The organism is Acetobacter indonesiensis (assembly GCF_000963945.1).
Taxonomy (GTDB): domain Bacteria; phylum Pseudomonadota; class Alphaproteobacteria; order Acetobacterales; family Acetobacteraceae; genus Acetobacter; species Acetobacter indonesiensis.
In genome coordinates this window covers 1-51,492 of sequence record NZ_BAMW01000004.1, presented here as the reverse complement: position 1 = coordinate 51,492, position 51,492 = coordinate 1, and the positions used below count along the sequence as shown (strand labels likewise).

Sequence of the window (51,492 nt, the reverse complement as noted above, 5' to 3'; positions counted from 1 at the left end):
CCAACGCGCCAGTTTCTTTACAGCAGCAGGTTACGAACCAGATTAAAGACGAATACCGTTGGCTTGTATCAGTCGCACCACACGACGCTCACTCACATAAAAAAAATTAAACTGCTTTATATCTCCATTCCTCCAATAAAAACCGAAGAAATGGAATCACAGAGAGGGCCTCAAACCATGGCGCTTTTAGAACCCTCCTCTTTGAATTAACCCAATGAAATTCTCGCTAATCCTCTTAGCATACTTAATATTCTCATATGAAGGATCCTGCTCTACCCTCAGCACACTCAGCAACGCCATCTGATCGGCTTGAGCCAGTCGAATAACGTCCTGTGGCGCAAGGTCGCCTGACATTACCCTTCCCCGTACCATACCGTGGGCGATGATATAGCTATATAGTAGCGTGGTTGGTGTGGGAGTTATTTTGACTGTTGTCATAGAGGTGTGGCACCCAGCCAACAGGCTCATGCCCACCATGGTGCAACATAGGCCGCAGAAACGGCGCAAAAGAAACGGAAAAGCAGATGCTGGTTGCTTCATAAAATGTAGCCTACCTCACATCCGCCTTTCCGAAAACAACCATTCAGACTGTCAGCCGACAATCAGCAATTAAACCTTGCGGGCTGCCAGTTCGTCACGGATTTGTTCGAGCAGCAGTTCTGTCTTTGTGGGGGCTGGTGGTTCGGCCGGAGCGGCGTCTTCGCGCACATGCATGCGGGTCAGTGCTTTGACTGTCCAGAAGATAACCAGACCGACAATCAGGAACTGAATGACCGCATTCACAAACAGACCAATGTTAATGGTCACAGCACCTGCTTTCTGGGCTTCCGCTAGCGTTGCCAGATGTGGGCCCTTCAGGGTGACAAACAGGTTGGAAAAATCAATCCCGCCAATCAGCAGCCCGATAATCGGGTTGAAGATATCTTTCACCAGGCTGTTCACAATAGAGGTGAACGCAGCACCGATGATAACACCGACGGCCAGATCAACCACATTGCCACGCATAATAAAGGCGCGGAACTCGCCCACCCAGCCGGGAGCATGCACCCGAGATTTAATGTCAGCCATACAGAACGCTTTCCTTCATTTCTAAAATAATACCTGCCTGTACCAATTTTGCGTGGTACTCCACAAGATAAAAGACGGAGTGTGGTTATTTTCCGTCGCGATAAGATGCTTCTTTACAATTCTGCAACACAGTCTGTCAGAAAACGCACTGTAAACTGCCTGTTGAAGGATTCTTGCGCCGGTAGTTGTTGATCCCTGACGCACAGATAGGTATATGCACTCGCACGCGAGCCCGGTCGGCATCGGGACAGCTTTGTTTGAACTGAAAGATCCATCATGAAACCCGGCATTCACCCTGACTACCACGAAATCACTGTCATCATGACCGATGGCACCGAATACCAGACGCGGTCTTGCTACGGCAAACCCGGCGATACGCTGCGTCTGGACGTAGACACGAAGTCTCATCCGGCATGGACAGGCGTGCAGCGCATGCTCGACACCGGGGGCCAGGTGGCAAAGTTCAACAAGCGCTTTGCTGGTATCGGCACACGCTCCAAGTAATACGCCGCTTTTTAGGCTGTATGAAAAATCTGGAACCCCGCCTCTTGAATCAGGAGGCGGGGTTTTCCACGTTTAGCGTTGAAGAAAGTGCCCGAAACGGGGCTTTCCTCTTATCTGATTATCGCCAGCGTGCCCGCCGTAAGGGGGCTTATCCTGCTGGCATGACCTTGCTGAACGAGGAGGTTTTTCTCATGAGTTATGATTTTGCACCGCTGTTCCGTACCGCTATTGGCTTTGACCGCTTGGCACAGGTGATGGATACGGCTGCACGAAACACCGCGACCCCCAGCTATCCCCCCTATGACATCGCGAAAACAGGCAATGACAGCTATGCCCTGACTATGGCCGTAGCAGGATTTGGATCAGATGATATTGAACTGGTGGTTCAGGACAACACGTTGGTTGTGTCCGGTCGTGTAAGCGAACCACAAAATGAAGGAGAAATCCTTCATCGCGGTATCGCACGGCGCGCATTCGAACGCCGTTTTGCCTTGGCTGACCATGTCGAAGTCACCGGTGCCGACATGAACAACGGGCTGCTACGCATTGCCGTCCGTCAGATTATGCCAGAGGCCCTCAAGCCTCGTCGTATTCCGGTACAATCTGGTCCGTCTGTTCCGAACTATGCATCCAGCACAGTCGCTGTCTCTTCTGAAGCACGCGGAACGCCGTCACATCCCGACCTTCCCGCGGCTGCCGCGTAAATTGGCAGTGTTATTTTGACGGAAAAGGAGGGGCTTCTGCTCCTCCTTTTTTATATTCGTGCATTTGCTGCTTGACCTATGCGGGGCCCTCCCCCCATATCGTCGCCAACTAATGCGCGCCGGCAGGCACGCGGGCCTTCGGAAGTTTCCGAACCGTCACTTTCTCCGGTGCCTGCGCAAGCGCCGCCCGACGACAGGATGGAACCGATGACGACCCTACCGCTGATGCCGAAGGCCACCGCCGTGTGGTTGATTGAAAAGACAGCTCTCAGCTTTACCCAGATTGCTGAATTCTGCGGGATGCACCCTTTGGAAGTGCAAGCCATTGCAGATGGTGAAGTTGCACAGGGGATTGTTGGGTACGACCCTGTTGCCAACCGTCAGCTGACACAGGAAGAAATCAGCCGGTGCGAAGCCAACCCTGACGCCAAACTGAAAATTCTTAGCTCTGGCAACCCTGTCAAACGTCGCTCCAAAGGCGCACGTTATACGCCTGTGGCTAAACGTCATGATCGTCCGGATGGGATTGCCTTCCTGCTGCGTAACTTCCCACAGCTGGGTGATCAGGAAATTGTCAAACTGCTGGGCACCACCAAGGATACTATCGCCAAGGTGCGGAACAAGCAGCACTGGAACTCACCCAACATTAAACCGCGTGATCCGGTGACTATTGGCTTGTGCAGCCAGACAGACCTGAATGCAGCTGTAACCGCTGCAACACTGCGTCTGGAACGCGAAGGCCAGGAAATTCCTCAGCCGCCAGCAGCTTTGCTTGAAGATGCGCCAGAGCACACATCACCAAGCGTGGAAGACTAAAAAAATTAAAGGGGGTGGCACTTAGCCTCCCCCTTTTTATGCCGGTATCTTTCCTGGCAGGCTATGGGAAGAAGATGCACCACAGTGAATGGCTGTAAAAATCTTTTCCCGTCATATGGTCACGACGAGAGACGTTCTATCTCTTCCTTTAGCCTGAGTTTTTGAAGCTTGAGGGTGATGAGAACACGCTCATCTGGTCGGGGTCGGCCCCCTTCCGCAGAAATCTGCTGATCAATCCGTGAGTGGCGAGATTTTAGACTTTCAATTCTCGACAGGAGCGTCATCGCTGCCTCCATTCGGTTGATGGTCATAATACCGTAACGCAGGCTTCCATGTTTTTTTCATGTTTTTTTAATAATCCACGCAGCCGAGCCATGCGTAGCATTCATGTCTGTATTTTTAATCTTTGCCGCTGGTGTCCGTCCCTGACATGCGCAAAACTATATCTTTCGAGCAGGAAACCCCTTCCTCATCTGATTATCGTCGCATGATTCGTCACGCCGGAGACACATCACCATGCTGAAAGACCGCGATTCACTGCTTGGCCAACTGCACGAACTACGTAGTGAACATCGTGATCTGGATACAATCATCAGCCGACTGACCCAAGAGAGCACCCAGACCGATCAACTGCACCTTCAACGGTTAAAGAAGCGAAAACTGTTGCTTCGTGACCGTATTGCATGGCTTGAAAGCCATCTGATCCCCGACGATATTGCCTGACCGTTTTTCAACACTGGATACAGCCTAACCGTGAGCGAAACTGCCCCCCTGCCCGCCTCCACAGCCCAGACTGATACCTCTGCCCCCAAAGTGGGCATTATCATGGGCAGTCAGTCAGATTGGGAAACCATGCGTCATGCAGATGCCCTGCTGACAGACCTTGAAATTCCCCACGAAACGCTGATCGTGTCTGCGCACCGTACGCCAGACCGACTGGCAGACTATGCCAAAAGTGCTGCTGGGCGGGGTTTGTCTGTCATTATTGCCGGTGCTGGTGGGGCAGCCCATTTGCCCGGTATGTGCGCTGCATGGACGCGTCTGCCTGTTCTGGGCGTTCCGGTTGAATCACGCGCCCTGAAAGGCATGGATAGCCTGCTTTCAATCGTGCAGATGCCTGGCGGCGTGCCTGTAGGTACGCTGGCCATTGGTTCTTCCGGTGCCAAAAATGCGGCGCTGTTGGCTGCCGCCATTCTGGCATTGCAGGAACCAGAACTGGCTGCCCGGCTGGAAGCATGGCGCGCTTTGCAAACGGCATCTGTTGCTAACTCACCAATGACTGACGCAGAATGACGTCGAAATCCTCCACCACTTCGGTTCTTGGGCCTAACGCCGTTATCGGCATTGTCGGGGGCGGTCAGCTTGGCCGCATGTCCGCTATGGCTGCCGCCAAGCTAGGCTTCCGCACCCAGATTCTGACCAAAGACCCGAATAGCCCCGGCGCGCAGGTATCCCACGGTGTGACATTGGGTGCCTATGATGATCTACAGGCACTGGACGCCTTTGCCCGCACCGTCGATGTCGTGACGTTTGAATTCGAAAACATCAGCGCCGATGCCATGGATTGTCTGTCTCAATACTGCCCGGTGCGGCCCTCGGGGCATATTTTACGCATCAGTCAGGACAGACTGGCTGAAAAGACGTTTTTTACGGACAACGATATTCCGCTGGCCCCATGGCATGCCGTAACGGACCTTTCTTCCCTGCATAATGCGGCAAAAAAACTTGGCCTGCCTTTTATCCTGAAAACCACGCGTAATGGCTATGACGGCAAAGGCCAACGCCGCATTCATCATCTGGATGAACTGGAAGACGCTTTTCATGCGCTGGCTCCGCATCCGCTTGTGGCGGAAGGTATGGTCAGCTTTGCCTGTGAACTTAGCGTCATGGTGGTACGCGGTGTTGATGGCACGGTGCGATGCTTCGACCCCGGCATGAATGAACACCGGGACGGGATTCTTGACCTTACTCTGGCCCCTGCCCCTGTTGAGCCCAGTATCTCCGCCCGTGCGCAGGCTCTCGCCGTCTCGATTGCTGAAAAGCTTGATCTGGTTGGTATTCTGGGTGTGGAAATGTTCCTAGATCAATCCGGGGTGCTGCTGGTGAACGAGATTGCTCCACGCCCACACAATTCGGGGCACTGGACGATGGATGCCTGCCCGGTTGACCAGTTTGAAATGCATATTCGGGCTGTTGCAGGTATGCCGCTGCCCCCTACTATCCGCCATTCAGATGCCGTCATGAAAAATCTGATCGGCCCGGACGATATTGCACTCTGGCCGCAGATTATTGCGGCCCCAACGTTGTTGCCCCACCTTTATGGGAAGGAAGACGCTCGGCCGGGCCGTAAAATGGGGCATGTGAACATGATTTTCCCGTATGGCAGCCTGCCGGGAAAACTCGGTATTCAGGATGCTCTCGGCCCTCTGGCTTCCCCAGAAATCGCCGAAGAAGAAATTACTGCACCCTAACAAAAGCAGTCACGACTGCCATCAAGAAGAAGGGCTTAAAAAAGTCCTTCTTCTTTCAAACTACATAATTTCTGACCACCGACAATGACGTGGTCCCAAACGGTTATGCCCATAATATCCGCCGCCTGCACAATGTGGTGCGTCATGGTGACATCATCCTGTGACGGTGATGGATCACCGCTTGGGTGGTTATGCACCAGTACCAAATAGTGGGCCTTTAGTTCCAGCGCGCGGCGCACAACTTCCCTTGGATAAATCGGTGTGTGATCGACCGTACCGCGACTCTGCATTTCATCAGCCAGCAGCGTATGTGCTTCATCCAGAAACAGAACCCTCACCTGCTCTACTGACTCTTGCGACAAAATGGCGCGTAAATACCGGTAAAGCTGCTCCTTATCCGCCAAGACACCAGCCTGTTTTACGCGCGCCCGATGCAGCCTGACTGCTGCTTCATGAACAAGCTGAAAATAGACCGCCAACAATGCATCATTATCTGTAGCGGCCAGAAGTGTTTCGGGCGGCGCACTTATCACGCCAGCCAAGGAACCAAACCGTTTGAGCAAAGCCGCAGCAACAGCGTCGGGCTTTTCCTGCCGTGGCTTTATGACGGTAATTAACCCTGTCAGCAGGTCTGGGTCAGAAATAGCCTGCGTTTCAGTTTTGTCGCTTTTAGGCGTATTTTGAAACAATTGCTCCAGTTGCGCGGATACGGCGGGCAGCATTGTCTTCAGCTTCTGCCCCATATCCGCAAAGCCGTTAGGATTGGTCGAAACCGCCTGCCGCTTTGCGACATCTTTTCTGGATGAGACGGGTTTGCTCACCAATCTTGCCCCACAAGTCGGAAACTGCGCCATGCGCCGTTCTGAAGCACTAGATGGTCATGCAGTTCAACCGTCAGTAAGGGCGCATTTTTAAGAAGAGCCTGAACAAAAAGACTATCTGCCGCCATCTGCCGGTCAGGAGTAAACGACGGCTCCGCTAGTCGCACCGTAATGAGAGCGGATGCATGCAGGGCCAGCGCGCGCTGCAATATCCCGGCAACAGCCTGTCGCACAGGACTATCCTGCTGGGCCTTTTCCAATGCCGGTGACACCATCTGGCCCCGAGCAGACTCTGCTGTCAGCCCATCCGCAGGCACAGCTTCATCTTCCAGCAACTGGTTCCGACTATCCAGAAACAGGACACGCAGGCTACCGGCTGGCAGCCCAGCATAGTGCGTATCGCAGTAGGCCAGCAGATTGTCCCAACTTCCGATATCTGTGCGGCATACCGAGTCAGGGGTGCCCATCCGGTCAGCAATAGAAGGCACCAGCCCCAGCAGCTTGCAGTTCGCAGGGCCAACGCCCGCAGCACGCAGTGCGTCTTCCGATGCCCCCAATACCGCTGCCAGAGACCCGAAATGGTTGAGCAAGGCCTTGGCTAGCGGCTTGGTATCGCGGCGAGGCACACCGGGAAACAGCAGCATTTCCAGAATTTCGTAATCCGCCAGCGAAGACGCGCCACGTTGCAACACACGCCACCGCATACGCTGCCTATGGCCAGATGGCCCTGTACTTGGAAAAATCGGTGCTTTCCGGGCCTCGGGCCGAGCTCGTTTTTCTTCTCTCAACGGGCCGTCCATTCCATTGCTCCGATTGGCCTTAGGCGTGCAAGACTATATAAGGGTCAAGTGAATACGTCAGAACACCCCTCCTCTCCGCTTTTTTCATCACCCTCGGGTGAAGGCGAGTCTTATCTGGCCCGCCTGAACCCGGAACAGCGGGCCGCCATCGAAACAACCGACGGCCCTTTGCTGGTGCTGGCAGGGGCTGGCACAGGCAAGACGCGGGTGCTGACCACCCGTTTTGCCCATATTCTGCTGACAGGCCGTGCCAAGCCCTGGCAGATTCTGGCCGTAACCTTCACCAACAAAGCCGCCCGTGAAATGCGGGAGCGGATAAGCTTTATTCTAGGCGAACCGGCAGAAGGCCTCTGGCTGGGGACTTTTCACGCGCTGTGTGCCCGGATGCTGCGCCGCCATGCCGAATATGTGGGGCTGACCAACAGCTTCACGATTCTGGACACTGACGACCAGATCCGCCTGCTGAAGCAGGTGATGGAGCCGTGGCGTATCGACACCAAACGCTGGCCAGCCCCGGGCCTGATGGGTGTCATTCAACGCTGGAAAGATCGTGGTCTGACCCCGGAGCGCGTAACAGACGCCGAGGAGTCTGATTTTGCGGAAGGTCACGCCCGCGCCATCTATGCAGCCTACCAGACCCGTCTGCGTCAGCTAAACGCCTGCGATTTTGGTGACCTGATGCTGCATGTCACGGAAATTCTGCGCACCAGAGCAGATGTGCTTGACCAGTATCATCGCCTGTTTCGCTATATTCTGGTGGATGAATATCAGGACACCAACACGGTTCAGTATCTGTGGCTGCGCCTACTGGCGAAACGAAACGGCTTTCCTTCAAACATCTGCTGTGTGGGGGATGATGACCAGTCCATCTATTCCTGGCGCGGGGCGGAAGTGGAGAACATTCTCCGCTTTGAAAAAGACTTCCCCGGCGCTGAAATTGTCCGGCTGGAGCGAAATTATCGCTCAACCCAACATATTCTGGGCGTAGCAGCCGGGCTGATTGCCCATAATGGGGAACGACTGGGGAAAACACTCCGCTCGGGCAAGGAAGATGCCAGCGGGGAAAAAGTCAGTGTCACTGGCGTGTGGGATTCAGATGCTGAAGCGCGCGCTGTATGTGACGCCGCTGAAAAATTCCGGGCACAGGGGCATTCTCTGGCCGAAATGGCCATTCTGGTGCGGGCCGGGTTTCAGACCCGCGCATTTGAAGAACGATTGGTGCAAACCGGCCTGCCCTACCGCATTGTTGGCGGCGTACGTTTTTATGAACGGGCTGAAATCCGTGACGCACTGGCTTATATGCGTGCCGTGCACCAACCCGCGGATGATCTGGCGTTCGAACGGATTATCAACACGCCCAAACGCGGTGTCGGTCCGGCGGCACTCCAGAAATTTCATGCCGCTGCCCGCAGCAGAACGGTACCGCTGGCCGCTGGCACTCAGGCACTGCTGACCGAGGGGGGTGTAAAAGGTAAAATGGCCGATCAGGTTGCCAAGCTGATAGACGTGCTGGCCACCACCCGGGATATTCTGGCCCGTGAAGGCCATGTTGTGGCGGTTGAGCATCTGCTGGAAGAAAGCGGCTATCTGGAAATGTGGCGCAATGACCGCTCACCAGAGGCACCGGGCCGGTTAGAAAACCTGAAAGAACTGGTCCGCGCACTTGCTGACTTCGGCACCCTTGGCGAGTTCCTTGAGCATGTTGCTCTGGTTATGGAGCATGACGAAAACGCGGGCGACGCCAAACTATCCCTGATGACGCTGCATGGGGCCAAGGGGCTGGAGTTTGACATCGTTTTCCTTCCGGGGTGGGAGGAAGGCGTTTTTCCATCACAGCGGACGCTGGATGAAGGCGGCCTGAAAGGGCTGGAGGAAGAACGGCGTCTGGCCTATGTGGGCATTACCCGTGCCCGTAAACATGCGCTGATTTACCATGCAGGCAGCCGCCGCATCTATGCCAACTGGCAGCCCTCCATGCCCAGCCGCTTTCTGGACGAACTGCCAGACGAGCACGTAAACCGCCACACTGAAGGCGGCACCCAGCGCCGGGGGCTAAACCTGTCTGATTCTGTGTTTGAAAGCGGCCAGCCCCTGACCAGCCGCAGACGGCAAGACCCGCTGCTGGCAGAACAGAACGCCGTTTCGTTCCAGCTGGGTGACCATGTGCGCCACCCACGTTTTGGCACGGGCATTATTATCGGTGCAGACCGGCACCATCTTGAGGTCGTCTTTGAAAGTGGCGACACCAAGCGTCTTTTATCCTCCTTCATAGAGAAACTTTAATGGCTGCTCCTCCCCGCAGACACGCTACCGCTCTGGAAACGGTCACTGTCACTGTTCCTGAAGCGGCGGTCGAAGCTTATGAAAGCGCCATTGGCAGCGTCTGCACCACTGTTGGCATTTTTGAAGCCAACCCCGAAGGCACATTATGGCGGGTGGAAGGTGTAAAAGACGTTGGCCACCGGGATGATGACCTGGCACTCGCCCTGACACTGGCAGAACTGACCAGCGGCGTCAGTGCCCCACTAGACCGAAATGCGACGGAAGCCGAAGGCTGGCTGGCCCGGACGTATGAGTCTTTCCCTGAACAGGCAGTCGGCCAGCATTTTGTCGTGCGCGGCACCCATCTGCCCGATACGCCCAACCCCACACGCATTGTGCTGACGCTGGATGCCGGTGTGGCCTTTGGCTCGGGCGAACATGGATCAACCCGTGGCTGCCTGCGCGCACTGGAACGCATTGCTTACCGTAAACCGCGCCGGATTCTTGATCTGGGGTGCGGCTCTGGCATTCTGGCCATGGCGGCCGCCGCGTTGCTGCACCAGAAAGTGCTGGCTGTGGATATCGAGCCGTGGTCCGTGCGGGTCTCTGCCGAAAACGCCAAACGCAACGGGTTGAGCCGGTCACTGATCTGCCGTCTGGGCAATGGCTGGCAAACGCCGGAAATTCGGCACAAAGCGCCCTATGATCTGGTTTTTGCCAATATTCTGGCACGCCCACTTTGCCTGATGGCCAAAGACCTTGCGCAAAATCTGGCCCCCGGCGGCACGGTTATTCTGGCAGGGCTGCTCCGCACCCAGATCAGGATGGTTCTGGCCGCACATCGCCGCCAGGGATTGGTGCTGGAGTATGTGTTCCACGAAGGTGACTGGGCCACACTGGTTCTGCGCCGCCCCTTTAACCCGGCATAAACGTAATGCTCTGTCAGGTCTGTATTCCGATGCGGGCCTGACTGTTTTTCCTGCTCACCGCCTGCTGCACGAGGTTGCTCATGTCTTCCCCTTCCGCCACTCGTCTGAATGCTCTTCGGAGCCTCCTCACGCAGGAAGGGCTGGATGGTCTGATCATCCCACATAGTGATGAATTTCTGGGCGAATACACGCCTGCCTGTGCGGAACGGCTTGACTGGCTGACCAATTTTTCCGGCAGCGCGGGCATAGCCATTGCACTATCAGACACGGCGGCTGTGTTTTCTGACGGGCGCTACATCACCCAGATGGATCAGGAAGTCGATAACATCTGCTGGGACCGCCTGCATATCTTCCAGACTCCGCCCGCCACATGGCTGGCCAGCCATGCCAAGCCCGGTAGCCGTATTGGGTATGACCCGCGTATCATGAGCAGCGCGGAACTCCGCCCCTTTCAGAAACAGTCTGGTACTTTTTCTCTTGTTCCGACTGACCGCAACCTGATTGACCAACTATGGTCTGACCGCCCTGCATTTCCGTCAGCACCGGCCACCATTCATCCGCTTGAATATGCAGGGGAAGACTCAGTGAGCAAACGCTCCCGGTTAGCGCATACACTTGCGCAGTCGGGGCAAGCTGCTGCTGTGTTGAGTGATTCTGCTTCTGTCGCATGGCTTCTGAACATTCGCGGTACGGACATTCCGTGCATGCCCATCGTGCTGGCTTTTGCGGTGCTGCATGATGACGCAACGGTTGACCTGTTCTTACAGGCCAGCAAATTACCGGCCGATGTGCGGGACTGGCTGGGGCCAGACGTCCGTGTGCATGACCCTGAAGACCTTGAATCTGTCCTTGCGACACTTTCAGGCAAAAGCGTTAGTGTAGACCCAGCGACAAATGCCGTGTGGTTTGCCGAAACGCTTGTCCGACATGGCGCGACGGTGACAGAAAGCCCCGACCCCTGCCTGCTGCCCAAAGCCTGCAAAAACGCTACAGAACAGGCTGGCACTCGCAAAGCTCACCTGAAAGACGGTATTGCCCTGTGCCAGTTTCTGCACTGGCTCGATTCGGATGGACAAGGCACCACAGAACTTGCTGCGGCAGCGCGGCTTGATGCTTTCAGGGCTGCTCAGCCTGATTATCGTGGGGAATCTTTCCCTGCCATTTCCGGGGCTGGGCCGAACGGAGCCATCATTCACTACCGGGTCACGCCTGAAACAGACCGTAAGCTGAACCCTAACGAAGTCTATCTGATTGATAGCGGCGGCCAGTACCCCGAAGGCACAACTGACGTAACCCGCACGGTCTGGACCGGGCCAGACTCCCCGCCAGCCCGACTGAAAGAAACATTCACGCGTGTTCTAAAAGGCAATTTGCGTCTGGGGCGGGCGCGCTTCCCTGAAGGCACAACGGGCCAAGCGCTTGACGCACTGGCCCGTTTCGATTTGTGGCAGGCCGGACTTGATTACGACCACGGCACAGGCCACGGCGTTGGCAGCTTTTTATCCGTGCATGAAGGCCCTGCCCGTATTTCCAAAGTGGCGAATCCCATTGCGCTGCAATCAGGCATGATCCTGTCAAACGAGCCCGGTTATTATGAGCCCGGGGCCTACGGCATCCGTCTGGAAACGCTGGTTCTGGTTGAAGCCCATCCAGCAACCGAGACAACACGGGCAGGCTACGGATTTGAAACGCTGACTCTGGCCCCGTTTGACCGTCGCTTGATTGATCTCAGGATTCTCGGCCCTGAAGACACCGCAATACTTGATGCCTACCATGCACAAATCTTGGCCCTGATTGGCCCTCATTTGCCATCAGAAGCCAAAAAATGGCTGGAAACCGCGTGCGCGCCCCTCAACAGGGCGTGAGTTCCAAACGAAGTTGCGACTGGTCACGCAATTGGGAATCGCGTCACCAGCCGAACAGGCGCAGAAAAGCTGCGAAGTGAAGGGAGCTTCCAGAATGACGACAGACAGCAAAACCATCCCCACTACTCTTATTGCCGGCGATGGTATCGGTCCTGAAATTGTTGAATCGGTAATCGAAATCCTTGATGCCGTTGGTGCCCCGTTTGAATGGGACCGTCAGTTGGCCGGTATGGCCGGGGTGGATGCGGTCAATGATCCGCTGCCAAAACAGACTATCGAGAGCATCCGTCGCACGGGTCTGGCTCTCAAAGGCCCGCTGACCACACCGGTTGGCGGTGGCTTCAAGTCAATCAACGTAACACTGCGTCAGGAATTTGGCCTATTTGCCAACCTGCGCCCCACCAAGACCATTGTTCCGGGTGGGAAGTTCGATAAAATCGACCTGGTTCTGTTCCGTGAAAATCTTGAAGGCTACTACGCCGCCATGGAACATTACATTCCGGTTGGTGAAGACCCGAAAGGCATTGCACTCAGCTCCGGCTTCAACTCCCGCACTGAATGCCGCCGCATTGTAAAATATGCGTTCGAATATGCCGTCAAGAATAACCGTAAGACGGTTACCATTGTTCACAAAGCCAACATTCTGAAACTGCTGACCGGCCTGTTCCTTGAAGAAGGCCGCAAGGTTGCTGAAGAATATAAAGGCCGCGTTGCTTTCAACGAGCGGATTGTTGATGCCTGCGCCATGCAGTTGGTCATCAACCCGTGGCAGTTCGATGTCATTGTGACCACCAACCTGTTTGGTGACATTCTGTCTGACCTGACAGCCGGTCTTGTTGGCGGTCTGGGCATGGCACCGGGTGCAAACATTGGTGAAAAAGCTGCCGTGTTTGAAGCTGTTCACGGTTCCGCACCTGACATTGCAGGCAAAGGCATTGCGAACCCGCTGGCACTGCTGCTGGCTGCTGTCATGATGCTTCAGCATGTTGGGCGTCAGGATCTGGCAGACCGCATTGATCTGGCTATCAAGAAGGTCATCACCGATGGTGGCCTGCGCACCAAGGATCTGGGCGGTGACGCTTCTACCAAAGATCTGACAGCCGCTCTGAAGCAGCAGTTGGTCTAAGTTTTGGTATTTGGCAGAAGATGGGGCTTCGGCCCTGTCTTCCGTCTTTCTGATATTTTTATTTTCTAAATAACCGAAATCCCAACCAAACCAGCCAGAATAACGCTATGGCTGATACACAGAGGTAGGGATATAAAACAGCCAGCGCCAACATGGTATAGTTGATTGTAAATACCAATAAAATGGGAATAAGCAGTAGAAAAACGACCTGAATTTTTATTACCCTTCGTAAAGAAACGTCTCTTTTTTGGCAAAAAACACTTACTAACGCGCCAATAATGCCGCCACACAGCAAGAGACTACTGGGTAAAGATAAAATATAGACTATAATTTCTTTCACGATGTAGATTTATCCTTATAAATATGCCGCTCTATCGGTTCTATGGTCTGATTTATTTTGACTGTTATTTTAGCCATTAAAAGAGTGCAGCCATACTCTGAAGATGTGTTTTTATATAATTCTGAAAACAGTATCATTGCCCCCATGATAGCCCGTTTTTCTGGCCAGTGGCCGATTTTACCGCTTTCCCCTACCTGCCGCGTAGTTGTTCGCGATAGTCTTTCTCGTCCTTCAGCCGAGAGAGAAGCCGAAATCAACCAGCTTTGGGAAGACGCGCAGCAAAAATCTCCCGCCCTTTTCAATGGGTGCGTTTTTTCAGCCGATAAAATTACTGCCACAGAAATACAGGGGCACTGGACAGAATACCGTTTTGTTTTAGCACAAATGAAAAAACCGTCTCTTTTTCCTATCCTGAAGTTACAACCACTGGCTGTTATCGGATTGGTCAAAACACCCGACGGTTATATTTTGGGAAGACGGCACCCTTCCTCTCTTTACCAAGGCAATTTCTGGCAAAGCCCCCCTGCGGGCAGCATAGAACGACGCCACGATGGGAACACGCAGGTTGATCTGGCAGAGCAAATTCTGGCTGAAGCAGAAGAAGAACTTGGCCTACCGGCCCATAGCTTGACGGTAGGTAATCCCAGCCTGATTGCCCGCCATCCGGGCACACGTATTCTGGATATTGGGATTCAGCTTGAGACCAGCCTCAGCTTTGCAGAGGTAAAAGCGAAATGGCAGGCATCTGGAAATACGGAATATGATCAACTTGTTTTGGTTACAAAAGCAGAGCGGGAAAGTTGGCTAAACCGTGACGATTTACTGCCGACATCCCGCGCTTTGCTACAGGCTGTGTGAGCCTTTAGTGTCTTAAACCGCGTTACTTAATTTCAATCCCGATCTGCTTGATATCATGGAACGCAATATCGGGATTCTGTTCCTGCGTGCGGCGCATCATAAAGGCGGATGTTGCCAGAAAAACCGGATCATCATCCAGATCATCAGCCATTGCGGTGCGGTTTACCTGCGCAAAGGCTTCAATTTTATCACGCGGCCCCGTGATCCACCGGGCAAGCGAGAAGGGTGTTGAGTCAAAACCAATAGCCACGCCATATTCAGCTTTCAGACGCGCCTGAAGCACATCAAGCTGCAACGTTCCCACCACGCCAACAATCGGCTGTGCGCCATCCTGCGGGCGGAACAACTGCACCACCCCTTCTTCCGCAAGCTGGGTGAGTGCCTGCTTCAGCTTCTTGGCCTTCATGGCATCATCCAGCCGCACACGCCGCAGAATTTCTGGCGCAAAATGCGGCACACCCGTAAAGCTCAGATTTTCATTTTCAGTCAGTGTGTCGCCAATGCGCAGAGTGCCATGGTTGGGAATCCCTACCACGTCACCAGCAAAGGCTTCTTCTGCCAGTTGACGATCACGCGCAAAAAAGAACTGCGGTGTATGCACGGCAAAACTCTTGCCCGTGCGCGTATGATGCAGACGCATCCCGCGCGTCAGCTTACCAGAGCAGATACGGGCAAAAGCAATACGGTCCCGATGGTTGGGGTCCATGTTGGCCTGAATTTTGAAAACCAACGCCGTCATTTCCGGTTCGTCAGCCTGAACGGTACGGCTTTCCGCAACCTGATTACGCGGGGATGGGCCGAAAGACACCAGCGCATCCAGCAAATCAGTCACGCCAATTTCCTTCATGGCGCTGCCAAAGAAGACGGGCGTCAAATGGCCGGCATCGAAGGCTTCACGGTCAAATGGCGGCAAAACGCCTTCGGCCAGTTCAAGCTCTTCAGCAAGTTGCACCATACGTGGGTCTGATTGTGGCAGGTCTTCCTGCGTGTGCAGAGTCTTGGTCAGCAGGTCATACGTGCCGACAAATTTTGCGGCACGCCCTACGGGCCATGTTGCCGGCGATGTATCAAGCGCGAGAGACGACGCAACTTCTTCCAGCAGATCAAACGGATCCTGGGCTTCACGGTCCATCTTATTGATGAACGTCACAATCGGAATATCGCGCAGGCGGCAGATTTCGAACAGTTTGCGTGTCCGGTCTTCAATGCCCTTGGCCGCGTCAATTACCATGACGGCCGAATCAACGGCTGTCAGCGTGCGGTAAGTATCTTCCGAAAAGTCTTCATGTCCCGGCGTATCAAGCAAGTTGAAAATGCAGCCACCATATTCAAACGTCATCACAGAACTGACGACGGAAATCCCGCGGTCGCGTTCAATTGACATCCAGTCTGACCGGGTGCGGCGGCGTTCGCCTTTGGCACGTACGTTCCCTGCAAGCTGAATGGCCCCACCGGCACGCAGTATCCGTTCTGTCAGCGTGGTCTTACCAGCATCCGGATGCGAGATGATCGCAAACGTACGGCGGCGGGCAATTTCCGTGCTCAGTTCGGTAACGGGCGCATCAGACATAACGGACAATCCGGCTTAAATAACAGGGATAGAACGGCAAACGCCGGGTTGAGAGGTTGCCCTCCACCCGGCGCTGCACAAATCGGGCCGAAGCGCCGATTAACGAGAGTAGTATTCAACCACCAGGTTCGGTTCCATCTGCACCGGATACGGCACGTCAGAGAACTTCGGACCACGGATGAAGGTACCCTTCATCTGGCGGTGATCAACTTCGATGTATTCTGGCACATCGCGTTCTGTGGTCTGCGTTGCATCCAGAACGATAGCAAGCTGCTTGGACTTTTCGCGGATTTCGATCACGTCGCCATCTTTAACCAGATAGGACGGGATGTTCATCTTGCGGCCATTCACCAGCACGTGACCGTGGTTGATGAACTGACGGGCAGCAAACGGCGTGATGGCGAACTTCATGCGGTAGATAACCGCATCCAGACGACGCTCAAGCAGGTTGATCAGGTTTTCAGACGTATCGCCTTTGCGACGAACGGCTTCCTGATAATAACGACGGAACTGCTTTTCGCTGATGTTACCGTAGTAGCCCTTCAGCTTCTGCTTAGCCATAAGCTGAACAGAGAAGTCAGAAGGCTTGCCTTTACGACGCTGACCATGCTGGCCAGGACCGTATTCGCGACGGTTAACCGGAGACTTTGCACGGCCCCACAGGTTGACGCCAAGGCGACGGTTAATTTTATATTTGCTCTCGAGGCGCTTGCTCATACTGCGCTCTTCTCTTCCACTACACACATGCAAGGCTGCTTGACGCTGCCCTGCCTGCTATTGCGCCGGTAGTCTCTGTCCCCCACGGATCAGAGCGGGCGCAGTCCGTATCACCACCAGATGGGAGCATAGTCCATCTGGCAGCCGTCCTGTCCACATTCCCGACAATGGGGGCAGCCATTACGGAAAGACGGTGCTTCTGTCAACTCATGCAGCCTGACCGGCGTTATAGAAAGCCAGTTTATCAGGCTTTCTGGCGTCACCCGTCTGGTTTGCATCCATCCGGTAGCGGTATTTCTGTCTGTCTTTGGCAAAGTAGCGTAATATAGCCGCATAACGGTCAAAAAGGATATTTTGCCATGCCATTCGCCAGAAAATGGGGGCTGTTTGTGGGGCTGGGTATCGCCCTGATAGCTCTTGGTTTCATTGCCGCGATTGACGCCGTTTCTGTCACGTTGGCCAGCACCATTTTTATCGGTGTGCTGCTGATTATTGCGGGCGTCATGCAGATGATCCACGCCTTCGCCGTGCGTGACTGGAGCGGCTTTCTGTTCTCTTTCCTCGCCGGTGTGCTCTACATCATTGCCGGTGTCATGATTATTGAAGAACCTGTCACGGGCGCAGGTCTAATCACGCTGTTTGCTGCGGCCTGCTTCATTGTCGTGGGCATCATGCGCTGCATTCTGGCCATTCAGTCCCGTCCCCTTCCGGGCTGGGGGATTGTGCTGTTTGGTGGTGTGATCAGCCTGCTGGTCGGCCTGAGCCTCTATTTCACGCTACCGTGGTCTGGCCTGTGGCTAATTGGCACCTTCATTGCTGTAGAACTGATTGCCAGCGGCATTGGCTGGGTGCAGATCGGCCTCGCCCTCCGCCAGAGCGAGCACAACCAGTTGCCGCCTTCAAACGGCTTCTGAATAAAGTCATCTTCTCCGCAAAAAGGGCTCCCCGCATCATGCAGGGAGCCCTTTTTATTAGGTGTCCATTCCGAAGCTATATGCTCTTCGGCTCACGGCCCATCAGGAGGATGTTGCGGGCGGCGGCAGCCTGTTGCGGTCAACGCCCAGCAACGCCTGTGCCGCAACACCCGGACGTTCAGCATCGTCGCCTTCTATCTTCTGGCCGGGCACCAGTTTGATGGCACGTTCACCTTCTTCGCGCCTGCGCCGAAGGTTCTCGATGTTTTCCAGCACAATCGGATATTCCTCCACCAAACGACGGAAGCGCGACGCACTGATTACCATGAAATGCCCGAACTGCACGGCACGAATGCTGGCAGAACACCGGATATTCTTGTGTGCGCCCAACGCACCAATCAGATCACCCGCGCCATACAGAATATCCCGCTCCGCAACGTGCGATTCAGCCAGCCCTGCACTAATAAAGTAGACATTGCGAATTCTGCGGCCCCGTCGGCAGATCAATTCCTGCGGGGCAACAAAACGCAGGGATGTTGTCGTTGCCAGATCGTGCAGCTCAGCCCCCGGCAAACCACGGAACACAGCCGCATGTTTCAAGCGGTTTTCAATACCGCTTTTCAGATCAAAGCTAAGCGGCTTGTCCAGACGACTGCGGCGGCGTTCCAGTTCTTTCATCAGTTCGCGGTTCAGTTCATCACTGATCAGCGATTCAGAAAGCAGCGAGTCATATTCCTCGCCTTCCAGACGCAGCACAATCTGCCGGAAAATCCGGTTTTCAAGTGCTTCTGAATAGCCATGATAATGAAGGCGCAATGTCTCCAGCGCCTCATTCAGCAACTTGCGCTGACGTTGAAGAACCTCGGCCACAATTTCCCCAATACGGGGGCCAAGGGTAGGTTCCAGCCGTTCGCGCATAAAGCGGGTCAGAGAGATGGACACAAAATGTGCCACCATCAGCATTTCAAACCGTTCGGCCATACACAGCATCAAGGGCCGATCGATATGTAGGTGATTATGGACCCACTGCGCCGTTTTGAAACGCAACGACGGACTTAGCCGCCGCCGCAGGGCACGCACGTAACCCAGACGCCCTTCAAGGCGCGCACCGTCAATCGCCGCTTCACTACTACGCAACAGAGTTTCCATCACACGGCGTGACAGGCCCTGAATACGGAACAGATCAAGCAGAACAGACCGTTCCTGACTGGCTATGGTAATCAGGGCCAGATTCACACGCTGGGTATCGCCCAACGCCGTATCAAACTCATTGGCGGCCTGTTCCTCATGTGCTCGGCGATCAACCTGCTGCAAAACAGATTGCGTTGAATCAACTGAAAAACCAAGCTCATCACCCAGTTTGGCGGCGCGCTCCTTCACATTGTCCAGACCGATGCTTAGCACCTGATGCCGCATCGCTTCATCAATGGGGGAAAGCTTATCCAGCTTGAGAAACAGCACCAGTGACCGCAGCGTTGTGCCATTCAGCAACAGGGTAATCAGCACAAAGCCAGTCGCCAGAATACCGATGAAGTGCGCCACAGGGGTGGAAACACGTTCGTTTTCAGTAACAGCCAGCGCCAGCGCCAACGTAATGGCTCCACGCAAACCACCCCACACCATGGTCACCTTGAACGGTGTGGGCACAGGAGGCGAAAGCTTGGTCATGGCCAGAAAAGGCAGCAGCCCGAACACCACCGCGCCACGCGCCGCAAGCCCAGCAACACTGGCAATCAGGATCAACACGCAATCCCAACGTGTCATGCCAACCAGCAGATGCGGCACCAGCATGGAAGCCAGCACGAACACCAACGACCCTGCCCAGAACACAAGCTGTTGCCACAACTGGTTCAGGAACAACCATGTCTGCGGTCTGAAGGTCGATGGCCCATAGACGGACAGCGTCAACCCTGCCGCAGCCGTTGCCACCACACCGGAAACACCCAGAAATTCATCTGAAACAATATAGGCCACATATGGCAGGGCGACAGTCAGCGTGATTTCGGCCGCGGGAGAACCGCCCAGAGCCGTAATCATCATCAGGGTCAATTGGCCAAATACCACCCCGACAATCAACGCCCCGACAAAGGACACCACGAAGGAAATAACCGCTTCACCGGGGTGAATGGCGTGGTGCAATGTGACTGACGGCAACAGGATGGAGAAGATGGAAATAGCCGCTGCGTCATTCAGCAACGCCTCCCCTTCAACCAGTCGTGTCAAACGGGTTGCGGCTCCAATGTCACGGAAAATACCCGCGACAGCGGATGGGTCGGTTGTCGCGACAATTGACCCCAACAGCAGGCACACCACCAGCGGCATACCCGCAAAAGGCAGCAGGGCAAAGCCAATGGTCGCGGTAGAAACCACGACGGCCACAACGGCAAGAAGCAGAACCGTGGCGGTTTCATGCGCCAGACGCCTGACATCAATAGCCAACGCGCCCTGAAACACCAGAACGGGCAGGAAGATAAGCAGAAACGCTTCACTGTTAATGGGGAAATCAAGCAGCATTTCCGCCAGCCCGTTCAGGGCTGACAAATGCGAATTACGCAGCGCGAAATCTGCCAGACTACCAATAATAATGCCGACAATAGCCAGCAGCACGGTTTCAGAAAGTTCCAGCCTGCGCGCAATCGGCTGCACCGTGCTGACAATGACAAGAAGAAGACCAATGGCAAGCAGTACCGCAGCCAGACCAGTTACCGCCATGCCGTCTCAGCCTCTCCGTCCAAAATCCATCTTATTTTTTTCACAGGCACTCCTTACCACGGTGATACGGCACCAAAATGGCGGGCTGTCCCGGAATTTATTTTTTTCGCTTCTAGCATATGACCGATCGGTCAGACCACACCTTCTGAAGATATTTCATCAAGAACATAAATATCTCCCCATCCCCTGACGCCGCACGAAGCACTAACGCGCCAAAAGCCGATTGGTCGCTGACTTGTGACCTTTCTTTGTGCCGCCCGTACGCTGCCACAGACGTTATCAGCCCCATATTATGCCCCAGAACCCCGCATCCTGTGCGGCCAGTAGACGGCCCAAGCCCGAAACAGAGGGAACCTGACCATGACAGCAATACCAACCATTACCCCCTGCCCCATTGGCATTCAGGCCGAAGGGACGCGCAGCGAGCGGGATTCGATGGGGCAGATTGAGGTTCCGGCCAACAAATACTGGGGTGCGCAGACCCAGCGCAGTCTGGTGCATTTTTCAATCGGCACAGACCGCATGCCCCTGCCGCTGTACCATGCCTATGGTATTGTTAAAAAAGCAGCGGCACTGGTTAACGCTGCGGAAGGCCGTATGCCGGAATGGAAAGCTGACCTGATTGCCCGCGTGGCGGATGAAGTCACGGAAGGCAAGCTGGATGACCATTTTCCGCTTTTTGTCTGGCAGACAGGGTCCGGCACCCAGACCAACATGAATGTTAATGAAGTCATTGCCAATCGGGCCATACAGTTGGTTGGCGGAGAAATCGGGTCACAAAAACCCATCCATCCCAATGATGATGTGAATATGGGGCAGTCGAGCAATGACTCCTTCCCCACAGCCATGCACGTTGTCACACTCCTTGAGATAGAAGATCGTCTCATCCCATCGGTTGAAAAACTGATCGAAACCCTGCGTAGCAAAGCGGATGAATGGATGGACGTGGTCAAAATTGGCCGCACCCATTTACAGGACGCTGTGCCACTGACAGTCGGGCAGGAATGGTCAGGCTGGGCCAGTCTGCTTGAAGACGCCCTGAAAAATCTGCGCCATGCGCGTGAAGCCCTGTTTGAACTGGCCGCAGGCGGCACGGCGGTTGGCACAGGCCTGAATGCGCCAGCAGGCTTCAGCAAGGCGATTGCTGCAAAAATAGCGGCCCTGACTGGGCGTCCGTTCAAGACTGCGCCGAATAAATTTGCAGCATTAAGCGGGCTTGATGCCATGGTCCGAGCCTCTGCCGGGTTGCGGGGGCTGGCTGTACCGCTGCTGAAAATTGCCAATGACATGCGCTGGCTGGCATCCGGCCCGCGCTGTGGTCTGGGCGAACTTCTGCTCCCTGAAAATGAACCCGGTTCTTCCATCATGCCCGGCAAGGTGAACCCAACCCAGTGTGAAGCCATGGTCATGATTGCAACTCAGGTTCTGGGAAACGATAACACAGTCGCTGTTGCCGCCAGTCAGGGCCAGCTTGACCTGAACGTCATGCGCCCCGTCATTCTGGCAAACTGTCTGCACAGTATCCGCATTCTGGCAGATGGCTGTCATAATTTCCGCGTTTTCTCGGTTGAAGGGACATCCCTGAACCGGGACAAGCTGGCGCATTATGTCAACGGCTCTGTCATGCTGGTTACAGCACTCAGTCCGGCTATCGGGTATGATAAAGCAGCAGAAATTGCCCATATTGCCATTGAACATGACCTCAGCCTGCGTGAAGCCGCGCTGAAATCAGGTTATCTGGATGGGGAAACCTTTGACCGGCTTGTTAATCCGCTGGATATGGTCGGCAAAGGTGTTGGGGGCGCGTGACGGATCACGTCTTTCCTGCCGCCCCGAATATCAGTATGGTTTGGGCATGAAACGTTTCACATGCCATTTTCTGGCGCTTCCGGGCCTGATGCTTGTAAGCCTTCTGGGCCTGAGCGCCTGTGCTGACGACTCACACCCGCAGCACATTTACCATCCCCGCACACATCATGGGGAACAGTATCCGCGCTGGTATAAACCGCCTGCATCATCCTCATCTTCTTACCGATAAGGAACGGTTTTATGCCGAATAAACTGGTGCGTCTGGGTATTGTCATTGTTACGCTGATTCTGGGCATTTTCTTGCTTAGTTCGCTGTTCAAAAGCTTTTCCCATTTCCTCAGCCCAGATCAGACCACACCGCCCGCTGTGGAAACGAATGCCCCTAACGCGCAGTAAGAGGGCTCTGGCCCCGCGTGCTTTCCGTTTCGGTTTTGCCTGCCTGGCGGCCCTAGGCTGTGGCCTGACCGCCCCCTCGGCGTTCGGGCAGGCAGCGCGTGCTGCGACGGATGGCCAGATTATTTCCCCAACACTTCTGGCCCAGCATCGTGGGGGCACATTGCGGCTGGTTGCCTCGGCATCTGGCGGCACGCTTGATCCGCAGATCAATTATACGGCCAAATACATCAACCTGTTTGCTGTCGTGTATGACGGTCTGACGACGTTCAAAAAAGTCCCGGGGCCTGATGGCAATACAGTCGTGGCTGATCTGGCAGAAAACCTGCCCACACCGCAGGATGGGGGACTGACCTATGTGTTTACTCTGCGGCCAGACATCCGGTTTTCAAACGGTAAAACCCTGACCACGGCGGATGTCACAGCCTCTATCCGTCGTATTTTCAAGGTTGGCTCTCCCACTGCCGGGTCATTTTACTCTGCGATTGTCGGGGCTGAGGCCTGCCTGAAAACACCGGCCACCTGCACGCTGAAAGGCGGGCTTGAGGAAGACCCGGCGCGGCGCACAGTCACCTTCCACCTGACACAGCCTGATACTGAATTTCTCCAAAAGCTGGCGTTTACTCACGCCGTTATTGTTCCGGCAGAAACACCCGATCATGATAGTGGCAATGTGCCTATTCCCAGCACTGGCCCTTATGCCATTACCGCTTACGACCCGAACAAGTTTCTCACTCTTGGCCGCAACCCGGCTTTCAGGCAATGGAGCGCGGAGGCCCAACCCGAAGGTTATCCGGACGCGATTGCTTACACCTTTGGCATCCCGGATGAAGCGGCGGTTACAGCGGTTGAAAACGGACAGTATGACTGGATGGCTGACGCCATTCCGATGGATCGCCTCGGTGAATTAGGTAGTCGCTATACGGCCCAGACCTATGTCATGCCACACGCGGCCATGTATTTTCTGCCCATGAACGTCAATCTGCCGCCATTCAACGTGCAGAAGGCACGGCAGGCCGTCAATTATGCCGTTAACCGCAAGGCGATGGTCATTTTTTATGGTGGCCCCGGCATTGCCCGCCCCCTGTGCGGCATGTTGCCATCGTCCCTGCCCGCCGCGACCGATTTCTGCTTTTATACCAAAGAAGCCTCGCCTTCTGCCCCGGCGCAGACATGGCATAGTCCGGATCTGGAAAAAGCACGCCAACTGGTAAAGGAAAGCGGCACAAGCGGCCAGAAAGTAACGCTGATAACCGCCAACACCAGTATTGACCTAGCCATGGGCACATGGATCCGCGACATGCTGCAGGCTATTGGCTATCAAGCCACCCTGCGGCCCCTAAGCAGTTCGGTCGCGTTCAATTACATGCAGAATTCATCCAACAAAGTGCAGATAGCGCTCAAAGACTGGTCGGCGGATTATCCCTCACCTTCCAACTTTCTGGATGATCTTCTGGGGTGTGAGAACTTTCACCCCAATTCTGACAGTTCCATCAACATTCCGGGTTTCTGCAACAAACAGATTCAGACCCTGATGGACCGTGCAAAAACCGATGTTTCGCTTACCCAGCAACAAACTGAAGCCTTATGGCGGCAGGCAGACAGACTGGTAATGGAACAAGCACCTATCGCGCCATTGATTGAGAAAGATACAGTGCTGATTACCTCTCCCCGGTTAGGTAATTTTTTCTACACAACCGTCAATCAGGTTTTCTTCTCACAGGTTTGGGTTCAGTAGGCAGCCTCTTTTCGTTATCCACAGAATCTGTGGATAAGACGCAGAACAACTCCGGGATTGTTGCGCATTGAATGCGTATAACCGCTGGGGGCTGACAACAGACTATTCCCCGACCAGCACTTAGGTCGCTGCCAGAGAGCAGATAGCCCATTAACGCGGAGCCGTTACCCGAAACGGATTGCTGGTCTGCCCCTCCGGCTTATGATACTGGCCAGATGCTTTTTAGCGGCCAGCCTCATGCTGTCGCCTGTCAGGAAAACCCGCCCCCCGCAATGCAAGAAACACTCCTCGCGCTGTCGCTTCTCACCATCACGGGGGTGACGGGCATTATTGCCCGTGTTCTCAACCTGCATATCCCCATGCCGCTGCTCCAGATTGCGGCGGGAGCCACGGCGGCTTTGGCCGGTTTGAATGTTGGGCTTGATAACAACCTGTTTCTGCTGCTGTTCATCTCGCCGCTGCTGTTTGTCGATGCCTACCGTATTCCCATGCGTGAATTTGGGGAGTTACGGCACATAATTGCCGCCATGTCTGTTGGGCTGGTAGTTTTAAGCACAACAGGTGGCGGTTATTTCCTGCATTGGCTTCTACCCGCAATCTCGCTTGCCGCGGCGTTTGCCTTGGCAGGAGCCCTTTCCCCGACAGATGCCATTTCAGTATCTGGTATTCTGCGCGGTGGGCGTGTCCCGCCCCGTATTCTCTATCTGCTCAGTGGTGAAGCACTGCTGAATGACGCATCGGGTCTGGTCTGTTTCAAGTTTGCCGTCGCTGCCGCAACGACAGGGCTTTTTTCACTAAAAGCAGCATCAGCCAATTTTGTCTGGGTTGCTCTGGGCGGTATTCTGACCGGCATTGTCATTGGCATGCTTTCCAGCAGGCTGGAAATCTTCCTGCTGCGGCGTGGGTATGATGACCCACCAAGCCATGCCCTTCTGGCGCTGATGATTCCTTTTGCCGTGTATCTGGCAGCCGAGCATATCTCCACCTCCGGCATTCTGGCGGTTGTTGCAGGTGGCATGACCATTCGGCTGACAGGGGTGATGAATGAAACCCAGATTGAAACCCGCATGCGGGCCACCGCGATATGGGACATGGTGTCGTTCACGCTGAATGGTCTGGTGTTTCTGCTTCTTGGTCTTCAGCTTCCTCACCTTGTTCAGGAAGCACAAGCTACCATTCAGTCTGAAGGGCTCTCTTTATGGAGCCTGCTTCTGGCCATTCTGGGCCTTCAGGCTGTCATGACACTCATCCGCCTGATCTGGGTGACGCTGTCAGCTTTTGTTCGTCAGTGCGTTGCCCGACTGCGCCATATTCCCTGCGTTGTGCCAAGTTGGGGTGAAAAGCTGGTGCTGGCACTGGCGGGCACCCGAGGCACCATTACTCTGGCAGCTATTCTGACCCTACCCCCTGCAACCGATTTTCCTGAACGGGCCTTGCTGATTACGCTCGCTGCGGGGGTGATTATCAGTTCCCTGATTATGGCCAGTCTCTTGCTGCCTTTTGCCCTCCGCCTGCTACCTCTCCCATCGCAAATTACAGGCACACAGCAGGAACTGGATGCGACACGACTAGAAATGGTCAATGTCGCATTAATGGTGCTGAAAAACGAAACCACGCGCAGCAAAACTGATGCTGCAGCCCCGACCGATGCGGCCGAAATTGCACATGCCGTGCCCCTTCTGTTGCAGGAATATCAGGAACTTCAACAAACACTTGATAGCAAACAGCCCGACCCCGGCACCAACCGCGAAATGTCATTGCGTAACCGGCGTACAGAAGTTGCCATCAGATTACGGATTATCCGTGCACAACGAAAAAGACTGCGCGAACTTCTGCACGACCGTAAAATCAATGATGAAACGGAACGCCTGCTGTCCCGCCAGCTTGATGTGCATGAGCAGGAACTTCTGAACGAAGCCGCAGCCCTGCCCCACGCCTGACACCTTACCGCCCCCAACGGTGTTATCCACAGAATCTGTGGATGAAAGACGGGACAATTCCGGGATTTAGGCGGGATAGCTGCGCACAACATGCTCCAGACCGCAGAAAAAGGCCGGTTTTTGGGAGCCCCTTTAAGACACCAGAGCTTCCTGTCGATTATGTGGTGGACGGAATATGGTTCAGCCCGACGCCTTACAAAACAGCCAAAATGTTCGTTTTCTACATTCTCTTATTGCGAATCAGTCTCACAACCAACATGGTGCAGCCCGTAACCGAAGGGCCTGTCCATGTATTCCGTTATTTTCACGCGTTGCCCGACCAAGCAAAAGCGCGGCACGCGTTTTACAGACGGAACACGATAAATGGGAGCCCCCTTTCCCTCCGCCGGGCCTGTTAGCGCCTTATCAGAGCACAAGACAAAAAAAACCAACCTGCTGACCAAGCATGACCGACTGATTATTGCTGGCCGCATCCTTGCCGGTGTCGGTGGGGGGTATCTTTGCGCCTCTCTGCTGGCTATTGCCTCCGCACGCTTGCTGCCGCTGGCGCGGCTGGACGCCACCATTATCTCCACGCTGATGGGGCTGATCTGCTGGCCGATTATGGTCATGGTCTGCTTTGCTGCCCGCACGGCGGTCCGTGCATGGGGTATGGTTCTATGCGTTGCCATATGTCTGGCAAGTGCCGCCATTCTGGGTGGATGGAGACCATGAAACCCACATTCCGTGCCTCCATGGCGTGGCTTCATACATGGTCAGGGTTGGTTATTGGCTGGCTACTTCTGGCCATTACGCTGGCAGGCACGTTAAGCGTCTTTCGGCCTGAAATTAGTTCATGGATGCGGCCTGAACTGCATGGCCGACTAACTGACGCGGATACAGCAACACAAGCTGCCATCGGCTGGCTTACCGCTCACGCAGCACACGCGCCTGCGTGGTATCTGGAAGCACCAAGCCCCCGTACTCCTTTTACCTATGCGGTTTGGGAGGACGGGACCTCTTACGCTCAACATGCGCTTGATCCCAAAACAGGTGCCCCCGATGTTTTACGCGACACATTGGGCGGAGAGTTCTTTTTCCGGTTCCACTTTGAACTGCAACTGCCTTACCCATGGGGACGACTGATTGCCGCCGTAGCCGCACTGGCCCTTGTGTTGATCCTGCTAACAGGAATTGTTGCCCACAAACGCATTTTTCTGGATTTTTTCACCTTTCGTCCCGGCAAAGGACAAAGAAGCTGGCTGGATGCTCATAATCTGTTGGGGGTCGTGGCGCTGCCTTTTCACTTGATGATTGCCTTTACAGGCGCAATCACCCTCGCCAACATGATCATGCCCTGGGGTCTGACAACGCTTTATAAGCAGGATTTTTCTGCCCTAACCCATGATTTCAGCCCAGCGACTATCGAACGTGAAGCCAGCGGGAAACCCGGTTCCCTCACCGCGTTCGGCCCACTGCTTGCGGATGTAAGGCATCACTTTGCCCCCAATGGCCTGGCGCGTATCACCGTTACCAACCCGTCAGACAGCAACGCTGTTATCACCTTTAACGCTATTCCCAGCGTGTCTGGCGTAGGCGTTGAAAATCATACGCTCAGTTACGACGGCATTACAGGTAAGCTGCTGGCAGAACACAGGGAAACTCGCCCTGTCATGGGGTTTTATCGTTTTCTTTACGGGTTACACGTAGCGTATTTTGCGCCTTACGTTACGCGCTGGCTTTATTTTTTATCCGGCCTGAGTCTTGCAGCCCTTATCTGCACAGGGCTGCAACTCTGGACCAGCAAGCGTTGTCACCGTCAGCAAGGGCTGGGGTTTAAACTGGTCGAACGCCTGAATATTGGCATGATGATGGGCACTCCAACCGCATTCGCTGGCTATTTCATTGCTAATCGTGTTTTGCCACCATTCCTTGCCAACCGTGCTCAAATGGAAGTCAGAGCCGTTTTCTGCATTTGGGCCGCCATTCTTCTGTTCGCGATGGTCAGACGACCTAATGCAGCGTGGCGAGAAACCTTGGCAATAAGCAGCCTGACCTGCCTAATTATTTCCCTGATTGGTGGCATACCACACTCCCCTATCGAGTGGGCGGTATCTCTGGTGTCACTCGGGATTGCAGTCCTCATGCGTTACGCCATGCGCTACACCCCGTATCGAAAAAAACAGAGCTAATGCTTCTACCGCTCTCCTTCATCGGGCTTCTGGCCGTATGTCTGCTGGCAGCCGCCACCCCACGGCAGGCATCAGAACTTTTCACGCCACCACTGCCCCACAAACAGCAGATCCTGATACGTGCGTTTGGATTTCTGCTTCTGGCTGCCTCTTTTTTTGTCGGTAGTCTTTCCCACAATGCGGGCCGTCTTCTTATTGCCCATATTGGACTACTGGGCCTGTATGCAGCCATTATCAGTCTTGGCTGCACGTTATGCCTGCATAATAAGAAGCGCCGTGACCCTGCTAAACGCAGAAACAATCACACTTAGCGTTTTTGGCCCTGTTTTTCGGAAAGAACCTGTAACAACACCTTATGAAAACCAACCGGGTCCTGAATTTGCGGGGAATGTCCCAAATCGGCGAATTCAATCAGCTTCGCATTAGGAATAGTCTTTGCAGCCGCTCGACCCAGTTCTGGATAATGCCCTAACTGCTTTTGCACATCTGGCGGCGCTGAGGCCTTTCCAATGGCTGTATTATCTTTATCACCAATAATCAGCGTTGTGGGAACAGTTATATTTCCCAATTCATAATACACAGGCTGTGTATAGATCATGTCGTAAAGCAGGGCCGAATTCCATGCGACAGCCAGCTTTCCTGGCCCGCGGTATAGCCCGGCTAACATCTGTACCCATTTTTCATAATCAGGCCGCCAGTCGCCTGCGTAATACGTCTGCTTTTCATACGCGCGTATGCTGTCAGCAGTTGTCGCCCGCTCGCGGTCATACCATTGGTCCACGCTCAACGGTGGCACGCCCTTGGCTTTCCAGTCTTCCAAGCCAATAGGGTCAACCAGAACCAGTTGTGCAGTCTGCGCAGGGTACATCAAGGCATACCGTACCGCCAACATGCCCCCGGTTGAATGGCCAATCAGAACAGGATCTTTTATCCCCAGATTAGTCAGCAAATCATGTGTGTTACGGGCCAGTTGCTGAAAACTGAATTGATATGCTGCCGGTTTGCTCGATTTGCAAAAGCCGATTTGGTCTGGTGCAACCACCCTGAAACCGGCAGCCGCCAGTTCCTGTATGGTCTGCTGCCACGTTGCAGCACAAAAATTCTTGCCATGCAGCAACACGGCCGTTCGCCCATTAGGAGAGCGCGGCGGCACATCCATATACGCCATATGAAGGGACTGCCGTTGGGATGAAAACGCGTAGTACTTTACCGGATAAGGGTAAGTAAACCCTTCAAGCTCCGCCCCGTATTGAGGTTCATCCGCTTTTGCACAGAAAGGTATTCCCACCCCAATCAAGACAGAAGAGATTATTACTAAAATACACCTGTTTTTTTCTGCCAGAGACCGGATCTTATTCGTTATTTCAGACACCTTATCCTCCACACCCAATGATCGCTGTATTCGGAACGGAAATCCTTGTGCTCATCGTAGTGAGTGTGATTTTATTTTTCTAACAAAGAATCGTGAGGTTGATTTTATAGGTTGCCTTCTCTTTTGAAGCTTGGTTAAAAAATATCACACGAATGGAGATTCCAAATGACCATTACAGTCAGCAATAATCAGACAATAGTTTTTAACGCTGCCACAGATACCGATACCAGTTTTGATTTTTCAGGCGAAAAGTCCAATATTCAGCTAACAAATCTTTCGGCTACAAAGCCCATTAATCTCACCATAAGTGGGAATTTTGGAATAAACCATAGTAACGTATTAACATTTTTAAAATCAAACGGTGTCTCTTTAAGCAAAAGCTCTGTTACTTATACAAAAAAGACAGATATTTCAGTCATTACACTTAAAAACAGCTCCGGACAAACCTTAGGCACAATTACATCGTCAGGAGATAGTTATGGTATTGGGGCTATTTACCCTGACTCCTCATCAGCCTCAGGCAGCTTGCAAGTCGTTGCAACAACCAATAGCAATAACGAACTCACTGTCTGTTTTTTAGCCGGGACCCTTATAAGCACTCCAACGGGTGACTGTCCTGTCGAAAGCCTGACTGTCGGTGACACTATTACGGCCTACGTAAATGGCTCGCCCATTACGCGCACGGTCAGTTGGGCAGGAAAAGCGGCATGTACAGTCAAACCCAATCATCCTGATGATCTCGCAGGCTGGCCCGTCCGCATCCTTAAAAATGCACTCTCTGATGGTGTCCCCTATAAAGATATGCTGATTACTTCAGAGCATTGTCTATTTCTTGACGGAAAATTTGTTCCCGTCCGCATGCTGGTCAATAATCAGACCATTTTTTACGATAAAACCATCTCGTCATACACCTATTATCATATCGAAACAGATGATCACTCTGTCATTATGGCTGACGGCGCTCTGACTGAAAGCTACCTTGATACCGGAAACAGGCACTCATTCCGTTCCTCGGGAACAGTGGTGACTCTGGGCGGCCATCCCTCAAAAACATGGGGGAATGCTGCTGCGCCTCTGACTGTTGACCGGGCCTTTGTTGAGCCTCTGTTTGAGAAATTTTCTCTCCGCGCTCAATTGCTTGGGCTAGAAGCCACAGATCATCTTAAAAATGTAACAGAAGACGCCAACATCCATCTGATTGCTGATAACGGGACAGTGCTCTACCCAACACGGACCATAAACAATCAATATTTGTTCGTGATTCCGTCTCATATACAAAGCGTACGTATCACATCACGGGCAAGCCGCCCAAGTGATGTCATTGGTCCGTTTGTTGATGACCGCCGATATCTCGGTGTCTGCATCGGGACAATAACGCTGAGTGAAAACAACACCATCATCCCAGTTACGACACATATATCGGATGAGCCGCTTTCGGGCTGGAACAAAGATGTTGAAAATGGCGAACGTTGGACGACTGGCAGCGCCCTGCTCCCACTCCCAGTTCGGAACCGAAACTCTATCGCTCAACTATCTCTCGATGTTAAGGCAACTTTTTCCTATCTGACGGATACTAAGCAAGAGAAACTCTCTGCCTCTGCTTCCTGATATTTCGGAGCCTTGAGTATCTGATACTGTATTCAAGGCTCCGAACAATGATGACTTGCTTTTATCTATTTAATTACTCAGCTTTTCAACCATTCAACCGATGTAAAACTACATTACGAATACGCACGGGAACGGGCACATAATCCAGTTTGCGGCTTTCTGCTTCACCGTCTGTCAGGCCCCAGCCGAAGAAACGGCTAACCGCTTTACCTCTTGATTTATTCAGGCTGTCGCGTGGTATCAGCGCATAAGTCGTGGTGACAATAGGCCATGCCCCTTGACCGTTTGTGTCACACAATGACGCAGTCAGCGTATTATCATCCCATGTGGCGGCGTCGGCTGCTTTGGTAAAACTTTCTGCGGTAGGAGCAACAAAATCTCCCGCCCGGTTCTGTAACTGGACCGTGGCGAGGTGATTGCGTTCGGCATACGCGTATTCCACGTAGCCCAAGCTACCTTCTGTATTGCGCACATAGGACGCAATACCGTCATTTCCCCGCGCACCCGCGCCCATGGGCCATGCAACGGATGTGCCTTTCCCCACCCGCTTCAACCATTCTGGCGCAACGCGGCTGAGGTAATCTGTGAAAACATAGGTTGTGCCAGATCCATCAGCCCGATGCAGCGGTGCGACCGCCAGATCTGGCAGGGTTATACCCGGATTGAGAGCCGCTATACGCTCATCATTCCAGGCGGTGATGCTGCCATCATACAGGCCTGCCAGAATTGGCCCATTCAACCGCAGGCTTCCGTCCGGCACGCCCGGCACATTAACTATAATAACCACGCCCCCAATAGCCGTAGGGAACTGCATCAATTTCCCGGACGTCAGCCGTTCTGGTGCCATGGGAGCATCTGATGCCCCGAAAGCGACAGTACCGGCCAACACCTGATTCTGCCCTGCGCCAGACCCAATGGTCTGATAATTTACACGCACACCCGTCTTGGTTGAGGACGCTGCTGACCACGCCTCATACAGCGGTGCGGCAAAACTTGACCCCGCACCCGTTACTTCCTCCGCAGCCATAGCAGGCTGTGACCAGCCCACTGCGGCGACAGATACAACTAAAGCCGCAAGCCCAGATAGACGACAGACGGGAAGACCGAAAAAATTTGCACGCCGCATCATAATCCAGTTTCTCCCCTTATCGTCAGTCTGCTGATCTTAACGCAGTGTTGCGCCTGTTGTTTTGGCAACGGCCGCAACAATCCGCTCAGACACGGCTTCAAGTTCCGCATCTGTCAGGCTTTTTTCCACTGGCTGAAGTGTCACTTCAACCCCAATGGAGCGATACCCTTCCGGAACATGCGGCCCTTCATACACGTCAAACAGGCTGACATTCGTGACCAGAGTGCGGTCAGCACCCCGCACGGCACGAAGCAGGTTTTCTGCCGGAACATCACGCTCCACCACAAAAGCAAAGTCGCGGCGCACAGGCTGGAACGCCGAAAGCTTGGGAGCAGATTTCTTGCGGCGCTTCGGGTCTGGCACAGCGTCCATCAACACTTCAAACCCAACCACCGGCACATCAATGCCTTCTGCCTGAAGCAGGGAGGGATGAAGCTCACCAAAATAGGCCAGAATGTTTTTTGGCCCCTGCCGCAACACGCCAGACCGGCCCGGATGGTACCATGATGGTGCGTCTGTTGTTGTATTCAGCGCTTCGGGCGCGATGCCAAGCTGGGTCAGCAATTCAAGGGCATCCGCTTTTGCAGCCCACAAGGAGACCGCTCCACTTTCCTGCCCCGGATACCGTGGCGTATGGCCCACCCGCACGCCAGCGGCCACAAGCTGCTGGCCGTTTTCAGAAAATGCTGGCCCGACCTCAAACAACCCGATATCTGCCCAGCCACGCGCACTGTTGCGCTGCGCGGCAGACACCAGATTGACCATGGGTGTTGGGCGCATCTGATCAAGATCAGAGGCAATGGGGTTAAGAAGACGCAGGCTGTCAGGTGCCCCACCGAAGCGCAACGCTTCTTCGTGCGAGACAAAGGAGAACCCCACGGTTTCAACCAGTCCGCGTGCTGCCAGAATACGCCGTGCGCGTGCAGCACGGGCCTGCCGTGGCGTCAAAGCCGTACCCGGTACAACAGAGATGGGCGGCAGAGGCACGGCAGGCACTCTGTCCAACCCTTTCAGACGCAGAATTTCCTCCACCAGATCACTTTCCGCTTCAATCTGGCTTACACCCTCAGCCGCTTTTGCCGCTGCGTCCGGTGCAATATCTGCTCCCTGTGCCAGAACGGGCTTCTGGGCAATGTCATTCCGCCATGACGGCACATTGACGCGCACAGCGTCATCCGTCTGGTCGCGCACTTCAAAACCAAGCTTTTCAAGCAGCGACACACTTTCCTGCGCAGGCACATCCAACCCACCCAGATCCTGCATGCGTTTGAAACGCAGGGATGCGTCACGCTGCCATTCTGGCTGTGCGCCAGCAGAAACAACTTCGCTGGCTTCCCCTCCGCACAGATCAATAATCAGGCGCGTTGCGGCTTCCAGCGCGGCAACAGGTAATGCCGGGTCCACACCGCGTTCAAACCGGTAGCTGGAATCAGACGAAATACCGACCCGCCGCGCACTCAGGGCAATACTCACGGCGTCAAACAACGCACATTCCACAAACACATCAGTCGTGGCGTCATCCGCGCCCGAAGCTTCTCCGCCCATAATCCCGGCCAGAGACTGTACACCATTTGCGTCGGTAATAACGCAATCATCTGGGGTGACGATGTAATCCTGACCATCCAGCGCCCGAAAGGTTTCCCCTTCACCACGGCAGACAATCAGACGGCCACCGGACAGCTTGTTCACGTCAAAAACGTGCAGTGGCCGCCCCAGATCAAAGCAGAAATAGTTGGTGATATCGACCAGTGTGGAAATGGAGCGTAGGCCAACGCTTTCCAGCTTGCGCCGCAGCCATTCCGGGCTAGGGCCGTTTTTCACACCCCGAATAGTGCGCCCCAGCACCCAAGGGCACGCTTCCGTATATGTGTTTTCCCACACGATAGGCGACGTAAACGTGCCATCGACAGTCTCAGCCAGCCACGGACGTAATGTGCCAAGCCCGGCCGCTGCAAGATCACGCGCAATGCCGCACACGCTCAGGGCATCACCACGGTTGGGCGTGATGGCAATTTCAATGACAACATCATCCAGACCAGCAAAGTCGGCATAAGACTGGCCTGGCAATGTATCGTCAGGCAGTTCGGCAATGCCGTTGCTTTCTTCACCCAAGCCCAGTTCGCGCAGGGAGCACAGCATGCCGCCGCTTGCCTCGCCACGAATTTTACCGGCCTTGATGGTGATATCCAGTCCCGGAACATACGTACCCGGTGGGGCGAAAATAACCGCCAGACCCGCGCGCGCATTAGGGGCACCGCACACAACCTGTACATCCTGAAAACCCGGGCCCGCATCAACACGGCATACCTGAAGGCGGTCTGCATTGGGGTGTTGGGTTGCTTCCAGAATACGGGCGGTCAGGAACGGTTCAATCGCCGCACCGCGATTTTCAACGCCTTCGACCTCAAGCCCAATCTGGTTCAGTTTGGCGCAGATTTCAGGCAATGTGGCAGATGTTTCAAGATGATCATACAGCCAGGACAGTGTGAACTTCATCTCTTACACCCCTTCGTGCAGCAGTGCGGGCGCAAGCGGGTCAGACCCGTAATGACGCAGCCAGCGAATATCACTTTCATAGAACGACCGAAGATCAGGAATACCGTTCTTCAGCATGGTCAGACGTTCAATGCCCATACCAAAGGCAAAGCCCTGCCATTCACGCGGGTCCAGCCCACAGTTAGCCAGCACGCGGGCATGCACCATGCCGGAGCCCAAGACTTCCAGCCAGTCTTCACCGCCACCGATTTCCCCGGTGCGGCGAGACCACCCAATATCCACTTCCATCGATGGTTCAGTGAACGGGAAGTAGGACGACCGGAACCGTACGGGCAGATCAGGCTTATCAAAAAATACCCGCAGAAATTCGATCAGACAGCCTTTCAGGTGCCCAAGCGTAATCCCCTGCCCGACAACCAGCCCCTCGCACTGATGGAACATGGGGGAATGTGTGGCGTCATGGTCGGCACGGTATGTCCGGCCGGGGCAGATCACGCGAATTGGCGGTTTCTGCGCCAGCATGGTGCGGATCTGCACGCCAGACGTCTGGGTGCGCAACACGCGGGTTACATCCAGCCCCGGAGCAGGCGGCAGATAGAAGGTGTCATGATCCGTGCGCGCCGGATGGTGGTCGGGCGTGTTCAGCGCCGAGAAATTATGCCAGTCGGTTTCAATATCTGGGCCTTCAGCCACACTGAAGCCCATCGCCCCGAAAATGGCTGTCATTTCTTCTACCGCGCGCGCAATCGGATGAATAAATCCTTGCGCAGCAGGCGGTGGCGGCAGGCTGACGTCAACACGTTCCGCCACAAGACGCGCTTCAAGAGCCGCGGCTTCAAGCACCTGCCCACGGTCTTCAATAGCGCGTGTCAGGTCATCACGCAGGCGATTTAACGCTACGCCACGGGCTTTACGCTCATCAGGTGCCATCTTCCCCAGCGCTTTGAGCAACGCCGTAAGACGCCCTGATTTTCCAAGAGTGCCAACCCGTATGGCATCCCAGGCCCGCATATCTGCGGCACCAGTCAGTTCGGACAGGACTTCCTGCCGAAGAATCTCAAGATCGTCGCTCATGAAACCTCACGCGAGGGGAAAATACGCTAATAGGGCGGATACTCTCTCCCACGCAGAGAGAAAACCCCCAAGCTAAGAAAACCCGCCTTTATTGGGTAGAGACCGACCACAAAATGCAGCCACGGGCGCGCCAGACCATATAGAAACAAAAAAGGCCGCCCTGTGCGGACGGCCTTTTTCGAAACCTTAATCGGCCAGAAACTTAGGCAGCCAGAGCAGCCTGAGCTTTCTTCACGATTTCAGCGAAGGTTGCGGCATCATCATAAGCGATGGCGGCCAGAACCTTACGGTCGATTTCAATGCCAGCCTTGTCCAGACCGTTGATGAAACGGCTGTAGGTCAGGCCGTGCTCACGCACAGCAGCATTGATACGCTGGATCCACAGAGCGCGGAATTCGCGCTTTTTGTTCCGGCGGTCACGGTATGCGTACTGAAGAGACTTTTCGAGCCGTTCCAGAGCAATACGGTAGTTTGTAGAAGACCGGCCACGAAAGCCCTTGGACATGTCCAGGACTTTTTTGTGACGAGCGTGGGTTGTTACACCGCGTTTTACACGTGCCATATCTTAGATGCTCCTCAAACCAGCCCGTAGGGTGCCCACTGCTTGACGGTACGACCGTCCTGCGGTGTCATGGTCTGGGGACCACGGTTGGTGCGCTTCATTTTCTGCGGACGCTTGATCATGCCATGGCGTTTGCCACATGGGCCTGAGAGCACCTTGCCGGTTGCGGTAATCTTGAACCGCTTTTTGACCGACGATTTGGTCTTCATCTTGGGCATTTCTGTACTCCTGAAAGTTCGAAACCGCGCCACCCCCGAAAGGATGACAGAACACGGCCGGGCATGCCCCACAAGCCCGGGCGCGTGTGCGAAGGGCTTGCCTTAACGGAAAGCCCGAACTTTTTCAAGCCACACTCTGCCGAGATTTTTGCGCCGAAGTATGCTATACCCAGCAGGCAGTCAGGCTGCTTATGCCTGCTGAAGCAGTAACCAGCCGCGTTTACAGTGGCGGTTTACATATCCTTTGCCGGTCTTTGCACCCGTCGGGTTTACGCAACCCTGTGCCCAGTATCGCGCTTTCACACTCGCAGCCTGATCTGGCTTACTGTGCGTAATGCACCCAGTTTGCAGGCTTTTGCGCCCTTTTCACCCTTCATGCCCTTTGCGGCGTGATCACCTTAGTGAGGTATGCCTTTTTCATGACTCCCCTTTCCAACGCCACCCTCAAACAACTTCCGCCGCAGGTTCTCACCCCTGCTTATGATCGTCAGAAAACAACCCCCGGCATTGCGCATCTGGCCGTAGGAAATTTTCACCGGGCGCATCAGGCGTTGTATGTTGACCGCGTTCTGGCCCGTGACGGCCAGCAGGATTGGGCAATAGTCGGGATCGGGCTGCGTGATAACGAGCGGGAAACCCGCCGTGCCGCTATTATGGCAGAACAGGATGGCCTCTATACCCTGACCGAGTTTGCCACAGATGGGGAGCATACCACCCGTGTTCTGGGCGCCATTACGGAATATGTACAGGCAGCCAAGGACCGCAAAGCCGCCATTAAGCGCCTGGCAGACCCAGCCATTAAAATTGTCAGCCTGACAATTACCGAAGGTGGCTATTATGTGGATGCCAATGGTCAGTTCCTGCTGAATGACCCAGCTATTGCCGAAGACCTGAAGCGCGACGTACCAGAAACCGCATTTGGCCTTGTCACCGAAGCACTGCGCCTGCGCCGTGAGAGGGGTGTTGGGCCCTTTACGGTTATGACCTGTGACAACCTGCGTGATAACGGCACCGTTGCCCGCACGGCGTTCTGCACCTACGCCACCGCCCGAGACGCAGAACTGGGCGCGTGGATTAAAGAAAACGTCACCTTCCCATCCACCATGGTTGACCGGATCACACCATCCGTTTCGGCAGACGATGTCGCCCGTCTGGATAAATTGAGTGGCGTTGCGGACAAGATGCCACTTTTTGCAGAAGACTTTACCCAATGGGTTGTGGAAGAGTCTTTCTGCGCAGGCCGCCCAGAATTGGAAGCCGTTGGCGTTCAATTTACATCCGATGTCGCACCCTACGAGCAGGTGAAGCTGCGGATGCTCAACGCATCCCACTCCATGCTGGCGCTGCCCGGCCTGTTGATGGATTACGATACAGTGCCAGACGCCATGGCTGACACAGCCCTGACGACGCTCCTTGAACAGTTTCTGGCTGAAGATGCCTCCCCCTTCATCACGCCCCCTGATGGTGTTTCCCTTCAGGATTATGCTCATCAGGTGCTGCACCGTTTCCGTAATCCGGCTGTTGGGGATCAGCTTCTGCGCATTGCGTCAGACAGCGCATCCAAACTGCCCGTGTTCTGGACCGATACAGTCAAAGGGATACTGCATGCTGGGAAAGACCATCGCCGCCTGGCTTTCGGCGTTGCCTGTTTCCTTGAATATCTGCGTGGTGAAACAGAAAGCCATACACAGTACAAACTTTCTGAACCGGGCTTGCCAGCAACGGCAAAGGCACTCGCGTTGGAAGATGACCTCGCCGCAGGCCTTCAGATGCCCGTGTTCTCCGGCTGGGATCTAGCCAACTATCCAGATTTTGCCGAAGACGTTGTGGCGTTACGCAAAGACATTCGGGATCAGGGTGTGCGGAAAACTCTGACAAATCTGGCTCTCTGACCACGTCTCCTCCCCCGCCTGCGGACTACGTGGGCGGGGGAGGTGCTGCGTCGTCAGGCGGCTTTTCTGATGTGTAAAAGACACGCGCAGCCCATAAATTCGATGCATGGCATGCATGCAAAAAAGCAATTATCTATATTCATTGAAATATAGATATAGAAAAGAACTGCGGTTTTCTCTGACATTTCCGTGAGCCAAATAAATCTTATTCATTTTTTAGTGCTCACAGCCCTAACCTATGCGTTTATTTGCCACTCAATTCCAGATAAGCGTTATCTTCAAGAAATAACGGGCCTTTAGATCAGTGTCCCAACGCGTGGGAGGAAAGATTGCTTTGGCAATCTTTTTGCGTTGGCGCGGCATTGTCTTCATTGGATTGGGGGTAGAGTGATCAAACGTCTCTTAGCCGGAGTGGTCGGAGCCGGTATCCTTGGTGGATTTGGCTTCCTGTATTATGCGTGGTACCCGCCTATTGCCACCATTGAACCACCGGCAGCAAAAAGCTTCTCGGCTGAGCAGATTGAGCGCGGGCGCATTGTTGCGGCTGAAGGCTACTGTGCAGAATGTCATACCCGCACAGACATGGGCGGTGGCCCGGAACTGGCTGGTGACTACCGGATGGAAACACCATTCGGGGCTATTTATTCTTCAAACATTACACCAGACCCGGAAATGGGGATTGGCCAATGGTCTGAAGAAGCCCTGCGTCGCGCCATGCGTCTGGGTGTGTCCCGTCAGGGTGTGCATCTGATCCCGGCCTTCCCTTACGATCACTTCACCAAAATGACAGATCAGGACATTTCCGATCTGTACGCCTACCTGATGACACGCCCCCCCGTGCATATGGCACGCCGTCCGAATGAACTGCCCTTCCCCCTCAGCCTGCGTATTGGTCAGGCAGCATGGAAGCTGATGTTCTTCACCCCCGGCGTTTACAAACCAGACCCAAGCCATGATGCCTTGTGGAACCGCGGAGCCTATCTGGCTGAAGGCAATGCCCATTGTGGGGCCTGCCATACGCCACGTAACTTCATGGGCGCTGAAAAGAAGGGTTCCATGTATGACGGCGCTGTTGTTGACGGCTGGATTGCTCCGCCGCTGAATGACAAGAACCCGACCCCAACCGCATGGACTGAAGACGAACTGTACCAGTATCTGCGCTTTGGCGTTGCACCGCTGCATGGCCCGGCTGGTGGCCCCATGTCCCCAATTCCGCATCGCTTCCTCTCGACCGTGCCGGAATATGATGTGCATGCGATTGCCCATTACTATGCAGACGTGGCCCATTCTGCCGAGCGGTCAAAACATGACAAAGCCGCACTGGCCCACGCTATGGAGCAATCCAAAATCGACCTGATTGGCCCCAACGTGGACCCGGACGCCAAACTGTATCAGGGTGCCTGCGCAGCCTGCCATTACAATTCGGCACCCTCGCCCGTTCTGGGGCGCCCGGATCTGGCGCTGAACAACGCATTGTGGCTGGACGAACCGACCAACCTGTTCCAGGTCATGCTGCGTGGCCTGACGGCGGAAGAAGGCCAGTCCGGCATTGCGATGCCCAGCTTCTACAATGCTCTGTCAGATGCTGATATGGCCCGGATTGCAGCCTATCTGCGCCGCACACGCACAACCCTGCCGCCGTGGAAAGACCTTGAGAAGAAGGCCGCTGAGGCGCGCGAGACCGTCAAGTCCATTCCTGTCAATTCTTCTCACTGAGACGGCACACGGAGCCAGACATGATCAAGTTCAAACTCAATGGCCGTGACGTCAGCGTCGATGTGCCAGATGATACCCCTCTGCTCTGGGCCCTGCGTGATGAGCTGGACCAGACGGGAACAAAATTTGGGTGTGGTGTGGGTCAGTGCGGTGCCTGCACCGTGCATGTAGGGGGCCGGGCAACGCGGTCCTGCATTACGCCCGTCAGCTCCATTGCCGGGGCGGATGTGACAACCATTGAAGGCCTGCATCCGGAAGGCAAACACCCGGTGCAGGAAGCATGGCGGGACATTCAGGTTCCACAATGCGGCTACTGCCAGTCCGGCCAGATTATGCAGGCCGCCAGCCTGCTGAAAGACTATCCGGACCCAACGGATGAGCAGATTGATGGCGTGATGGGTGGCAGCCTGTGCCGCTGCATGACGTATATCCGCATCCGTAAGGCTATCAAGAAAGCGGCCGCCGCCATGCGTGAGGAGACAGCATCACATGGGTAAACTGGAACGCATTGCAGCCCAGCAGGATCGCAAGGCAGGCCTGACCACCAGCCGCCGTGGCTTTCTGCTGACTGCTGTTGGCTCGGCCTTCATGTTTGGCTTCGCCCGCGAAGGCAAAGCCGCGCAGGTTTTCCCGGCCAGTGCCGGTATGCCCGGCAACGGTGCCTTTGAACCCACCATCTGGTGTTCAATAGCCCCGGATGGCGTGGTGAATATCAATGTTATCCGTGCGGAAATGGGCCAGCATGTGGGCACCGCCCTGGCGCGTATCATCGCGGATGAAATGGAAGCCGACTGGGACAAGGTTAAAATCACGCAGGTTGATACAGACCCCAAATGGGGCCTGATGGTCACCGGTGGTTCCTGGTCTGTCTGGATGACGTGGGATACCTTCCGTCAGGCAGGGGCTGCCGCCCGCACTGTCATGATTGAAGAAGGCGCAAAGCTGCTTGGCACCTCTGCTGCCAACTGTGTTGCGCGTAACGGCCGGGTCATTGCTGGCGGCAAATCAATTTCCTTTGGTGAAATTGTCAGCCGTGCGCACCCAACCCGCACCTATAGCCCGGACGAAATGGCCAAGCTGACGCTGAAGCCTGCGTCTGAACGTCGCCTGATTGGCAAGGATGTCAAGGCGCTGGATATCCCAGCAAAAACTGATGGTTCTGCCATTTACGGCATCGACGCCAAGCTGGATGGCATGGTGTATGCACGCCCCAAAATGCCGCCCACACGCTATGGCTCCAAAGTTGTTTCCGTTGATGATAGCGAAGCCAAAAAAGTCAAAGGCTATCTGCGCTACATTGTGCTTGATGATCCATCTGACACGGTGCCTGGCTGGGTGGCTGTGCTGGCATCATCCTACCCCGCAGCAATCCGTGCGACTGACCTGCTGAAAGTAACATGGACGCCGGGCAAAACGGCCAATGTGTCTGAAAATGACATTATTGAGCACGGCCGCAAGCAGATTGCTGAAAAAAGCGGTGGCTCCTGCGTGTTCAACGATGCCGGAGTGGATGAAGCTTTTTCTTCCGCCAAGCAGGTGTTTGAGCGCACTTATACTTGCGCATCCGTCCTGCATTATCAGCTTGAACCCATGAACGCGCTGGCCCGTTTTCAGGATGGAAAATGGGAAATCCATTGCGGCAACCAGTGGCAGTCTCTGTTCCTGCCCGTGATTGCCAAGGCGCTTCAGGTCAAAGAAACAGACGTTGTCATGCGCAGCTATCTGCTCGGGGGTGGTTTTGGCCGCCGCCTGAACGGAGACTACGCGGTACCAGCAGCCCTGATTTCCAAGGCGCTTGAGGGTAAACCGGTCAAACTGATTCTGACCCGGTCCGATGATATGCAGTTTGACTCGTTCCGGTCTCCTTCCATTCAGACCGTTCGTGTGGCGCTGGATGAAAACAAGACCCCCAAAGGCTGGGAGCATCACGCTTCTGCTGGCTGGCCTACACGGGTCATGGCCGCAGCCTTTATGGAAAAAGGTGCTGATGGCAAAGCGTATGATCAGTTTGCCATTGCGGGCGCTGACCATTGGTATGACGTCGGCCCCATGCGCGTGCGTGCGCTTGATAATGATCTGGCAGACGCCACCTTCCGTCCCGGTTGGTTGCGTTCGGTCAGTTCTGGCTGGACGCCGTGGGCTCATGAAGCGTTCCTTGACGAACTGGCCCATGAAAAAGGTGTGGACCCTGTTGACTTCCGCCTGTCCCTGCTGACCGCCAAAGGCCGCAATGCGGGCAAAGCACCTGATTCGGTTGGGGGGGCGACCCGTCAAGCCAATGTGCTGAAGCGACTGGTGGAAAAATGTGGGTATGGCAAAACACAACTGCCTGCTGATACGGCAATTGGTATTGCCACCACATTCGGTCAGGAACGCGCCATGCCAACATGGACGGCTGGTGCTGTTCAGGTGCATGTTGACCGCAAAACTGGCGTTGTCACCTGTCAGAAAATCTGGCTGGTGCTAGATGCTGGTACCATCATTGACCCCAATGGGGCTATGGCACAGACCGAAGGCGGTGCTTTGTGGGGCGTCAGCATGGCGTTGTTCGAAAATACGGAAATCGTCAACGGCAACGTGCGTGACCGTAACCTGAACACCTACACTCCCCTCCGTATCTCTGACACGCCAGAGATGGACATTGAATTTGTAGAAAGCACCGAAAAGCCCATGGGCCTTGGCGAACCCGGTGTAACGACCATTGGCGCGGCCATTGCCAATGCCGTTTTCAATGCCGTGGGTGTACGCCTGCGCCATCAACCCATTCGCCCAGCAGATGTTTTGAAAGGTCTTTCTGAGAAAAAATCAGCTTAACGCTGGATTTTTACCAAACAAAACCTGCAAAAAACCGGCAGATCAAACCAATCTGCCGGTTTTTTATTTCGATTTTTTAGTCGGTTCTATTTCCTGATGATGATTGTATGAGACGTCATCAGAAAATAAATATACCCCGTGTAACAGTTTCTAACCGACACACGGGGCACAGATATCAGACTCACAAATAACGACCTATTAGCCTGATAAAAGGCTACGCCTCCTGCGTTGCTGCGGCAGACCGGATGGCGCGGGCCATGGCTTCCACCCCGTTTCCACGATTGGTAGACAGCGCCTGCACCAATCCAAGATCTCGCAGAAATTTGGGGTCTGTTGCCATAATTTCTTCACTGCTACGGCCTGAATAAACACGCAGCAGCAAGGCAACCAGCCCACACACGATGGCCGCATCAGATAATCCGGCAAAATACAATATGCCGTCTTCCTGTTTGGCCTCCAGCCACACCTGGCTTTGGCAACCAGGGACACGATGAGCGTCATCACACCATTCCTTTGGGAAGGGTGGCAGTTTACGGCCCATTTCTATGATGTACTGGTACCGCTCCATCCAGTCATCAAACAGTTCCAGTTCGTCACGAATGGTATCAATGGCTTCGGCTGCGGTTTCTTCCGCAGGTAAGACAAAGGGAGCCTCCATCACAGAATAAACCGGCTGAGATCACCCTTGCGGGCCAAGGGGGCAACTTTTTCGTTCACAAGCGATGCTTCCACAACAATAGCATCCCCTTTCCGGTCTGACGCCGTGAAGGAGATTTCCTCCAGAAGTTTTTCAAGCACGGTGGCCAGTCGCCGTGCCCCAATATTTTCAACCCGTTCGTTAATGTCTGCCGCCAGTTCAGCTAGCGCATCCACTGCCCCATCCGAGAACGAGAGGCTGACACCTTCGGTGCCCATTAACGCTGTATATTGCTTGAGCAATGAATGTTCAGGGTCTGTGAGAATACAGCGCAGATCATCACGTGTTAGGGGCTGCAATTCCACACGAATGGGCAAACGCCCCTGGAGTTCAGGCAGCAGATCAGACGGCTTGGCCAGATGAAATGCACCGGATGCAATAAACAGAATATGGTCCGTTTTCACCGGTCCATATTTGGTTGAAACCGTTGTGCCCTCAATTAACGGCAGCAGATCACGCTGCACGCCTTCGCGGGAAACATCCCCTCCGCGCGCACCACTTTCTGAGGCCCGGGCGCAAACTTTATCAATCTCATCAATAAAGACGATCCCGTTATCCTGCGCGTGGGCCACGGCTTCCCGCGTCAGGGCTTCATTATCCAGCAGTTTGTCTGCTTCCTCCCGCACCAGATACTCGCGTGCGGCCGCCACTTTTAGGCGACGCTGCTGGGGGGTGCGGTTCATGAAGCCTTTCATCATCTCGCCAAAGTTGATGACGTTACCTGGCATGACGCCGGGCATATCCCCACCACCCTGTGGGGCGGCTTCAACAACGGCTATGTCTACTTCCTTGTCTTCAAGTTCGCCATTGCGCAGCATGGTGCGGAATTTATTCTTGGTCTCTGCTGCGGCACCTTGCCCAACCAAGGCCTCGACCAACCGATCTTCCGCAGCCTGTTCCGCTTTTACGGTTACATCACGACGCTTTACATCGCGCAGCATGGTGATGGAGGCTTCAACCAGATCCCGGATAATGCTGTCCACGTCGCGGCCAACGTACCCCACTTCCGTGAATTTTGTGGCTTCAACCTTCAAGAAAGGAGCCTGCGCCAGCTTGGCCAGTCTGCGGGCAATTTCCGTTTTACCGCAGCCTGTCGGGCCAATCATAAGAATGTTTTTGGGAACAACTTCTTCGCGCAACCCCTCATTCAGTTGCGCGCGCCGCCACCGGTTGCGCATGGCAATAGCCACAGCCCGTTTTGCATCCCCCTGCCCCACAATGAACCGGTCAAGTTCAGAGACAATTTCTCGGGGTGAAAATGTCGGTGCGTCCATTATTCAGCCCCCTTTTCTGCCGTTCCGGTTGAAAGAGTTTCAACACGCACCGAATGGTTTGTGTACACACAAATATCCCCGGCAATTTTCATGGCGCGACGGGCAATTTCTTCCGCCCCCAGCCCATCAACTGTCAGCAGGGCACGGGCTGCGGAGAGCGCGTAATTTCCGCCTGACCCAATGGCAATAATCCCATCTTCAGGTTCCAGAACATCGCCATTACCAGTGAGGGTGTAGGAATGGTCAGCATCGGCCACGGCCATCATGGCTTCTAGTCGGCGCAGGTAACGGTCAGTCCGCCAGTCCTTTGCCAGTTCGACACAGGCGCGCTCAAGCTGGTTTGGGTACCGTTCCAGCTTGGCTTCCAGCCGCTCCAGCAAGGTAAACGCATCTGCCGTGGCCCCGGCAAAACCAGCCAGAATGGAGCCAGACGGGCCAATACGCCGCACTTTACGGGCGTTACCCTTGATAACGGTCTGGCCAAGTGTGACCTGACCATCACCCGCCATGGCAACATCCGGGCCACGCCGAACACAGAGGATAGTTGTCCCGTGCCATCCGACGGGATCATGCGAGGATTGGGCTGTATGATAGCTTTGCATGGTAGAAAGAAATAGGCTTTCCATCCGCCAGCACAAGGGGGCAGATCACGCAGCCAGCATTGCCCTTACATCTCCCAGCAGCGCATCCCGCGTGTACGGTTTGTGCAAAACAGTGACACCCGCAGGCAGAAGCCCCAGATCCGTGTAACCGGTCACAAACAGAACCCGCAGGTCCGGCCGCAGCACTTGTATGCGGCGGGCCGCTTCATCTCCATTCATCCCCGGCATCATGACATCCATGACCACCAGCGAGATATTCTGCTCAGCCTGCACCATGTTCAAGGCTTCCGCCCCGCTGGAGGCTTCAAGCACATCATACCCTGCACGACGCAAAAAGCCCGCTGTCACAGCGCGCACACCGGCTTCATCATCCACAACCAGAATTTTACGGCCCGGCTGCACGTCAGGTAGCGCAGGACGGTCTGGCACGATGGATAACGGCGTGACTGTTGCAGGCGTCGGGCTAACATCTGCCGCCATGGCGGGCAGCCACAATTCAATGGATGTGCCCCCACCCGGCACGCTTTCCACGCGCACTTCACCCCCGCAATGGTTGATGAAGCCGTAAATCATGGACAGGCCAAGGCCCGTGCCCCGCCCAATATCCTTGGTTGTAAAGAAAGGATCAAAAATGCGGGCCTGCATTTCCTCCGTCATGCCAACGCCGCGATCCATGACCTGAAGCACCACCCAGGCTCCACCTGCCGCCGCCGTCGGGCTACGGCCCAACAGACGGGTTTCTGTCCGGACGGAAACGCTGATAGCCCCCCCATCTGGCTGCGCGTCCTGCGCGTTGACGCACAGATTGAAGATTGCCAGTTCAAGCTGCACCGCGTCTGTCCATACAAACGGGAGCGTTTCGGGCGGAATATCAAACTGCACACCGCTAATACGCGTAGCCGCTTCAAGACTGTCCGCCCCCAGTGCCGCCTGAATGTCGTTTGGCACCTGCCCACGCATCATAAAGCCCTGAAGGTCTTGCAGCACCTGACGCACATCAACCTGATGGCAGGCAAGATGACGCGGGCGGCTGAAATCAAGCAGCTTCTGCGTCAAAGCCCCCCCACGCCGGGCAGCTTCAAGCGCATTATGGAACAGACGACTGACACCGGGCTCTTTCGGCGGTTCAAGATCCATCACAAGCTCAAGCGAACCCATGATTGCAGTCAGCAGATTATTGAAGTCATGCGCCACGCCGCCGGCCAGCGTGCCTATGGCCTGCATTTTCTGCGCCTGTCGCAACCGTTGCTCCAGATTAAGCAGATCCGTCACGTCCCGATCTATCAGAATGGAATAATCCGCCATGCCATCCACGCCCGGCGCACTCTGGGCCTCGGCCTGTGTACGGTCACCCAGTTTCACGCGGGTCAGGTCATGCCACCGCGCCTGTCCTGCGGGGTTTGTCAGCTTCAATACCTGCTGGTCTCGCCCCCCGGCGTTAAGCACGGGCTGAGCGTCATTCAGACTTTCCTGCCGTTCAGCATCAATCAATGCCTCTTCAGGTTGCCCAATGCACTCTGCAACTGAACGGCCAAACTGCGCCGCCATCTGTTCGTTCAGACGAATGAAACGCCCTTTTTCATCCTTGAAACCAAGCCCAAAAGGCAGGTTATCCAGCAATCCGCGCAACAGCCGCTGCTCGCACGCCAGATCTTTTTCAAGTTCGTACCGTCCAGCAGCCTGCGCCACCATGGACAGCAGGGTTTCATCATCCCATGGCTTGTAGGCAAAAAACGATATCTTGCCCTGATTGAGCGCAGCCTCAACCGCAGAAATATCGGCATAGCCCGTCAGCAGAATGGCGCCGGCAGATGAGAGAGCCCGCGCGCGCGCCAGAAAGGCATCGCCCGTCATGTTGGGCATACGCTGGTCAGAAATAATCACGGCAACATCAGGCTGTTGCTCAAGCAGAGCCAACCCGGCCTCACCCGAAGACGCGGCCAGCACATGATAGCTTTCTTCAAGAAGATCTGTCAGCGCGACAAGGATTTCAGGCTCATCATCCACAACAAGAACAATGGCCTTCCGGTCGGGGTCAGGCAGTGTGCTCACTCCGCCTCTCCTCTGCTGCCCTGTAGGGCACACGTAGTGTAAAACATGCCCCTGCGTTCTCCCGCGCGTCAGTCACGACAATACTCCCACCGTGGGCCTGAACAACGCCATACGCAGTTGCCAATCCAAGCCCGGTCCCTGACCCTACAGGTTTTGTTGTAAAGAACGGTTCAAATATCCGTTCCTGTAGATTTTTGGGCACACCCGGCCCCGTATCACTGATGCGGATTACATAATCTAGGCCGCCTTCGTCCCCTGCTCCGGGTTCCAGCCGGGATGTAATTTCGATAATGTCTTCTTCAACTTTTATTTTCCCTTGTCCCTTTTCTTCCCTGCGTTTTTCTAAAATTGCATCAGCCGCATTGCTGACAATATTCATAACAACCTGATTAACCAACGCAGCCTGACAGAACAGTTCGGGCGGTGCTTCAAGGGAGCTGATAACCCGTATTTCCTGCCCCAGTTTGGGTGCAAGCAGGGTCAGGACCATGGCCAGCGCTTCGGGCACATCCAGCCTCGTGAATTCCCCTTCCTCAAGCCGGGAAAAACGGCGCAGGCTGGTCACCAGATCGCGCATACGTGATAGCCCGACAAAGGAGGCCGCCAAGCGTTCCCCACTTTTGGCAAGCGCTGTCTCGGCGGTCTGCATATCGCCATCCCGTACTGCCTGCATGGCACGGGTAATGGTGCGATTCACGGTGCCTTCATGCGCCAGAACAAAAGCCAACGGGTTATTGAATTCATGCGCAATCCCGGCTGCAAGCTCCCCCAAGGAAGCCATTTTAGCCGACTGCACCAGCTTGGCCTGTGCCTCGATCAATTTGCGGTTGGCCGCAGCAAGATCCGCATTCACACGCCGTAGCGCATCAGCCAGCGCCATACGGGCGCGCGCACTTTCGATATGCGCTTCTTCCCGGCGCATTTCGTCCTGCAAAATCTTGCGCCGCACCAGACTGCCAATACGCGCCAGCAACAGGTCAGGCGTAATATCGGCATCGACCAGATCATCCACGCCGGCCCCGAAAACCACTGTTGCCAGTTGGCCGGAAACCTGTCCGCTTTCTGTCATGGCCAGCACGCGCGTGCATTGCCGGTTGCGCCGCCGCATGGCTACCAATGTTCTGGCCAGAGCCAGACCATCAAACAGCGGGCAGCACAAATCTATCACCACGCAATCGGGGTGCACCTGCCCGGCAACGTGCCCGGAGAAATCAAGCCTGTCAGGGTCTTCAATCAGCGTGACGGATTCTCCGTTCCGATGCAGAAGATCAATTACTTTTGGTTGACCATTCTGCCCCGGCCCCTGCCACGCCCATAAAAGGCCCCCAGGTGCCGTCACCACCACAACCGAGGGTTGTCGGAAAGAGACAGTATCGCGCACGGGCACATCATCATCATGTTCCCGCAGCAGCGCGCAAATGCGGAACATCAGAAAGACCGGATCGCCTTTTGCACTGAAACAGGCATCCGCCCCGCGCTCCAGAACTTCGCGCTCAACGGCAGAGTCGGTTTGTTCCGTCAGCACCACAACGGGAATACCGCGCGTAGCCGCATTCAGCCTGAGCCTTTGGCATAATTGCGTCGCTGGCATATCGGGCAGGCAGGCTGATACCACCAGCAGGTCTGGCAAAGTGGTATCAAAAGCTTGGAATGCTGACTTTCCATCCGCCAGCGTGCGAACACTAAAGCCGCGTTGCGTCAGCAATACAGAAAAATGGTCTTGTTCAGCGTCTTCAACGCCAACCAGCCAAATTGTGCACGACAAAAAATTCATTGATGTTTCGCGTCAGGACGTACGGCAGATGCCAGAAAACCACTCCAAGCGGCTTTTTTCATGAAAATGTCCTGCCTCTGCGCTCCTGCTTTCATCCGTTTTGTCTGCAACAATAGGCATCATGCCGTTTTGATATGTGCCCCTAAGGGGTTGTTTTAGTCTAACTATTTTCCTCACGCCACGCCCGCTCGCGAATACGTTACCTGACTCCGCTTACTCTCTTCAGGGCGTCCCCCTTTGCCTCTATCGTACCTTTGAGGACACGCGATGGCGGGGTTTTTTCTGTAGCGGTGTGATCGTTTGCGACTGTCGTGTATAGTCCGCCAGCCTTTGCCTGCGTGCCTGTTGGATTACCCCCACGCAGCATGATGTTTTTTATGCCCAAGGACCCACAGGATCATGGACCACACACCTAACGCCAATTACTCCCGGCCATCGCTACTGTCTGCCGCGCAAGGCGAGTCTTCTCCCTTAGTACTCCGGCTGGCCCGCACGGGCATCTGGTCTGCCTGTTATTTCGTTTTCTATTTTCTTCAGCAGCTTGCTGAACTGTTTGCCCCCTTGCTGCTGATAGCAGGTGTGCTCTGGAAAGCCCTGCCGTCCGTCGTAGGCTCACTGTCACACGTCGCTGTTGCGGCTGATCCGCAGGCCCGTGATGCGATTGGCAATGTTGCAGCAGCTATTCCGCAGAACATTGTTGTGGCCGGGCACGACCTGACAGCCAGCGGCCTGATCTGGGATGGTATTCTGCTTATGGGGCTGGCCGCTGCAGGTGCTACACTGGCCACGATCGCAGGAAAAAACGTCTAAATCTGCGTCTCAACTTTGCCCCATGTCCAACCCGGTTTTAGCCGGGTTGATGCAGTCGTGCGGCGGCAGGCCAAACATGCACAATGGCGTCCCACCAATGCCATGCGGCGATAAGAATTAATACCGCAACCACGCCACTGACAATCCACGCCCGTCGCCAGAAAGCGTCTTGCAACAACAGGTTGGATAGCGCCTCACCCGAAGACAATACGCTGCTCCGCTGCGATGCAGAAGGCGACTGTGAAACAGGAGTATAGCCTTCAGGCTGCGCGGCATTGTTGGGCAGACTGGTCGCGACAGCACCAACATTCCCCGCAGGCTGATCTGTGCTCGCCGCAATCGGCGCGGCAGTTATGGGAGGTTGGTCATTTTCAGGCGTTGATACTGTTGCGCCCGCGATTTCTGGCTGGCTTTCCGCTTCTGTTTTTTCAACAGTCGCAGAATAAGCCGGAATTTCCGGCACGCCCCAGAAAGCTTCTTTCAACTGGTCAGAACTGACCTGCGTTGACCGAGACTGCATATGCAGCCGTTCCGGCCATGCCGACGCCACCTGCGCAGCATCTTCCGAGGACGTAATAGTCCCTTCATTCAGTCCAGACGGCTGAGATGAAAAATCGACTGGCGCATCAGGCTGTGTCGGTATCTGTGGCGGTTCAACCGTTGAAGCGCTTCCCCCATCCACAATGCCTTGCTGTGTCGGGGGCTCAACCGTTTCTGACGATACATCTGCTTCAGAAGCATCGGGCTCGATACTTTGAGCATCGACCTCTTGGTGTTCAGGCTGCGCCACATCCGAAACCTGCGCAGAGTGCGCCTCTGCCTCTGCCTCTGGCTCTGGCTCTGGCTCTGGCTCTGGCTCTGGCTCTGGCTCTGG

45 protein-coding genes and 1 pseudogene are annotated in these 51,492 nt (G+C 54.8%); 26 read left to right on the top strand and 20 right to left on the bottom strand.

What is annotated here, in order from left to right; genetic code table 11:
- Window positions 1–609: 609 nt before the first annotated feature.
- Window positions 610–1,068: a large conductance mechanosensitive channel protein MscL gene (gene mscL, locus Abin_RS01195; protein ID WP_048844539.1), complete on the bottom strand. Its 459-nt coding sequence runs from the start codon at window positions 1,066–1,068 to the stop codon at window positions 610–612.
- Between the two features lie 276 nt (window positions 1,069–1,344).
- Between mscL and rpmE the strand changes: the two genes are divergently transcribed.
- The 3 genes from rpmE to Abin_RS01180 all read left to right on the top strand — a co-directional run bounded on the left by rpmE (window position 1,345) and on the right by Abin_RS01180 (window position 3,092).
- Window positions 1,345–1,572, top strand: coding sequence for a 50S ribosomal protein L31 (gene rpmE, locus Abin_RS01190; protein ID WP_048844538.1), 228 nt, complete (start codon window positions 1,345–1,347; stop codon window positions 1,570–1,572).
- 191 nt (window positions 1,573–1,763) lie between these two features.
- Complete coding sequence (locus tag Abin_RS01185; protein WP_048844547.1) at window positions 1,764–2,276, top strand: Hsp20 family protein; 513 nt, start codon at window positions 1,764–1,766, stop codon at window positions 2,274–2,276.
- A 207-nt stretch (window positions 2,277–2,483) separates the two neighbouring features.
- On the top strand, window positions 2,484–3,092 hold the full coding sequence (locus Abin_RS01180) for a DUF1013 domain-containing protein (RefSeq protein ID WP_048844537.1): 609 nt from the start codon (window positions 2,484–2,486) through the stop codon (window positions 3,090–3,092).
- Window positions 3,093–3,211: 119 nt separating this feature from the next.
- Here Abin_RS01180 and Abin_RS01175 read toward each other — a convergent pair whose 3' ends face one another.
- Window positions 3,212–3,376: a YdcH family protein gene (locus Abin_RS01175; protein ID WP_084593373.1), complete on the bottom strand. Its 165-nt coding sequence runs from the start codon at window positions 3,374–3,376 to the stop codon at window positions 3,212–3,214.
- Window positions 3,377–3,608: 232 nt separating this feature from the next.
- Here Abin_RS01175 and Abin_RS01170 point away from each other — a divergent pair, with 232 nt between their 5' ends.
- From Abin_RS01170 to Abin_RS01160, 3 genes are read left to right on the top strand one after another with little or no spacing between them, the layout of a single operon-like run.
- A complete protein-coding gene (locus Abin_RS01170) occupies window positions 3,609–3,815 on the top strand; it encodes a YdcH family protein (protein WP_048844535.1) in 207 nt (68 codons plus the stop codon).
- A gap of 30 nt (window positions 3,816–3,845) precedes the next feature.
- Window positions 3,846–4,385: a 5-(carboxyamino)imidazole ribonucleotide mutase gene (gene purE / locus Abin_RS01165; protein ID WP_084593370.1), complete on the top strand. Its 540-nt coding sequence runs from the start codon at window positions 3,846–3,848 to the stop codon at window positions 4,383–4,385.
- Entirely contained in the window at window positions 4,382–5,563 is a 1,182-nt protein-coding gene (locus Abin_RS01160; protein ID WP_048844534.1) for a 5-(carboxyamino)imidazole ribonucleotide synthase, read from the top strand. The genes purE and Abin_RS01160 overlap by 4 nt, the downstream gene beginning before the upstream one ends.
- Before the next feature lie 35 nt (window positions 5,564–5,598).
- Here the strand turns inward: Abin_RS01160 and Abin_RS01155 are convergent, their stop codons facing one another.
- Together Abin_RS01155 and Abin_RS01150 are read right to left on the bottom strand one after the other, a co-directional pair.
- Window positions 5,599–6,384, bottom strand: a complete 786-nt coding sequence (locus Abin_RS01155; protein WP_255319394.1) for a JAB domain-containing protein — start codon at window positions 6,382–6,384, stop codon at window positions 5,599–5,601.
- Complete coding sequence (locus Abin_RS01150; RefSeq protein WP_258027414.1) at window positions 6,381–7,088, bottom strand: JAB domain-containing protein; 708 nt, start codon at window positions 7,086–7,088, stop codon at window positions 6,381–6,383. Before Abin_RS01150 ends, Abin_RS01155 begins: the two co-directional genes overlap by 4 nt.
- Before the next feature lie 144 nt (window positions 7,089–7,232).
- On the opposite strand from Abin_RS01150, the gene Abin_RS01145 reads away from it, so the two are divergent.
- From Abin_RS01145 to Abin_RS01125, 5 genes are all read left to right on the top strand, one after another.
- Window positions 7,233–9,467, top strand: coding sequence for an ATP-dependent helicase (locus Abin_RS01145; RefSeq protein WP_048844532.1), 2,235 nt, complete (start codon window positions 7,233–7,235; stop codon window positions 9,465–9,467).
- The gene (locus Abin_RS01140) at window positions 9,467–10,375 is read left to right on the top strand and encodes a 50S ribosomal protein L11 methyltransferase (protein WP_048844531.1); all 909 of its coding nucleotides are present in this window, start codon (window positions 9,467–9,469) and stop codon (window positions 10,373–10,375) included. Before Abin_RS01145 ends, Abin_RS01140 begins: the two co-directional genes overlap by 1 nt.
- Window positions 10,376–10,455: 80 nt before the next feature.
- Window positions 10,456–12,240: an aminopeptidase P family protein gene (locus Abin_RS01135; protein ID WP_048844530.1), complete on the top strand. Its 1,785-nt coding sequence runs from the start codon at window positions 10,456–10,458 to the stop codon at window positions 12,238–12,240.
- A gap of 94 nt (window positions 12,241–12,334) precedes the next feature.
- Entirely contained in the window at window positions 12,335–13,366 is a 1,032-nt protein-coding gene (locus tag Abin_RS01130) for an isocitrate/isopropylmalate dehydrogenase family protein (RefSeq protein WP_048844529.1), read from the top strand.
- Window positions 13,367–13,850: 484 nt separating this feature from the next.
- Entirely contained in the window at window positions 13,851–14,564 is a 714-nt protein-coding gene (locus Abin_RS01125; RefSeq protein ID WP_048844544.1) for a hypothetical protein, read from the top strand.
- A 22-nt stretch (window positions 14,565–14,586) separates the two neighbouring features.
- Here Abin_RS01125 and Abin_RS01120 read toward each other — a convergent pair whose 3' ends face one another.
- From Abin_RS01120 to Abin_RS01110, 3 genes are all read right to left on the bottom strand, one after another.
- Complete coding sequence (locus Abin_RS01120) at window positions 14,587–16,134, bottom strand: peptide chain release factor 3 (protein ID WP_048844528.1); 1,548 nt, start codon at window positions 16,132–16,134, stop codon at window positions 14,587–14,589.
- A 99-nt stretch (window positions 16,135–16,233) separates the two neighbouring features.
- The gene (rpsD, locus tag Abin_RS01115; protein ID WP_048844527.1) at window positions 16,234–16,851 is read right to left on the bottom strand and encodes a 30S ribosomal protein S4; all 618 of its coding nucleotides are present in this window, start codon (window positions 16,849–16,851) and stop codon (window positions 16,234–16,236) included.
- Window positions 16,852–17,058: 207 nt separating this feature from the next.
- A complete protein-coding gene (locus Abin_RS01110) occupies window positions 17,059–17,217 on the bottom strand; it encodes a hypothetical protein (RefSeq protein WP_158319875.1) in 159 nt (52 codons plus the stop codon).
- Between Abin_RS01110 and Abin_RS01105 the strand changes: the two genes are divergently transcribed.
- Window positions 17,211–17,765, top strand: coding sequence for an HdeD family acid-resistance protein (locus Abin_RS01105; protein ID WP_048844526.1), 555 nt, complete (start codon window positions 17,211–17,213; stop codon window positions 17,763–17,765). The two genes, Abin_RS01110 and Abin_RS01105, sit on opposite strands and share 7 nt — an antisense overlap.
- Window positions 17,766–17,867: 102 nt before the next feature.
- Here Abin_RS01105 and nhaK2 read toward each other — a convergent pair whose 3' ends face one another.
- Window positions 17,868–20,477, bottom strand: a complete 2,610-nt coding sequence (gene nhaK2 / locus Abin_RS01100) for a Na+/H+ antiporter NhaK2 (protein WP_048844525.1) — start codon at window positions 20,475–20,477, stop codon at window positions 17,868–17,870.
- Window positions 20,478–20,837: 360 nt separating this feature from the next.
- On the opposite strand from nhaK2, the gene fumC reads away from it, so the two are divergent.
- The 8 genes from fumC (at window position 20,838) to Abin_RS01060 (ending at window position 28,839) form a co-directional block, all read left to right on the top strand.
- The gene (fumC, locus tag Abin_RS01095) at window positions 20,838–22,286 is read left to right on the top strand and encodes a class II fumarate hydratase (RefSeq protein WP_048844524.1); all 1,449 of its coding nucleotides are present in this window, start codon (window positions 20,838–20,840) and stop codon (window positions 22,284–22,286) included.
- 46 nt (window positions 22,287–22,332) lie between these two features.
- On the top strand, window positions 22,333–22,515 hold the full coding sequence (locus Abin_RS01090) for a hypothetical protein (RefSeq protein ID WP_143217134.1): 183 nt from the start codon (window positions 22,333–22,335) through the stop codon (window positions 22,513–22,515).
- 11 nt (window positions 22,516–22,526) lie between these two features.
- Entirely contained in the window at window positions 22,527–22,682 is a 156-nt protein-coding gene (locus tag Abin_RS01085; RefSeq protein ID WP_158319874.1) for a hypothetical protein, read from the top strand.
- The gene (locus tag Abin_RS01080) at window positions 22,663–24,417 is read left to right on the top strand and encodes an ABC transporter substrate-binding protein (protein WP_048844523.1); all 1,755 of its coding nucleotides are present in this window, start codon (window positions 22,663–22,665) and stop codon (window positions 24,415–24,417) included. Before Abin_RS01085 ends, Abin_RS01080 begins: the two co-directional genes overlap by 20 nt.
- Window positions 24,418–24,632: 215 nt before the next feature.
- Entirely contained in the window at window positions 24,633–26,357 is a 1,725-nt protein-coding gene (locus Abin_RS01075) for a Na+/H+ antiporter (RefSeq protein ID WP_253642125.1), read from the top strand.
- A gap of 363 nt (window positions 26,358–26,720) precedes the next feature.
- Window positions 26,721–27,071: a hypothetical protein gene (locus Abin_RS01070; RefSeq protein WP_048844522.1), complete on the top strand. Its 351-nt coding sequence runs from the start codon at window positions 26,721–26,723 to the stop codon at window positions 27,069–27,071.
- Window positions 27,068–28,528 carry a PepSY-associated TM helix domain-containing protein gene (locus tag Abin_RS01065; RefSeq protein ID WP_255319395.1) on the top strand — a complete coding sequence of 487 codons (1,461 nt, stop codon included), beginning with the start codon at window positions 27,068–27,070 and terminating at the stop codon, window positions 28,526–28,528. Before Abin_RS01070 ends, Abin_RS01065 begins: the two co-directional genes overlap by 4 nt.
- A complete protein-coding gene (locus Abin_RS01060) occupies window positions 28,528–28,839 on the top strand; it encodes a DUF3325 family protein (protein WP_048844521.1) in 312 nt (103 codons plus the stop codon). Before Abin_RS01065 ends, Abin_RS01060 begins: the two co-directional genes overlap by 1 nt.
- On the opposite strand, the gene Abin_RS01055 is transcribed toward Abin_RS01060, so the two are convergent.
- Window positions 28,836–29,696: an alpha/beta fold hydrolase gene (locus tag Abin_RS01055; protein WP_255319396.1), complete on the bottom strand. Its 861-nt coding sequence runs from the start codon at window positions 29,694–29,696 to the stop codon at window positions 28,836–28,838. The two genes, Abin_RS01060 and Abin_RS01055, sit on opposite strands and share 4 nt — an antisense overlap.
- A 369-nt stretch (window positions 29,697–30,065) precedes the next feature.
- Here Abin_RS01055 and Abin_RS01050 point away from each other — a divergent pair, with 369 nt between their 5' ends.
- Window positions 30,066–31,508, top strand: a complete 1,443-nt coding sequence (locus tag Abin_RS01050) for a Hint domain-containing protein (protein WP_048844520.1) — start codon at window positions 30,066–30,068, stop codon at window positions 31,506–31,508.
- An 85-nt stretch (window positions 31,509–31,593) separates the two neighbouring features.
- Here Abin_RS01050 and pstS read toward each other — a convergent pair whose 3' ends face one another.
- The 5 genes from pstS to rpmI all read right to left on the bottom strand — a co-directional run bounded on the left by pstS (window position 31,594) and on the right by rpmI (window position 36,987).
- Entirely contained in the window at window positions 31,594–32,637 is a 1,044-nt protein-coding gene (gene pstS, locus Abin_RS01045) for a phosphate ABC transporter substrate-binding protein PstS (protein WP_146867710.1), read from the bottom strand.
- 36 nt (window positions 32,638–32,673) lie between these two features.
- Window positions 32,674–35,133, bottom strand: a complete 2,460-nt coding sequence (gene pheT, locus Abin_RS01040; RefSeq protein ID WP_048844519.1) for a phenylalanine--tRNA ligase subunit beta — start codon at window positions 35,131–35,133, stop codon at window positions 32,674–32,676.
- A gap of 3 nt (window positions 35,134–35,136) precedes the next feature.
- Window positions 35,137–36,207: a phenylalanine--tRNA ligase subunit alpha gene (gene pheS, locus Abin_RS01035; protein WP_048844518.1), complete on the bottom strand. Its 1,071-nt coding sequence runs from the start codon at window positions 36,205–36,207 to the stop codon at window positions 35,137–35,139.
- 202 nt (window positions 36,208–36,409) lie between these two features.
- The gene (rplT, locus tag Abin_RS01030; RefSeq protein ID WP_048844517.1) at window positions 36,410–36,769 is read right to left on the bottom strand and encodes a 50S ribosomal protein L20; all 360 of its coding nucleotides are present in this window, start codon (window positions 36,767–36,769) and stop codon (window positions 36,410–36,412) included.
- A gap of 14 nt (window positions 36,770–36,783) precedes the next feature.
- On the bottom strand, window positions 36,784–36,987 hold the full coding sequence (rpmI, locus tag Abin_RS01025; protein WP_048844516.1) for a 50S ribosomal protein L35: 204 nt from the start codon (window positions 36,985–36,987) through the stop codon (window positions 36,784–36,786).
- A 419-nt stretch (window positions 36,988–37,406) separates the two neighbouring features.
- Between rpmI and Abin_RS01020 the strand changes: the two genes are divergently transcribed.
- The 4 genes from Abin_RS01020 to Abin_RS01005 all read left to right on the top strand — a co-directional run bounded on the left by Abin_RS01020 (window position 37,407) and on the right by Abin_RS01005 (window position 43,409).
- On the top strand, window positions 37,407–38,879 hold the full coding sequence (locus Abin_RS01020) for a mannitol dehydrogenase family protein (RefSeq protein ID WP_048844515.1): 1,473 nt from the start codon (window positions 37,407–37,409) through the stop codon (window positions 38,877–38,879).
- Between the two features lie 387 nt (window positions 38,880–39,266).
- Entirely contained in the window at window positions 39,267–40,595 is a 1,329-nt protein-coding gene (locus Abin_RS01015) for a c-type cytochrome (protein ID WP_048844514.1), read from the top strand.
- Between the two features lie 20 nt (window positions 40,596–40,615).
- Window positions 40,616–41,092, top strand: coding sequence for a (2Fe-2S)-binding protein (locus tag Abin_RS01010; RefSeq protein ID WP_048844513.1), 477 nt, complete (start codon window positions 40,616–40,618; stop codon window positions 41,090–41,092).
- Window positions 41,085–43,409, top strand: a complete 2,325-nt coding sequence (locus Abin_RS01005) for a xanthine dehydrogenase family protein molybdopterin-binding subunit (RefSeq protein WP_048844512.1) — start codon at window positions 41,085–41,087, stop codon at window positions 43,407–43,409. The genes Abin_RS01010 and Abin_RS01005 overlap by 8 nt, the downstream gene beginning before the upstream one ends.
- Window positions 43,410–43,623: 214 nt before the next feature.
- Here the strand turns inward: Abin_RS01005 and Abin_RS01000 are convergent, their stop codons facing one another.
- From Abin_RS01000 to Abin_RS00980, 5 genes are read right to left on the bottom strand one after another with little or no spacing between them, the layout of a single operon-like run.
- Window positions 43,624–44,067: a SufE family protein gene (locus Abin_RS01000; RefSeq protein ID WP_048844511.1), complete on the bottom strand. Its 444-nt coding sequence runs from the start codon at window positions 44,065–44,067 to the stop codon at window positions 43,624–43,626.
- The gene (gene hslU, locus Abin_RS00995; RefSeq protein WP_048844510.1) at window positions 44,067–45,380 is read right to left on the bottom strand and encodes an ATP-dependent protease ATPase subunit HslU; all 1,314 of its coding nucleotides are present in this window, start codon (window positions 45,378–45,380) and stop codon (window positions 44,067–44,069) included. The genes Abin_RS01000 and hslU overlap by 1 nt, the downstream gene beginning before the upstream one ends.
- Window positions 45,380–45,982, bottom strand: a complete 603-nt coding sequence (hslV, locus tag Abin_RS00990; protein WP_048844509.1) for an ATP-dependent protease subunit HslV — start codon at window positions 45,980–45,982, stop codon at window positions 45,380–45,382. The genes hslU and hslV overlap by 1 nt, the downstream gene beginning before the upstream one ends.
- A 45-nt stretch (window positions 45,983–46,027) precedes the next feature.
- The gene (locus tag Abin_RS00985) at window positions 46,028–48,034 is read right to left on the bottom strand and encodes a response regulator (protein ID WP_048844508.1); all 2,007 of its coding nucleotides are present in this window, start codon (window positions 48,032–48,034) and stop codon (window positions 46,028–46,030) included.
- Window positions 48,018–49,808: an ATP-binding protein gene (locus Abin_RS00980; protein WP_048844507.1), complete on the bottom strand. Its 1,791-nt coding sequence runs from the start codon at window positions 49,806–49,808 to the stop codon at window positions 48,018–48,020. Before Abin_RS00980 ends, Abin_RS00985 begins: the two co-directional genes overlap by 17 nt.
- 399 nt (window positions 49,809–50,207) lie before the next feature.
- Between Abin_RS00980 and Abin_RS00975 the strand changes: the two genes are divergently transcribed.
- Complete coding sequence (locus Abin_RS00975) at window positions 50,208–50,618, top strand: hypothetical protein (RefSeq protein WP_048844506.1); 411 nt, start codon at window positions 50,208–50,210, stop codon at window positions 50,616–50,618.
- A gap of 37 nt (window positions 50,619–50,655) precedes the next feature.
- On the opposite strand, the pseudogene Abin_RS00970 reads toward Abin_RS00975, so the two are convergent.
- A pseudogene (locus tag Abin_RS00970) lies at window positions 50,656–51,492 on the bottom strand (hypothetical protein); the annotation flags it as partial.

Bases quoted from the DNA above. Each gene is read 5' to 3' on its own strand.
- mscL (WP_048844539.1), bottom strand. From the start codon at position 1,068: ATGGCTGACATTAAATCTCGGGTGCATGCTCCCGGCTGGGTGGGCGAG.
- rpmE (WP_048844538.1), top strand. From the start codon at position 1,345: ATGAAACCCGGCATTCACCCTGACTACCACGAAATCACTGTCATCATG.
- Abin_RS01185 (WP_048844547.1), top strand. From the start codon at position 1,764: ATGAGTTATGATTTTGCACCGCTGTTCCGTACCGCTATTGGCTTTGAC.
- Abin_RS01180 (WP_048844537.1), top strand. From the start codon at position 2,484: ATGACGACCCTACCGCTGATGCCGAAGGCCACCGCCGTGTGGTTGATT.
- Abin_RS01175 (WP_084593373.1), bottom strand. From the start codon at position 3,376: ATGACGCTCCTGTCGAGAATTGAAAGTCTAAAATCTCGCCACTCACGG.
- Abin_RS01170 (WP_048844535.1), top strand. From the start codon at position 3,609: ATGCTGAAAGACCGCGATTCACTGCTTGGCCAACTGCACGAACTACGT.
- Abin_RS01160 (WP_048844534.1), top strand. From the start codon at position 4,382: ATGACGTCGAAATCCTCCACCACTTCGGTTCTTGGGCCTAACGCCGTT.
- Abin_RS01150 (WP_258027414.1), bottom strand. From the start codon at position 7,088: ATGCGGTGGCGTGTGTTGCAACGTGGCGCGTCTTCGCTGGCGGATTAC.
- Abin_RS01140 (WP_048844531.1), top strand. From the start codon at position 9,467: ATGGCTGCTCCTCCCCGCAGACACGCTACCGCTCTGGAAACGGTCACT.
- Abin_RS01135 (WP_048844530.1), top strand. From the start codon at position 10,456: ATGTCTTCCCCTTCCGCCACTCGTCTGAATGCTCTTCGGAGCCTCCTC.
- Abin_RS01130 (WP_048844529.1), top strand. From the start codon at position 12,335: ATGACGACAGACAGCAAAACCATCCCCACTACTCTTATTGCCGGCGAT.
- Abin_RS01125 (WP_048844544.1), top strand. From the start codon at position 13,851: ATGATAGCCCGTTTTTCTGGCCAGTGGCCGATTTTACCGCTTTCCCCT.
- Abin_RS01120 (WP_048844528.1), bottom strand. From the start codon at position 16,134: ATGTCTGATGCGCCCGTTACCGAACTGAGCACGGAAATTGCCCGCCGC.
- rpsD (WP_048844527.1), bottom strand. From the start codon at position 16,851: ATGAGCAAGCGCCTCGAGAGCAAATATAAAATTAACCGTCGCCTTGGC.
- Abin_RS01105 (WP_048844526.1), top strand. From the start codon at position 17,211: ATGCCATTCGCCAGAAAATGGGGGCTGTTTGTGGGGCTGGGTATCGCC.
- Abin_RS01110 (WP_158319875.1), bottom strand. From the start codon at position 17,217: ATGGCATGGCAAAATATCCTTTTTGACCGTTATGCGGCTATATTACGC.
- nhaK2 (WP_048844525.1), bottom strand. From the start codon at position 20,477: ATGGCGGTAACTGGTCTGGCTGCGGTACTGCTTGCCATTGGTCTTCTT.
- fumC (WP_048844524.1), top strand. From the start codon at position 20,838: ATGACAGCAATACCAACCATTACCCCCTGCCCCATTGGCATTCAGGCC.
- Abin_RS01090 (WP_143217134.1), top strand. From the start codon at position 22,333: ATGAAACGTTTCACATGCCATTTTCTGGCGCTTCCGGGCCTGATGCTT.
- Abin_RS01085 (WP_158319874.1), top strand. From the start codon at position 22,527: ATGCCGAATAAACTGGTGCGTCTGGGTATTGTCATTGTTACGCTGATT.
- Abin_RS01080 (WP_048844523.1), top strand. From the start codon at position 22,663: ATGCCCCTAACGCGCAGTAAGAGGGCTCTGGCCCCGCGTGCTTTCCGT.
- Abin_RS01075 (WP_253642125.1), top strand. From the start codon at position 24,633: ATGCTTTTTAGCGGCCAGCCTCATGCTGTCGCCTGTCAGGAAAACCCG.
- Abin_RS01070 (WP_048844522.1), top strand. From the start codon at position 26,721: ATGGGAGCCCCCTTTCCCTCCGCCGGGCCTGTTAGCGCCTTATCAGAG.
- Abin_RS01065 (WP_255319395.1), top strand. From the start codon at position 27,068: ATGAAACCCACATTCCGTGCCTCCATGGCGTGGCTTCATACATGGTCA.
- Abin_RS01060 (WP_048844521.1), top strand. From the start codon at position 28,528: ATGCTTCTACCGCTCTCCTTCATCGGGCTTCTGGCCGTATGTCTGCTG.
- Abin_RS01055 (WP_255319396.1), bottom strand. From the start codon at position 29,696: ATGGCGTATATGGATGTGCCGCCGCGCTCTCCTAATGGGCGAACGGCC.
- Abin_RS01050 (WP_048844520.1), top strand. From the start codon at position 30,066: ATGACCATTACAGTCAGCAATAATCAGACAATAGTTTTTAACGCTGCC.
- pstS (WP_146867710.1), bottom strand. From the start codon at position 32,637: ATGATGCGGCGTGCAAATTTTTTCGGTCTTCCCGTCTGTCGTCTATCT.
- pheT (WP_048844519.1), bottom strand. From the start codon at position 35,133: ATGAAGTTCACACTGTCCTGGCTGTATGATCATCTTGAAACATCTGCC.
- pheS (WP_048844518.1), bottom strand. From the start codon at position 36,207: ATGAGCGACGATCTTGAGATTCTTCGGCAGGAAGTCCTGTCCGAACTG.
- rplT (WP_048844517.1), bottom strand. From the start codon at position 36,769: ATGGCACGTGTAAAACGCGGTGTAACAACCCACGCTCGTCACAAAAAA.
- rpmI (WP_048844516.1), bottom strand. From the start codon at position 36,987: ATGCCCAAGATGAAGACCAAATCGTCGGTCAAAAAGCGGTTCAAGATT.
- Abin_RS01020 (WP_048844515.1), top strand. From the start codon at position 37,407: ATGACTCCCCTTTCCAACGCCACCCTCAAACAACTTCCGCCGCAGGTT.
- Abin_RS01010 (WP_048844513.1), top strand. From the start codon at position 40,616: ATGATCAAGTTCAAACTCAATGGCCGTGACGTCAGCGTCGATGTGCCA.
- Abin_RS01005 (WP_048844512.1), top strand. From the start codon at position 41,085: ATGGGTAAACTGGAACGCATTGCAGCCCAGCAGGATCGCAAGGCAGGC.
- Abin_RS01000 (WP_048844511.1), bottom strand. From the start codon at position 44,067: ATGGAGGCTCCCTTTGTCTTACCTGCGGAAGAAACCGCAGCCGAAGCC.
- hslU (WP_048844510.1), bottom strand. From the start codon at position 45,380: ATGGACGCACCGACATTTTCACCCCGAGAAATTGTCTCTGAACTTGAC.
- hslV (WP_048844509.1), bottom strand. From the start codon at position 45,982: ATGCAAAGCTATCATACAGCCCAATCCTCGCATGATCCCGTCGGATGG.
- Abin_RS00980 (WP_048844507.1), bottom strand. From the start codon at position 49,808: ATGAATTTTTTGTCGTGCACAATTTGGCTGGTTGGCGTTGAAGACGCT.
- Abin_RS00975 (WP_048844506.1), top strand. From the start codon at position 50,208: ATGGACCACACACCTAACGCCAATTACTCCCGGCCATCGCTACTGTCT.